This is a genomic window from Pseudomonas fluorescens (assembly GCF_902497625.1).
GTDB lineage: Bacteria > Pseudomonadota > Gammaproteobacteria > Pseudomonadales > Pseudomonadaceae > Aquipseudomonas > Aquipseudomonas fluorescens_BQ.
This window is the reverse complement of record NZ_CABVGX010000008.1, coordinates 111,446-159,638: the sequence shown is the minus strand read 5'-3', so window position 1 is coordinate 159,638 and position 48,193 is coordinate 111,446. Positions and strand designations below refer to the sequence as shown.

General features: G+C 58.6%; 45 protein-coding genes. 25 read left to right on the top strand and 20 right to left on the bottom strand.

Annotated features, from left to right (window positions below; translation table 11 throughout):
• Positions 1–239: 239 nt before the first annotated feature.
• Positions 240–1,076, bottom strand: a complete 837-nt coding sequence (locus F8N12_RS07685) for a S1 RNA-binding domain-containing protein (RefSeq protein ID WP_150579922.1) — start codon at positions 1,074–1,076, stop codon at positions 240–242.
• Positions 1,077–1,426: 350 nt separating this feature from the next.
• Here F8N12_RS07685 and F8N12_RS07680 point away from each other — a divergent pair, with 350 nt between their 5' ends.
• The 3 genes from F8N12_RS07680 to F8N12_RS07670 all read left to right on the top strand — a co-directional run bounded on the left by F8N12_RS07680 (position 1,427) and on the right by F8N12_RS07670 (position 3,480).
• Positions 1,427–1,615, top strand: coding sequence for a hypothetical protein (locus F8N12_RS07680; RefSeq protein ID WP_028621608.1), 189 nt, complete (start codon positions 1,427–1,429; stop codon positions 1,613–1,615).
• A 216-nt stretch (positions 1,616–1,831) separates the two neighbouring features.
• Positions 1,832–2,548, top strand: a complete 717-nt coding sequence (locus tag F8N12_RS07675) for a TorF family putative porin (RefSeq protein WP_150579921.1) — start codon at positions 1,832–1,834, stop codon at positions 2,546–2,548.
• Positions 2,549–2,613: 65 nt separating this feature from the next.
• Positions 2,614–3,480, top strand: coding sequence for a DUF6279 family lipoprotein (locus F8N12_RS07670; RefSeq protein ID WP_150579920.1), 867 nt, complete (start codon positions 2,614–2,616; stop codon positions 3,478–3,480).
• A 100-nt stretch (positions 3,481–3,580) separates the two neighbouring features.
• Here the strand turns inward: F8N12_RS07670 and F8N12_RS07665 are convergent, their stop codons facing one another.
• Positions 3,581–3,970, bottom strand: a complete 390-nt coding sequence (locus F8N12_RS07665) for a transcriptional regulator (protein WP_150579919.1) — start codon at positions 3,968–3,970, stop codon at positions 3,581–3,583.
• Positions 3,971–4,147: 177 nt separating this feature from the next.
• On the opposite strand from F8N12_RS07665, the gene F8N12_RS07660 reads away from it, so the two are divergent.
• Positions 4,148–4,882, top strand: a complete 735-nt coding sequence (locus F8N12_RS07660; protein WP_150579918.1) for a DUF899 domain-containing protein — start codon at positions 4,148–4,150, stop codon at positions 4,880–4,882.
• 137 nt (positions 4,883–5,019) lie between these two features.
• Positions 5,020–5,295 (top strand): hypothetical protein, encoded by a 276-nt coding sequence (locus F8N12_RS07655; RefSeq protein ID WP_150579917.1) that lies wholly within the window; start codon positions 5,020–5,022, stop codon positions 5,293–5,295.
• A gap of 150 nt (positions 5,296–5,445) precedes the next feature.
• Here F8N12_RS07655 and F8N12_RS07650 read toward each other — a convergent pair whose 3' ends face one another.
• Positions 5,446–6,792, bottom strand: coding sequence for a DEAD/DEAH box helicase (locus tag F8N12_RS07650; RefSeq protein WP_150579916.1), 1,347 nt, complete (start codon positions 6,790–6,792; stop codon positions 5,446–5,448).
• Between the two features lie 192 nt (positions 6,793–6,984).
• On the opposite strand from F8N12_RS07650, the gene F8N12_RS07645 reads away from it, so the two are divergent.
• Positions 6,985–8,283 (top strand): mechanosensitive ion channel family protein, encoded by a 1,299-nt coding sequence (locus tag F8N12_RS07645; RefSeq protein ID WP_150579915.1) that lies wholly within the window; start codon positions 6,985–6,987, stop codon positions 8,281–8,283.
• A gap of 106 nt (positions 8,284–8,389) precedes the next feature.
• On the opposite strand, the gene F8N12_RS07640 is transcribed toward F8N12_RS07645, so the two are convergent.
• The 3 genes from F8N12_RS07640 to F8N12_RS07630 form a co-directional block, all read right to left on the bottom strand.
• Positions 8,390–9,256 (bottom strand): carboxylate/amino acid/amine transporter, encoded by an 867-nt coding sequence (locus tag F8N12_RS07640; RefSeq protein WP_150579914.1) that lies wholly within the window; start codon positions 9,254–9,256, stop codon positions 8,390–8,392.
• A gap of 344 nt (positions 9,257–9,600) precedes the next feature.
• Positions 9,601–10,200 carry an FMN-dependent NADH-azoreductase gene (locus tag F8N12_RS07635; protein ID WP_150579913.1) on the bottom strand — a complete coding sequence of 200 codons (600 nt, stop codon included), beginning with the start codon at positions 10,198–10,200 and terminating at the stop codon, positions 9,601–9,603.
• 228 nt (positions 10,201–10,428) lie between these two features.
• Complete coding sequence (locus F8N12_RS07630; protein ID WP_150579912.1) at positions 10,429–10,743, bottom strand: 3-phosphoglycerate kinase; 315 nt, start codon at positions 10,741–10,743, stop codon at positions 10,429–10,431.
• 48 nt (positions 10,744–10,791) lie between these two features.
• Here F8N12_RS07630 and F8N12_RS07625 point away from each other — a divergent pair, with 48 nt between their 5' ends.
• From F8N12_RS07625 to F8N12_RS07610, 4 genes are all read left to right on the top strand, one after another.
• Positions 10,792–11,715, top strand: coding sequence for a LysR family transcriptional regulator (locus tag F8N12_RS07625; protein ID WP_150579911.1), 924 nt, complete (start codon positions 10,792–10,794; stop codon positions 11,713–11,715).
• Between the two features lie 14 nt (positions 11,716–11,729).
• A complete protein-coding gene (locus F8N12_RS07620) occupies positions 11,730–12,545 on the top strand; it encodes an alpha/beta fold hydrolase (RefSeq protein ID WP_150579910.1) in 816 nt (271 codons plus the stop codon).
• On the top strand, positions 12,539–13,096 hold the full coding sequence (locus tag F8N12_RS07615; protein WP_150579909.1) for a peptidylprolyl isomerase: 558 nt from the start codon (positions 12,539–12,541) through the stop codon (positions 13,094–13,096). The genes F8N12_RS07620 and F8N12_RS07615 overlap by 7 nt, the downstream gene beginning before the upstream one ends.
• A gap of 84 nt (positions 13,097–13,180) precedes the next feature.
• Positions 13,181–15,013 carry an ABC transporter ATP-binding protein gene (locus F8N12_RS07610; RefSeq protein WP_150579908.1) on the top strand — a complete coding sequence of 611 codons (1,833 nt, stop codon included), beginning with the start codon at positions 13,181–13,183 and terminating at the stop codon, positions 15,011–15,013.
• A 148-nt stretch (positions 15,014–15,161) separates the two neighbouring features.
• Here the strand turns inward: F8N12_RS07610 and F8N12_RS07605 are convergent, their stop codons facing one another.
• Positions 15,162–16,286, bottom strand: a complete 1,125-nt coding sequence (locus F8N12_RS07605) for a GNAT family N-acetyltransferase (protein WP_150579907.1) — start codon at positions 16,284–16,286, stop codon at positions 15,162–15,164.
• Between the two features lie 280 nt (positions 16,287–16,566).
• Here F8N12_RS07605 and F8N12_RS07600 point away from each other — a divergent pair, with 280 nt between their 5' ends.
• Positions 16,567–17,856, top strand: a complete 1,290-nt coding sequence (locus F8N12_RS07600) for a putative porin (RefSeq protein ID WP_150579906.1) — start codon at positions 16,567–16,569, stop codon at positions 17,854–17,856.
• A 547-nt stretch (positions 17,857–18,403) separates the two neighbouring features.
• On the opposite strand, the gene F8N12_RS07590 is transcribed toward F8N12_RS07600, so the two are convergent.
• The 3 genes from F8N12_RS07590 to aceK all read right to left on the bottom strand — a co-directional run bounded on the left by F8N12_RS07590 (position 18,404) and on the right by aceK (position 25,885).
• Positions 18,404–19,525 (bottom strand): beta-ketoacyl-ACP synthase III, encoded by a 1,122-nt coding sequence (locus tag F8N12_RS07590; RefSeq protein ID WP_150579904.1) that lies wholly within the window; start codon positions 19,523–19,525, stop codon positions 18,404–18,406.
• Between the two features lie 341 nt (positions 19,526–19,866).
• A complete protein-coding gene (hrpA, locus tag F8N12_RS07585; protein ID WP_150579903.1) occupies positions 19,867–23,778 on the bottom strand; it encodes an ATP-dependent RNA helicase HrpA in 3,912 nt (1,303 codons plus the stop codon).
• A 385-nt stretch (positions 23,779–24,163) separates the two neighbouring features.
• Positions 24,164–25,885 carry a bifunctional isocitrate dehydrogenase kinase/phosphatase gene (aceK, locus tag F8N12_RS07580; RefSeq protein WP_150579902.1) on the bottom strand — a complete coding sequence of 574 codons (1,722 nt, stop codon included), beginning with the start codon at positions 25,883–25,885 and terminating at the stop codon, positions 24,164–24,166.
• A 177-nt stretch (positions 25,886–26,062) separates the two neighbouring features.
• Between aceK and F8N12_RS07575 the strand changes: the two genes are divergently transcribed.
• A complete protein-coding gene (locus F8N12_RS07575; RefSeq protein ID WP_150579901.1) occupies positions 26,063–26,971 on the top strand; it encodes a DMT family transporter in 909 nt (302 codons plus the stop codon).
• A gap of 160 nt (positions 26,972–27,131) precedes the next feature.
• On the opposite strand, the gene F8N12_RS07570 is transcribed toward F8N12_RS07575, so the two are convergent.
• On the bottom strand, positions 27,132–28,070 hold the full coding sequence (locus F8N12_RS07570; protein ID WP_150579900.1) for an aspartyl/asparaginyl beta-hydroxylase domain-containing protein: 939 nt from the start codon (positions 28,068–28,070) through the stop codon (positions 27,132–27,134).
• Between the two features lie 198 nt (positions 28,071–28,268).
• Positions 28,269–29,246 (bottom strand): cysteine synthase A, encoded by a 978-nt coding sequence (gene cysK, locus F8N12_RS07565; protein WP_150579899.1) that lies wholly within the window; start codon positions 29,244–29,246, stop codon positions 28,269–28,271.
• Between the two features lie 126 nt (positions 29,247–29,372).
• On the opposite strand from cysK, the gene F8N12_RS07560 reads away from it, so the two are divergent.
• The 8 genes from F8N12_RS07560 to F8N12_RS07530 all read left to right on the top strand — a co-directional run bounded on the left by F8N12_RS07560 (position 29,373) and on the right by F8N12_RS07530 (position 36,183).
• Positions 29,373–30,449: a DUF748 domain-containing protein gene (locus F8N12_RS07560; RefSeq protein WP_150579898.1), complete on the top strand. Its 1,077-nt coding sequence runs from the start codon at positions 29,373–29,375 to the stop codon at positions 30,447–30,449.
• A 231-nt stretch (positions 30,450–30,680) separates the two neighbouring features.
• Positions 30,681–31,526 carry an AAA family ATPase gene (locus F8N12_RS07555; protein ID WP_028620815.1) on the top strand — a complete coding sequence of 282 codons (846 nt, stop codon included), beginning with the start codon at positions 30,681–30,683 and terminating at the stop codon, positions 31,524–31,526.
• Between the two features lie 18 nt (positions 31,527–31,544).
• Positions 31,545–32,723 carry a vWA domain-containing protein gene (locus F8N12_RS07550; protein ID WP_150579897.1) on the top strand — a complete coding sequence of 393 codons (1,179 nt, stop codon included), beginning with the start codon at positions 31,545–31,547 and terminating at the stop codon, positions 32,721–32,723.
• Between the two features lie 76 nt (positions 32,724–32,799).
• Positions 32,800–33,321 (top strand): hypothetical protein, encoded by a 522-nt coding sequence (locus F8N12_RS07545; protein ID WP_191623125.1) that lies wholly within the window; start codon positions 32,800–32,802, stop codon positions 33,319–33,321.
• Complete coding sequence (locus F8N12_RS07540; RefSeq protein ID WP_224787680.1) at positions 33,294–33,698, top strand: chorismate-binding protein; 405 nt, start codon at positions 33,294–33,296, stop codon at positions 33,696–33,698. Before F8N12_RS07545 ends, F8N12_RS07540 begins: the two co-directional genes overlap by 28 nt.
• 2 nt (positions 33,699–33,700) lie before the next feature.
• Positions 33,701–34,015, top strand: a complete 315-nt coding sequence (locus tag F8N12_RS27780) for an NAD-dependent epimerase/dehydratase family protein (RefSeq protein ID WP_224787679.1) — start codon at positions 33,701–33,703, stop codon at positions 34,013–34,015.
• Positions 34,016–34,056: 41 nt separating this feature from the next.
• Positions 34,057–34,569, top strand: coding sequence for a prephenate dehydrogenase dimerization domain-containing protein (locus tag F8N12_RS27775; protein ID WP_318189649.1), 513 nt, complete (start codon positions 34,057–34,059; stop codon positions 34,567–34,569).
• 156 nt (positions 34,570–34,725) lie between these two features.
• Positions 34,726–36,183, top strand: a complete 1,458-nt coding sequence (locus tag F8N12_RS07530) for an MFS transporter (RefSeq protein ID WP_224787677.1) — start codon at positions 34,726–34,728, stop codon at positions 36,181–36,183.
• 107 nt (positions 36,184–36,290) lie between these two features.
• On the opposite strand, the gene F8N12_RS07525 is transcribed toward F8N12_RS07530, so the two are convergent.
• The 4 genes from F8N12_RS07525 to F8N12_RS07510 all read right to left on the bottom strand — a co-directional run bounded on the left by F8N12_RS07525 (position 36,291) and on the right by F8N12_RS07510 (position 40,029).
• On the bottom strand, positions 36,291–37,217 hold the full coding sequence (locus F8N12_RS07525) for a biotin-dependent carboxyltransferase family protein (RefSeq protein ID WP_150579895.1): 927 nt from the start codon (positions 37,215–37,217) through the stop codon (positions 36,291–36,293).
• A complete protein-coding gene (gene pxpB / locus F8N12_RS07520; protein WP_150579894.1) occupies positions 37,214–37,918 on the bottom strand; it encodes a 5-oxoprolinase subunit PxpB in 705 nt (234 codons plus the stop codon). The genes F8N12_RS07525 and pxpB overlap by 4 nt, the downstream gene beginning before the upstream one ends.
• Complete coding sequence (locus tag F8N12_RS07515) at positions 37,915–38,667, bottom strand: 5-oxoprolinase subunit PxpA (protein WP_150579893.1); 753 nt, start codon at positions 38,665–38,667, stop codon at positions 37,915–37,917. The genes pxpB and F8N12_RS07515 overlap by 4 nt, the downstream gene beginning before the upstream one ends.
• Before the next feature lie 75 nt (positions 38,668–38,742).
• Positions 38,743–40,029 (bottom strand): MFS transporter, encoded by a 1,287-nt coding sequence (locus tag F8N12_RS07510; RefSeq protein WP_150579892.1) that lies wholly within the window; start codon positions 40,027–40,029, stop codon positions 38,743–38,745.
• Positions 40,030–40,176: 147 nt separating this feature from the next.
• Between F8N12_RS07510 and F8N12_RS07505 the strand changes: the two genes are divergently transcribed.
• Positions 40,177–41,091 carry a LysR family transcriptional regulator gene (locus F8N12_RS07505; RefSeq protein ID WP_150579891.1) on the top strand — a complete coding sequence of 305 codons (915 nt, stop codon included), beginning with the start codon at positions 40,177–40,179 and terminating at the stop codon, positions 41,089–41,091.
• Positions 41,092–41,196: 105 nt separating this feature from the next.
• On the opposite strand, the gene F8N12_RS07500 is transcribed toward F8N12_RS07505, so the two are convergent.
• From F8N12_RS07500 to F8N12_RS07490, 3 genes are read right to left on the bottom strand one after another with little or no spacing between them, the layout of a single operon-like run.
• Positions 41,197–41,739, bottom strand: a complete 543-nt coding sequence (locus F8N12_RS07500; protein WP_150579890.1) for a DUF2937 family protein — start codon at positions 41,737–41,739, stop codon at positions 41,197–41,199.
• Between the two features lie 12 nt (positions 41,740–41,751).
• Positions 41,752–42,528, bottom strand: a complete 777-nt coding sequence (locus tag F8N12_RS07495) for a class II glutamine amidotransferase (protein WP_150579889.1) — start codon at positions 42,526–42,528, stop codon at positions 41,752–41,754.
• Positions 42,529–42,554: 26 nt separating this feature from the next.
• Positions 42,555–43,052 (bottom strand): MFS transporter, encoded by a 498-nt coding sequence (locus F8N12_RS07490; RefSeq protein ID WP_150579888.1) that lies wholly within the window; start codon positions 43,050–43,052, stop codon positions 42,555–42,557.
• A gap of 260 nt (positions 43,053–43,312) precedes the next feature.
• On the opposite strand from F8N12_RS07490, the gene F8N12_RS07485 reads away from it, so the two are divergent.
• A complete protein-coding gene (locus tag F8N12_RS07485; protein WP_150579887.1) occupies positions 43,313–45,367 on the top strand; it encodes a S9 family peptidase in 2,055 nt (684 codons plus the stop codon).
• 230 nt (positions 45,368–45,597) lie between these two features.
• Complete coding sequence (locus F8N12_RS07480; protein ID WP_150579886.1) at positions 45,598–46,071, top strand: cyclic nucleotide-binding domain-containing protein; 474 nt, start codon at positions 45,598–45,600, stop codon at positions 46,069–46,071.
• Here F8N12_RS07480 and F8N12_RS07475 read toward each other — a convergent pair.
• Entirely contained in the window at positions 46,068–46,358 is a 291-nt protein-coding gene (locus F8N12_RS07475) for a hypothetical protein (RefSeq protein ID WP_150579885.1), read from the bottom strand. The two genes, F8N12_RS07480 and F8N12_RS07475, sit on opposite strands and share 4 nt — an antisense overlap.
• 93 nt (positions 46,359–46,451) lie before the next feature.
• Between F8N12_RS07475 and F8N12_RS07470 the strand changes: the two genes are divergently transcribed.
• Together F8N12_RS07470 and F8N12_RS07465 are read left to right on the top strand one after the other, a co-directional pair.
• Positions 46,452–47,138: a spermidine synthase gene (locus F8N12_RS07470; protein ID WP_150579884.1), complete on the top strand. Its 687-nt coding sequence runs from the start codon at positions 46,452–46,454 to the stop codon at positions 47,136–47,138.
• A 132-nt stretch (positions 47,139–47,270) separates the two neighbouring features.
• The gene (locus tag F8N12_RS07465) at positions 47,271–47,642 is read left to right on the top strand and encodes a YajD family HNH nuclease (RefSeq protein ID WP_150579883.1); all 372 of its coding nucleotides are present in this window, start codon (positions 47,271–47,273) and stop codon (positions 47,640–47,642) included.
• Positions 47,643–48,193 lie beyond the last annotated feature (551 nt).

Here is a 48,193-nt window from a genome sequence, read left to right as displayed (position 1 = left end):
GTAGCAGCTGGCGAAGCCTGCGCCCGTAGCAGCTGGCGAAGCCTGCGCCCGTAGCAGCTGGCGAAGCCTGCGCCCGTAGCAGCTGGCGAAGCCTGCGCCCGTAGCAGCTGGCGAAGCCTGCGCCCGTAGCAGCTGGCGAAGCCTGCGTCTGTAGCAGCGCTCGCAATACGGTTTACGAGCGCTGCGCACTCGGACGCAGGCTTCGCCAGCTGCTACAAGAGCTGGTTGCGCTGCGGGGGTTAGCTCAGTTCAATGCGATCAGCATGGATAACGATCTGGCCATTTTTGTACAGCGCACCAATGGCCTTTTTGAAGTTGCCCTTGCTGACGCCAAACATGCTGCTGATGACAGTCGGATCACTCTTGTCGCTCACCGGCAACGATCCATTGTTCTCACGCAACCTGGCAAGAATCTTTGAATTGAGACTGGTTGCCGCTTCTTCACCTACCGGTTGCAGGCTCAGGCTGATCTTGCCATCGGCACGGACTTCCTTGATGAAGCCCTTCTCTTCTTTACCGGCGCGCATGAACTTGAAGATTTCGTTCTTGTGAATCAAGCCCCAGTGCTTGTTGTTGATGATCGCCTTGAAACCCATGTCGGTGGCTTCGGCCACCAGCAGGTCAACTTCCTGGCCCGGTGTGTAACTGGCCGGGGTCTTGTCCAGATAACGGTCCAGACGCGCGGTCGCCGTGATGCGGCGGGTGTGCTTGTCCAGATAAACATGCACCACGACATACTCGCCTGCGCTCATCTGACGCTTTTCTTCGGAGTACGGCAGCAACAGATCCTTGGACAGGCCCCAGTCGAGGAAAATACCGATGCTGTTGACTTCAACGACTTTCAAACTGGCGAACTCACCGACTTGCACTTTCGGCTTTTCGGTTGTTGCGATGAGTTTGTCATCGCTATCCAGATAAATAAAAACGTTGAGCCAATCTTCATCTTCGCTGGGAATATCTTTGGGAATATAACGATTGGGCAGAAGGATTTCGCCGTCCGCGCCGCCGTCCAGATATAAACCGAAGTTGGTGTGTTTAACCACCTGCAAACTGTTGTAGCGCCCGACTAAAGCCATTTCCAATACCCTCATTGCGTGGGCGGCATTCTACCCGGTTTTGCGAGCGGCGTTGACGGGTCAAGCCGGCGGCAGGTGAAAATCATCGGCGAACCGCGATTCAGCCGATCCTCGGGTATCCAGACGCCCGCTCGTCAGACCAAACGGTCAATATTTCAGCTGTTAAAGGAGGCCTGCCTGGCAATGTCTGCCGCCATTCTTGTGATTTAAAACAGCAGCTTAGGCATATATCACTGATTATATCCTGCACATAATCAGGCCCCTGCCATATGTATTTCAGGGAGATATTTGCCAAGCAATTGTCAAGTATTTCCTGTATTATACCTGGCCAAGTTAATTTCTACAGGTTAATGGCCGCCATGCGTGTAAAAGCATCCACCAGCAAAGCAAAGCCAGCTCCAGCCGTTGAAACCAGCGAGTCGATCAACAACCAGATCGCTGCGTTTCTCAAGTCTGGTGGCGAGATCCAGCAAATTGCCAAAGGCGTCAGCGGCCAGACTTTCGGCCCGTCCAAGCAGATCACTCTGGGCAAGAAGTAAACCGCTACAAGATCCCCGCGATCACTGGTCCCTGAGCGCTTTGAGCATCGAAGCGCCTGGACTGGACCCCTTCCGAACACCCGCAAAGTTAATCCAATTTTCCTGAAATCGACGAACGGCCATCAATGCCGTGCATTCGTCGGTATCCTTGCACACGTCTAGATCAAGCGTTTCAGCAGGTTTTGTGGCCTGCGCTCGCCGTTCATGGAGTGACGCATGCTCAAACCCTCCTGCTTATTGCTCGGCACTCTGCTGTCGTGTTCGGTCGCCAACGCGCAGGTATTTCAGCGCGAGCTGGGCGACTTCGACCTCAAACTTGGCACGACGCCCTCGCGCAGCATGGCCCAAGGGTTGGTCAAACCGGCCAGCACCGGGTCGTTCCACGGCGGCCTCGACCTCAGCCACGGCAGCGGCTTCTACGTGGGCCAATGGTCACCGAGTATGGGCCTCAGCCCCGGCAGCAACCTTGAAGTGGATTCTTACTTCGGCTTCAAGCAGCCTTTCGATCATACGCTCGGTTACGAAGTCGGCATGATTCATTACAGCTACCCGAACGTCGACACCCTCGACAGCCAGGAACTGTTCGGCGGCCTGACTTTGCTTGGCAGCCGATTCGGCGCGGCGTTCAGCAACGACCCGGACAAACAGAACAGCACCGTGTTCGCCGACCTTGGAGGTAATCAGCCGTTCGGCATAGGGATCAGCATGAAATACACCACGCACCAGCTCAACGCACCGGTGTCGGTTGATGGCGGCTATATCGGCAGCTTTACCGACTGGTCGGTGCAACTTTCCCGGCCATTCATGGGCGTGGACCTCAACCTGATCTACAGTGACTCGAGCCTTAGCGGCAGTGATTGTTCCGCTTATTCCGGGCATAACAGCCAATGCGATGGCCTGGTCACACTCAAGGCAGAACGCGCTTTTTATTGATTGGCTGAACTGCCGGCCTCCTCCTGCGATCACATGACAACCTACGCTTTCGCAAGGACTCGCCCATGTCGCGCTGGTTTAAATGTCTTGCCGTCTTACTCACCTTCAGCCTTGTCCTTGGCGGATGCAGCCGGGTCGGCCTGGCGTATCGCAATCTAGACGTAATCATCCCGTGGACGCTCAGTGATTACCTGAGCATAAGCGGCGACCAGAAAGACTGGTTCGACGAGCGCCTCAAGGAGCACCTGAGCTGGCATTGCTCCACGCAATTACCGGGTTATCTGGACTGGCTGGACCGCTTGCAAACGATGGTCGAGACCAATCAGGTCACCGACGCCGCGTTGCAAGAACGCACCCTGGAAGCCAAACAGGCGATCGCGCAGACCGCCCGCGAGATTACTCCATCGGCGATCCAGCTCCTGAAAGGGCTGGATGACAAGCAAGTGGCAGAGATGAACGAAGCGTTTGCCAAGGACCAGCGCAAGCGTCAGCAGCAATACGTCAAACCGTCACTGGCTGAGCAGATCAAGGATCGCAGCGAGCGCATGGAAAAACGCATGAATGACTGGCTCGGTCCGTTGAGCCCAACCCAGCAACAACGCGTCGCTGCCTGGTCAGCGGCTTTAGGCGATCAGAACAAGCAGTGGATCGCCAACCGCGCGCATTGGCAGAATCAGTTCAGTGCAGCCGTTGCGCAGCGTCAAAGTGCAGAATTCCCGCAGCGAATCGAGACGCTGCTGGTGAATCGCGAGAGCCTGTGGACCCCGGCTTACCGGCAGGCTTTCGCCAATACCGAAGCACAGGCACGGGCCTTGTTCGTGGACTTGATGGCAGACAGCACGCCGCAACAACGGCAGCGGTTGCTGAAGAAAATTGAAGGGGTGCGTAAGGACTTCAATGATTTGAAGTGTTTGAAGGCTTCGCAGGGCTAGAGATCAGAAGCTCAAAAGATCGCAGCCTTTGGCAGCTCCTACGACGGCGTATTGGCTGTAGGAGCTGCCGAAGGCTGCGATCTTTCCTATCACCACGACATCAGGCGATCTGTGCTTTCGAAGCCACTTCGTCAAACGTCACTTCATCCAGCGCATCTTCCTGCTCATCCAGCACCTGGCGGGGATGGTCATTGCCCGGAATGCTGCTGTCGATCAGGCTCAGCAAACTCGAGCCTCTTGGCGTCAGTATGTAATTGGAACCCGTACCGCCCTGCTCCTCCGGGCGCGCTTCGATATATCCGCGTTCAACCAGCAAACTTTCATACTCGCCAGCCACTGCCTTCAGATGGTCAACGTTTTCAGTCTGCACACCTTCGGATGCCTTTTCTGCCACATACTGTTCAGCATACGGCCGAGGCGTGAAGCTGGGCTCACCGTTCTGCACTTCGTGCAACAAGCGTTCTATTAAATCCCAGTTGTAAGTCGTCATCCTGATTCAACCTCCAAAGCCTGTGAGTGAGATGGCCTTCATAGGTTGTGACCGGTGCACTCCTGAGCCGTTCAGCCCGGCTTTTCGCAGCCGCTGACCGGCGGTGTGTCGAATGACTCGACGGTCGCGCGACTAGTGGGTGTAAGTCACCTCCCAGCCTCATGCAGGAGAAACCCGATGAACATGCAGAACCACCCCGTCGTTTCCCGAGAAGAATGGCTAGCCGCCCGCAAGCAACACCTGGCTCAGGAAAAAGCATTTACCAGGGAGCGCGATAAACTCAGCGCCGAGCGTCGCGCCCTGCCCTGGGTGAAGATCGACAAGGACTATCACTTCCAGGGCCCCAAAGGCCTTCTGAAACTGGCCGACCTGTTCGGCGGTCGCAGCCAACTGATCATCTACCATTTCATGTATGGCAAAGGTTGGGACGAAGGCTGTTCCGGTTGTTCGTTTCTCGCCGATCACATTGATGGCGCCAATCTGCATCTGGCCCACCACGATGTAGCGGTGGTGGTGGTTTCCCACGCGCCTTATGCGCAGTTTCAAGCATTCAAGCGGCGCATGGGCTGGAAGTTTGATTGGTTCTCTTCAGAAGGCTGCGATTTCAACTATGACTTTGGGGTTTCATTACGTGCAGAGGACGTTGCTGCAGGTAAAGCTACGTACAACTACGAAAAGTCCAACGCCACCGAGGGAGAACTTCCGGGTTTGAGTGTGTTTTACCGCGCAGAGGATGGGGAAACTTTCCATACCTATTCCGCTTACGCGCGGGGGCTGGATATGTTGGTGGGTGCTTATAACTACCTGGATCTGACGCCGAAGGGGCGTAATGAGCGGGAAATCATGGATTGGATGGAGCATCACGATCGATATGAAAGTGTGGGAACGTCCAGTAGCTGTCATGGCGGATAAAGCGTGGCAGCATTCGCCACGGGGCTGTGGTGTGGTTTCTCACGGCCCCTATGCTGTGGACGCAACACCGGCGGAACTTTCACCCCGAAAAATGCCTCAACCGTTTAACCGCCCCGAAACGGATCTGAGGCCATTCCATGAAAACTCTTGTCAAGCTCACCCTCGCCGCCACACTCGCCTGCGCCCTCCCCGCATGGGCGTGTACTCCGGAAGAAGCCACGATCAAGCGCGAGCAACTGGCCAAACGAGTGACCGAACTCACGCAGCAGAATCCGGCCAAGGCCAAAGAGATGAACGATGAACTGCAGAAGATGGACCTGGATACCGCCAGCGCGGACGTGCCGGACAAGTGCCAGCTGATTGATCAGCGGTTGAAAGAGTTGGATACGGCGCAGAAGAAGGCTGATAGCTAAGCGGACGGATCGAAAGATCGCAGGCTTCGCCAGCTCCCGCGAGGGTGGGATACCAGCAAGATCGCCAGCTTCCAGGGGGTGGCGGTTTAATTGAGTCATAAAAAAACCCGGACAATCGCTGTCCGGGTTTTTTATTGAGCGCAGAGAACGTTACTCGGCAGCCGGAGTTTCCGGCTTGCGGCGCTTGAGCGGGGCCATGCCGTCCTTGCTGACCAGCGACAGGGCGTCGGTCTTCGGGCGGTTGGCGATTTTGCGCTTGGTCGGAGCCTTGGCGCCGGTTTTCTTCTTCTCGCCTTTGGCGTCGACTTTTTTCTTCTTCACGCCGACGGCTTTGCCCGAGGCCTTGACCTTTTTCGGTCCGCCGTAGGTGCCTTTGACTTCCTTGATGGTGCGGCGCTCGAAGCTCTGCTTGAGGTAGCGCTCGACGCTGGACATCAGGTTCCAGTCGCCGTGGCAGATCAGCGAGATGGCCAGGCCATCGTTGCCGGCGCGACCGGTACGGCCGATACGGTGAACGTATTCATCGCCGCTGCGTGGCATGTCGAAGTTGATCACCAGATCGAGGCCGTCAACGTCCAGACCGCGAGCGGCAACGTCGGTGGCGACGAGAATCTTCACCCCGCCCTGCTTCAAGCGATCAATGGCCAGCTTGCGGTCTTTCTGGTCCTTGTCACCGTGCAGCACGAACGCTTTGTACTCCTGCGCCACCAGACGACCGTAGATGCGGTCAGCCATGGCCCGGGTGTTGGTGAAGACGATGGCTTTCTGGTACGTCTCATTGGCCAGCAGCCAATTGACGATCTGCTCTTTGTGCTGATTGTGGTCAGCGGTGATGATCTGTTGGCGAGTGGTCGCGTTCAGGTCGCTGACGTTGTTCAGCTGCAGGTGCTCAGGGTTGTTGAGCACCTTGGCAACCATTTCACGCAGGCCCGAACCACCGGTGGTGGCCGAGAACAACATCGTCTGCTGGCGATTGGTGCACTCTTGCACCAGGCGCTGGACGTCTTCGGCGAAACCCATGTCGAGCATGCGGTCGGCTTCGTCGAGCACCAGCACTTCGACTTCCTTCAAATCGAGGTTGCCGGCGTTCAGTTGTTCGATCATCCGCCCCGGCGTCCCGATCAGGATGTCCGGCACCTTGCGCAGCATGGCAGCCTGAACCTTGAAATCTTCACCGCCGGTGATCAGGCCGGATTTGATGAAGGTGAACTGGGCAAAGCGCTCGACTTCCTTGATGGTCTGCTGGGCGAGCTCGCGGGTCGGCAGCAGAATCAGGGTCTTGATGCTGACGCGGACTTTCGCCGGGCCGATCAAGCGGTTGAGGATCGGCAAAACGAACGCCGCGGTTTTACCGCTGCCGGTTTGCGCTGTCACCCGTAGGTCACGCCCTTGCAGCGCCAGCGGGATAGCCGCTGCTTGCACAGGCGTTGGCTCGACAAATTTAAGCTCGGCCACGGCTTTGAGCAGGCGTTCGTGCAGGGCGAATTGGGAAAACACGGGTGCTACCTCGAAGAAATACAAAAAAACAGCTGCATAGGGTACCGGTTTCGAGCGCGAAGGCCGAGTTTCTTTGTGCAAACGGCAGCAAACAGTAGTGATTTTGTTGCCTGATTTGTCCTCAACCGTCACGCAAAGCCTCTTAAATGCTCTAATCGACCGTCGCGTCCAATAGAAGAACCGCTTTTACCCATGGATATCAAACAGCTCTGGCTCAACGCCCAAGACCTCTGGGGTGCGCTCGATCAGCACCCGCTCCTGCATTCCAGTCTGGGACTGCTGCTGTTGCTGACGGTGGCGCTGGTGCTCGGACGAGTGGCGCGCTACGTGATTCTGCATGCGACCAAACTGCTCGGCCGCCAGCCGGCACTGCACTGGATCAACGACTTTCGTCATAACAAGGTGTTTCATCGCCTGGCGCAGATGACGCCGTCGCTGGTGATCCAGTTCGGCCTGCAGCTGGTGCCGGCGTTGGGCAAGACCAGTCTGATTTTCCTTGGCAACGTCGCCATGGCGTTCACCATTCTGTTCCTGGTGCTCGCCCTGAGCGCACTGCTCAGTGCCCTGCTCGACATCTATGCCCGCACTGAACACGCCCGCACGCGCTCGATCAAGGGTTATGTGCAACTGACGAAAATGGTCTTGTACGTGTTCGCTGCGATCATCATCGTTGCCACGTTGATTGATCGCTCACCGCTGTTGCTGCTGTCCGGTCTCGGCGCGATGTCAGCGGTGATTCTGTTGGTCTACAAGGACACGCTGCTGTCGTTCGTGGCCAGCGTGCAGCTCACCAGCAACGACATGTTGCGGGTCGGCGACTGGATCGAGATGCCGCAGGTCGGCGCTGATGGCGATGTGGTCGACATCACGTTACACACGGTGAAAGTGCAGAACTTCGACAAGACCATCGTCTCGATTCCGACTTGGCGGCTGATGTCCGAATCGTTCAAGAACTGGCGCGGCATGCAGCAGTCCGGCGGACGGCGAATCAAACGCAGCCTGTTCATCGACGCCAGCGGCGTGCGGTTCATCCGCGACGACGAAGAGCAGAAGCTGTCACAAGTCCATCTGCTGACCGACTACATCGGCCGCAAGCAGGCCGAGCTCAGGGCGTGGAATGAAGCGCAAGGCAACGTTGCGGCGATGTCGGCAAACAGGCGGCGGATGACCAACATCGGTACTTTCCGCGCCTATGCGCTGGCGTATCTGAAGAGCCACCCGGAGATCCAGCCGAACATGACCTGCATGGTCCGGCAGATGCAAACCACTGCGCAAGGCATTCCGCTGGAGATTTATTGCTTCACCCGCACCACGGCGTGGGCGGACTATGAGCGGATTCAAGGGGATATTTTCGATTATCTGCTGGCGGTGCTGCCGGAGTTTGGCTTGAGCCTGTATCAACAGCCGAGCGGCGGGGATTTGCGGGCCGGCCTGCTGCCGGCCATGTTAGGCGCGAGCCACATTCCCGAGCCGGAAAAACACATCATGTGACCATAATTCCCTGTAGGAGCGAGCCTGCTTCGCGAAGGCGGTGGGTCAGACGATATCAATGTCGACTGACCCACCGCTTTCGCGAGCAGGCTCGCTCCCACTGGGTTCAGTGTGCGACGGCGGATTGCCGTACACCCAACCGGCTGATCCACACCGCCAACAAAATCACCGACCCGCCCAGCAGCAAGCGCCCCAGCTCTTCATGCTGATTCCAGATGAGCAAATTGATCAGCAACCCCACGGGCACATGCAGGTTGTTCATCACCGCCAGCGTCCCGCCGTGCACCATGCACGCGCCTTTATTCCACCAATAAAGCCCCAACGCGGTCGAGACCAGGCCGAGGAACAGCAGCACGCCCCATTGCAGCGGTGCTTCGGGCAGGAAGTCCGATTTGCCGAACAGCACAAACGCCGGCAACGCCACCGCCAGAGCACCGAGGTAGAAGTAACCGAAGCGGCGGTAATGCGGCAGATCGCTCGGGTGGCGGGCCACCAGGTGTTTATAAAGCACTTGCCCGGCGGCGTAGGTGAAGTTGGCCAACTGCAGCAGCAGGAACCCCATGAAAAAATCCGGGTTGATGCGGTCATAGCGAATCACCGCCGCGCCCATCACGGCCACCAGCGCTGCAATCAGAGCCCATGGGTTGAACCGCCGGTTTAGCGCGTCTTCGATCAGCGTCACGTGCAGCGGCGTGAGAATGGTGAACAGCAATACTTCCGGGACCGTCAGCACCCGAAAGCTCAGGTACAGGCAGACGTAGGTCACGCCGAACTGCAACGCGCCGATCAGCAGCATGCCGCGCATGAACGCCGGTTCGATCGAGCGCCAGCGGGTCAACGGAATGAACACCAGCCCCGCCAGCACTACCCGGATCAGCACGGCGAAATAGCTGTCGACGTGACCGGCCAGGTATTCACCGATCAGGCTGAAGGAAAACGCCTGGATCAGCGTGACAAAAAGTAGATAGCCCATGCTCGCCTCGTTCTGAATGGGCGGCGACGATAGCGGGTTTTTCCGGATATCGCGACAGCGAGCCCTACATAAAACCCTGTGGGGAGCGAGCCTGTTCGCGATGGCGGTTTATCCACCGACATAAAGGGTGAGTGCAGCGCCGCCATCGCGAGCAGGCTCGCTCCCACAGACTTATGCGAACTCCTACCAAACCGCGGGCAAAAAAAAGCCCGATCTCGCTAATGCGTTCAATCGGGCTACAGCACTCAGAAGCAACAAGTGCAAAGGGAGGTCGATGCGCGAACAGACTTGAAGGGTTGCGCCAGGTCACTAAAACAATCAGCGATTATCTGGCGATTAACGGCTCAGGCGACTTGCGAAAGTCGGGCATTGGCCTGGTTCAGGCCTTTCTCCTGAAAGTCTCCGCCCAGGTTCAGGCCCTCTGCGTGAATAAAGGTCACGTCGTGAATACCGATGAAGCCCATGACCTGACGCAAGTAAGGTTCCTGATGATCCGATAAACCGCCGGCATGAATGCCACCGCGAGCGGTCAGTACGAAGGCGCGCTTGCCGGTCAGCAAACCCTGTGGCCCCGTTTCGGTATATTTGAAGGTCACACCGGCACGCAGCACGTGGTCGAGCCAGGCTTTAAGCGTGCTCGGGATCGCAAAGTTGTACATCGGCGCGGCCATCACCAGCACGTCGGCGGCCAGCAATTCGTCGGTCAACTGATTGGAGCGTTCCAGCGAAATCTGCTCGCTGGCGTTGCGCTGCCCTTCAGGCTTCATCCAGCCGCCCAACAAATTGATGTCCAGATGCGGCACCGGATCGACAGCCAGGTCACGCACGCTGAACAGGTCATTGGGGTGCGCCGCTTTCCACTGATTGATGAAGGTCTGGGTCAGTTGACGGGAAACCGAGTCTTGCTGACGGGCACTGCTTTCGATGATCAGAACGCGGGACATGGGATGTAGCCTCCATCTGAGAATGCTGTAGGGCGATGGAGTGAAGGTTAAACAGTATTATATCGATCAAAAAGCGCAAATAACTGCTACAACCCATCAATATTTTCGTTTATAAGTGATGCATACCCTCTGTGGGAGCGAGCCTGCTCGCGATAACGATGGCACAGTGAATGGATATCGACTGGCAAACGGCTATCGCGAGCAGGCTCACTCCCACAAGTTTTGCAGTCATTTCGGGTTGCAGGTCAGTTTCATGCGCATCTTGATGATGGTGCGGTTGAACTTGGCGGTGGCGATGGAGTGCTTGCCGGCGGGCACGTCGACGGTGCGGGTACGCGGCGCCTCCGGTCCATTACTGAAGACCACCTTACAGATCGCGTCGGTTTTACCGAAATTGTTCACCTGAATCGACGCGATGTCCTCATCGGTATCGAAGGCTTCGTAGTCGATGCTCAGGCCATTCAGCTGTTTTTGCACATCGATCGGATAGGCAAACGCAGTGAGTGGCAGCATCGCCAAAACCACACAACACAATTTTTTCATTCGGCAGTCTCCAATAAGGACTGCCAGCTTAGACAAGAGGAGCTATTCATGAAAGCGCCCCGCGTGACCCTTGATCAATGGCGAACGTTGCAAGCTGTGGTCGACCATGGCGGTTTCGCCCAGGCGGCCGAAGTGCTGCACCGCTCGCAGTCATCCGTCAGTTACACCGTTGCGCGCATGCAGGATCAACTCGGCGTGCCATTGCTGCGCATCGACGGGCGCAAAGCCGTGCTCACCGAAGCGGGCGGCGTGCTGCTGCGCCGCTCCCGGCAACTGGTGAAACAGGCCAGTCAGCTGGAAGACCTGGCCCACCATATGGAGCAAGGCTGGGAGGCCGAAGTGCGGCTGGTGGTCGACGCCGCCTACCCAAGCGCGCGGCTGGTACGGGCGTTGACGGCCTTCATGCCGCAAAGTCGCGGCTGCCGCGTACGTTTGCGTGAGGAAGTGTTGTCGGGCGTCGAAGAAGTGTTGCTCGAAGGCGTGACGGACCTGGCGATCACCGGCTTCAGCATTCCCGGTTATCTGGGCGCGGAATTGAGCGACGTCGAATTCGTCGCGGTCGCCCACCCTGAACATGCCCTGCATCGCTTGAGCCGCGAACTGAATTTCCAGGACCTGGAAAGTCAGATGCAGGTGGTGATCCGTGACTCCGGCCGTCAGCAGCCGCGCGACGTCGGCTGGCTCGGCGCCGAACAACGCTGGACCGTCGGCAGCCTGGCCACCGCTGCGACATTTGTCAGTAGCGGCCTGGGGTTTGCCTGGTTGCCGCGGCACATGATCGAACGGGAACTGCGGGAAGGCACGCTCAAGCTGCTACCGTTGGACCAGGGCGGCAGCCGCAATCCGAGCTTCTATTTGTACTCGAACAAGGACAAACCGCTGGGCCCGGCCACGCAGATCCTGATCGAACTGTTGCGCACCTTCGACACTGCGCCGCTGGACGCGCCTTTTGCCGCCCCCGTACAAGCCTGACATGGAGTGAACGCATGGCCTATTTCGAACACGACGGCTGCAACCTGCATTACGAGGAATACGGCCACGGCTCGCCACTGCTGCTGGTCCACGGCCTGGGCTCGAGCACTCTGGACTGGGAAATGCAGATCCCGGCGCTGGCCGCCCGCTACCGGGTGATCGTCCCGGACGTGCGCGGCCACGGTCGCTCGGACAAACCCCGCGAACGCTACAGCATCGCCGGCTTCAGCGCCGACCTGATGGCCCTGATCGAACATTTGAATCTGGGACCTGTGCACTACGTCGGACTCTCGATGGGCGGGATGATCGGCTTTCAACTGGCCGTGGATCAGCCGCAACTGCTCAAGAGCCTGTGCATCGTCAACAGCGGCCCCGAAGTCAAACTGCGCAGCCGCGATGATTACTGGCAGTGGTTCAAGCGCTGGAGCCTGATGCGCGTGCTCAGCCTGCACACGGTCGGCAAAGCGCTGGGAGGCAAGCTATTCCCTAAACCCGAGCAGGCGCATTTGCGGCAAAAGATGACCGAGCGCTGGGCAAAAAATGACAAACATGCTTATCTCTCCAGCTTCGATGCGATCGTCGGCTGGGGTGTTCAGGAACGACTTTCCAAGGTGTCCTGTCCAACGCTTATCATCAGCGCCGACCATGACTACACACCGGTGTCACTTAAAGAAACCTATGTAAAACTGCTGCCCGATGCGCGGCTGGTGGTCATCGCCGATTCACGCCATGCCACCCCACTGGATCAACCCGAACGCTTCAACCAGACACTGCTCGAGTTCCTTACCGCAGTCGACAAAACCTCAATCAGGATTACTGACCCATGCTGAAAAAAATCGCCCTCGTCGCCGGCTCCGTTCTGTTCGCCGCCAACCTGATGGCCGCCACGCCTGCCAAGGCGCCGCACGTACTGCTGGAAACCACCAACGGCCAGATCGAAATCGAACTGGACGCAGTCAAGGCACCGATCAGTACCAAGAACTTCCTCGAGTACGTCGATAGCGGCTTTTACAACAACACGATTTTTCACCGTGTGATCCCGGGCTTCATGGTTCAGGGCGGTGGTTTCACCAAGGACATGCAGCAGAAAGACACCAAGTCTGCGATCAAGAACGAATCGAAAAACGGCCTGCATAACGTCCGTGGCACACTCTCCATGGCTCGCACCTCCGCGCCGGATTCAGCCACCAGCCAGTTCTTCATCAACGTCAAGGATAACGATTTCCTAGACCAGGGTGATGGCTACGCGGTATTTGGCAAAGTGGTCAAAGGCATGGACGTGGTCGACATCATCGTCAATTCGCAAACCACCACCCGTGGCGGCATGAAAGACGTTCCAGCTGATCCTGTGTTCATCAAGTCGGCCAAGCGTATCGACTAAGTTACGCCGGATGTCCTGAGCGGCAGGCGTGTGGCGCCGCCGCTCAATTGTTCAATGGAGAGCCCGTACGCGGGCGGAGAACTGATGCTTTATCGCCGTTTCGAAAAACTGATCGACATCTTCCGCGACGCCCCTACCGCCGCGCCGCCCGATCGGGTTTTCCCCTTCTACGCCTACTACCTGAAGCAGGTCTGGCCAAGTTTCGCCGCCCTGCTCACCGTCGGCCTGTTCGGTGCACTGATCGAAGTCGCGCTCTTCAGCTACCTGAGCCGCATCATCGACCTGACCCAAGGCACGCCGAACGCTGACTTCTTCAAGGTCCATGGCCTCGAACTGGCATGGATGGCGGTGGTGGCGCTGATCCTGCGCCCGGTGTTTGTCGGCCTGCATGACTTGCTGGTGCACCAGACCCTTAGCCCTAGCATGACCAGCATGATCCGCTGGCAAAACCACAGTTACGTGCTCAAACAGAGCCTCAATTTCTTCCAGAACGACTTCGCCGGGCGCATCGCCCAACGCATCATGCAGACCGGCAATTCGTTGCGCGATTCCGCCGTGCAAGCCGTGGATGCGCTGTGGCACGTGCTGATCTACGCGATCAGTGCGCTGGTGTTGTTCGCTGAAGCCGACTGGCGCCTGATGATCCCGCTGCTGACCTGGATCGCCGCTTACATCGGCGCCCTCTGCTACTTCGTGCCACGGGTCAAGGAGCGTTCGGTGGTGTCCTCCGATGCACGCTCCAAACTGATGGGCCGGATCGTCGACGGCTACACCAACATCACCACGCTGAAGCTGTTCGCGCACACCAATTTCGAGCAGCAGTACGCCAAGGAAGCCATCGAAGAGCAAACGGTCAAGGCGCAACTGGCCGGCCGCGTCGTCACCAGCATGGACATTGTGGTCACCAGCATGAACGGCTTGCTGATCGTCGGCACCACGGGCCTGGCGTTATGGCTGTGGACGCAGTCGCTCATCACTGTGGGCGCTATTGCCCTGGCGACCGGCCTGGTGATTCGCATCGTTAACATGTCCGGCTGGATCATGTGGGTGGTGACCGGCATTTTTGAGAACATCGGCATGGTCCAGGACGGTTTGCAGACCATTTCGCAACCGGTCAGCGTCACCGATCGGGAACAGGCCAAACCACTGGCCGTTGCCCGCGGCGAAGTGCGTTTCGAGCAGGTGGATTTCCACTACGGCAAGAAGAGCGGGATCATCGGCGACCTCAACCTGACCATCAAACCCGGTGAAAAGATCGGGTTGATCGGCCCGTCCGGCGCCGGCAAATCAACCTTGGTCAATTTGCTGTTACGTCTGTATGACGTGCAAGGCGGGCAGATTGTCATCGATGGCCAGAACATCGCCGAGGTGAGCCAGGAAAGCCTGCGCGAACGCATCGGTATGATTACGCAAGACACATCGCTGCTGCACCGCTCGATCCGCGACAATCTTTTGTATGGCAAACCGGACGCCACCGACGCTGAACTCTGGGAGGCGGTACACAAGGCCCGCGTTGACGAGTTCATCCCGTTGCTGTCGGACGCCGAAGGCCGCACGGGCTTCGACGCTCATGTGGGCGAACGCGGGGTGAAGCTCTCCGGCGGTCAGCGTCAGCGTATCGCCATCGCACGAGTGCTGCTCAAGGACGCGCCGATTCTGATCATGGACGAAGCCACCTCGGCACTGGATTCGGAGGTGGAAGCCGCCATCCAGGAGAGCCTGGAAACCCTGATGCAGGGCAAAACCGTGATCGCCATCGCCCACCGCCTGTCGACCATCGCCCGTATGGACCGGCTGGTGGTCCTGGAAAAAGGCCGCATTGCCGAATCTGGCACCCACGCCGAACTGCTGGCGCATGGCGGGTTGTATGCGCGGTTGTGGCAGCACCAGACGGGCGGGTTTGTGGGTATTGATTAATCCTGGCCGATCCCCACTGCCCCTGTGGGAGCGGGCTTGCTTGCGAAAGCGGTGGGTCAGGCACCATTGATACCGACTGATAATGCTCTTCGCGAGCAAGCCCGCTCCCACAAGGGATCAGCGCCACCCCGAATATTACGGGCGAAGATCAATCCTGCCGAAAAGGCAAAGCCGTCCGCGCCTCTTCGGCATAGGCCAACACCCCGACTCGCTCCTGCTGCAGGAAATCCTTCACCGCCGCTTTTAATCCGGGATGGCGCAGGTAATGCCAGGAGTGAGTGATCACCGGCTCGAATCCGCGAATCAGTTTGTGCTCGCCCTGCGCCCCGGCATCGAAGCGCTGAAAACCGTTGGCGATGGCGTAATCCATACCCTGATAGAAACAGGTTTCAAAGTGCAAGCGGTCGAATTCCGCCAGGCACCCCCAATAACGCCCATAAAAACTGTCGCCGCCCACCAGGCTGAACGCCATGGCCACCGGGCGTGAGCCTTGTTTGGCCAGTACCACGCGAATCGCTTCGGGCATGCGTTCGGCCAGCAAGCTGAAAAATTCGCGCGTCAGGTACGGCCGCTGCCGACGTACGGCGTAAGTATTGGCGTAACAGGCATAGACGAAATCCCACTGTGTCTGATCCAGCTGCCTGCCTTCAAGCCATTCGAATTCAATCCCCTGCCCCGCCACTTGCTCACGCTCTTTGCGCATTTGCTTGCGCTTGCGCGAACTGAGCACGTCGAGGAAATCCTGAAAGTCCCGGTAGCCGCGATTATGCCAGTGGTATTGGCAGCCAATTCGCTGCAGCCAGCCCGTTTGTTCAGCCAGCGCGGCGTCAGTGAACGGGTCGGTAAAGTTGATGTGGGCGCTGGAAAGTTCTTCGATGTCGAGGTAGCCCGGAATGCTCTTGAGCAATTCGAAACCATCCTCGACCGAAGCCGCCAGCAGGCGCGGCCCGCTGACCGGGCTGAACGGCACCGCGGTCAACAACTTCGGGTAATAGTCGATGCCGGCACGCTCACAAGCATCGGCCCAGGCGTGATCGAACACGTATTCGCCGTAGGAATGCCATTTGCGGTAGCTGGGCAGGGCCGCGATCAGGCGCCCGCCTTCCATGTGCAGCAGGTGCTCAGGCTGCCAGCCAGAATGTGGCCCCACGCTGCCACTGTCTTCCAGGGAACTCAGGAACGCGTGCCGCAAGAACGGTTGAGACTCCGGCACCAAAGCATCCCAAGTGTGCGGGCCGATGTCGGACATGTTTTCCAGACGTTGCAATGGCATCGATACCCTTCCCGTTTCAACACTTGGCAGCCGACGAGTATCGCCTATCAACGCCGGTTAGACACCTCCCTTCGGCCGACAGGGTGCCTTGGCGAAAGTTCAATGAAGGGCAACACCGTCATCGAGACGCCATCAGTTTGCCACCGGCTTGTCATAAACGATCGCGATACTGGCGCCAGTTTTTAGAGCGTCGGGTTCTAAACCCGATCACTGTTTCCGTCCGACAACGGTCGGTTGTGCCCTGGATGATTCGTCATCCTCTTCATCTTCGGAGATTGATATGCGTCTTGCTTCCACGAAAACTGCGGCGGCCCTGTGTGGTGGTCTGCTGCTGGCCCTTAGCATTCCGGCCAGTGCCGCAGTCGACGCCAAACTACTCGACATGCTCAGGGCGAACGGCTCGATCAGCGCCGCCCAGCACAGCGAGCTGCAAGCCGAGCTCGCCCGCGACCAGAAAGAGCAGCAAATCGCCCGTCAGGCTCAGCAGGAGACCAACGAGCAAATCGCCGCCACCGCGAAGAAGACCAACGAACTGAGCAGCTTTGACCAGAAACTGGCGTGGGCCGCCAAGACCCAGTTCAAAGGTGACGTACGTCTGCGCCAGGAGACGGTCAAGAACGACGGCGTACCCAATACCGGTGATCAGGATCGTCAACGGATTCGCGTGCGCCTTGGCGCTTACAGTGAAATCAATCCGCAAGTGGACGTCGGTATCCGCGTTGCCACCGGCAGCGACAACGATTCGCGCTCGACCAATCAGAGCCTGGACAACTACTTCACCAAGAAAGACATCTGGCTGGATCAGGGATACCTGGATTATCACCCAACCGCCATCAAGGACCTGCACCTGATCGGCGGCAAGATGCCACAGCCATGGGTCAGCACCGGCGACATCATCTGGGATACCGACATCAGCCCTGAAGGTCTGGCAGCCACGTACAAGCATTCGTTGGGCGGCGTCGAGCTGTTCGGCAGCGCTGGTCACTACACACTCAAGGATAACGTCGACGGCGAAGGGCGGCAGTTCCGTCATGACCTGCGCCTGTACGCCGGTCAGCTGGGTGCTCGCTTCGCGCTCACCGACAACCTGAAAATGACCTTGGGCGGCAGCGTCTATGGTTACGACAACGACAACGACACCACCCTCCTGGCCATCAACGGCAACAGCGCGGGCGAAGAATTCAAACTGTACGAGGGCTTCGGCTCGCTGGACATCAGCGGTCTGCCATTGCCGTTGTCGCTCTACGGTCAGGTCGTCAGCAACGACGACGCCAGCAACGATCAGGACATGGGCTGGCTGGCTGGCGTCAAGACCAAGTTCTACGGCTTCGGCCTGGACTACAACTACCGCGATGTACAGCGCAACGCCGTGGTCGGCGCCTTCACCGATTCCGACTTCGCCAACGGTTTCACCGGTTCGCGTGGCAGCAAGTTCAAAGTCAGCTACGAGCTGGACAAGAACTTCTCGCTGGGCGCGACTTACCTGATGGCAAAATCCGACTACACCAACGCCACGCTGCGGGACTCGAAAATCAACACTCTGCAACTGGATGCTGAAGCCAAGTTCTGATTTAGCAGCTAATCAGCCTGGGAAAGGATGCCTGGGCGGCTTTCACAAACTCGCGCTGACGTAACGGCCCCTCATCCGGCCGATACAGCAGCGCGAGTTTTTTTGTGCATGTAGCGCCCCTGTGATGGGATTCCGTGGCAGGGGATTTATTTGTGGCATGGGTTCATCTGTGGCAGGGATTCGACTGTGGCTGGGATTTGTCTGCGGTAGGGGATTTGTCTGTGGCAGGGGATTTATCTGTGTAAGGGATTTATCTGTGTAAGGGATTTATCTGTGTAAGGGATTTATCTGTGTAAGGGATTTATCTGTGGCGAGGGGGCTTGCCCCCGTTGGACCGCGAAGCGGTCCCAATACTGGTAAACAGAAATTTGCAGATGCTTTGAATGGCATATTTTCAGGACTGCTTCGCAGTCCGACGGGGGCAAGCCCCCTCACCACAGACAAGCCCCCTCACCACAGGCAAGCCCCCTCACCACAGACAAGCCCCCTCACCGCAGGCAAGTCCCGCTACCGCAAAGGTATCTGTTTGCTCTGAAGTGCCAGCAAATTAACGCTTGCGCAGAATCACGCTACCAATCGAATAACCGGCGCCGAACGAGCTGAGCACTGCCAGCGAACCGGCGGCCAGGTCATCCTGGTTTTTGTGAAACGCGATCACCGAGCCCGCAGAACTGGTGTTGGCGTAGGTGTCGAGAATCACAGGCGCTTCTTCTTCGGTCGCTTCGCGGCCCAACAGCTTCTTCACAATCAGATGGTTCATGCTCAGGTTGGCCTGGTGCAGCCAGAAGCGCTTCACGTCGCCGACGTTGAGCTGGTTTTCTTCCAGGTGTTTGGCAATCAGCTCGGCGACCATCGGGCAGACGTCCTTGAACACCTTGCGGCCTTCCTGCACGAACAATTTGTCTTTGGCACCGATGCCCTCCTCCGCTGCGCGGTTGAGGAAGCCGAAGTTGTTACGGATGTTATTGGAGAACTTGGTCAACAGTTTGGTGCTGACCACATCGAACTGGTAAGGGGATGTCGCCAGATCAGCGCGTTCGATGATCACTGCGGTGGCGGCGTCGCCGAAGATGAAGTGGCTGTCGCGGTCACGGAAGTTCAGGTGGCCGGTGCAGACTTCCGGGTTGACCATCAGGATCGCCCGGGCCTGGCCCAACTGCACGCTGTTGGCCGCAGCCTGAATACCAAAGGTTGCCGAGGAGCATGCAACGTTCATGTCGAAACCGAAACCCGCAATACCCAATGCTTCCTGGACCTCAATGGCGATGGCCGGGTAGGCGCGTTGCAGGTTGGAGCAGGCGACGATCACGCCGTCGATGTCCGCAGCGGTCTTGCCGGCACGCTGCAACGCTTGCTCGGCAGCAACGATGGCCATCTGGCAGAGCACCGACCACTCGTCGTTCGACCGTTCCGGTAAACGCGGCGCCATGCGCCGTGGGTCCAGAATGCCGTCCTTGTCCATGACGTAGCGGCTTTTGATGCCTGAAGCTTTTTCAATGAACGCAGCGCTGGACTCGGTCAACGCGGCCACTTCGCCGCGTTCGATGGCCTGCGCGTTGTCGGCGTTGAACAGCGCGACATAGGCGTTGAAAGACTGCACCAGCTCTTCATTGGAGATGCTATTGGCCGGGGTGTACAGGCCGGTGCCACTGATGACGACGTTATGCATGGTCGTTTCTCTAATCTGTTCAGGCAGAAAGCGCTGGCACCGACGTACCAACACACAATGGGGCTGCTCCCGTCGCGGAAGCACGCAAGGCATCGCTTTATTCCGATCCGCCCGAACCGTCGAAGGCTCAAAACCGCGGGACCGGCGTTTATAGGCGCGAAGTTTGCCATAAACCTGCGGTTTTCGCCCTGTTTGCTGGATAAGCCCCCTCTACAGGCAAACAAAAACCTGTGGGAGCGAGCCTGCTCGCGATGGCGGCCTGACATGCAACACGGATGTGGAATGTGATGGCCCCGATAGCGAGCAGGTTCGCTCCCACGGGTTTTGCCCAAGCCTCGGGCCTAAGGCTCGACCTGACTCCACTGCTTGCCCAACCGCTTATCGGAGATCGGCACTTTGGTCCCCAACTGCTGGGCAAACAGTGAAACCCGGTACTCTTCCAGCCACCAGCGGTACAACTCAAGCTGCGGATCGCGTTTGCCCTCTTGCGCATGTTTACCTGCGCGAGCCTGGTATTGCGCCCACAGGCCAGACAACTCACCGCTCCAGACCCGGTCCTTCTGCACCTGCGCGGCAAGTTTTTCGAAACGCTGCTCGACAGCTTTCAAATAACGCGGCAACTCCTTGAGCCACTGCATCGGCGTTTCCCGGACAAAACCCGGGTACACCAGATGGCTGATCTGCTGCTTGATGTCGTTCAGGGCTACGGCTTGCGCCAGGTCGATCTTGCCCTTGAAGCGCTTTTGCAGTCCGTGCCAAAGCTTGAGAATCTCCAGCGTCAGCTTGGCCAACCGCTCGGCATGTTCGGTCCAGCCGCCGCGTTTGCGTTCGGCCAGTGCCGCCAATCCGGCGCCGTCGCGCGGCAGCGGGTCTTCGCCTTCAAGGATGCAGCTGTCGAGGCTGGCCAGCAAAATGTCTTCCACCAAGCCGTCGATGCGCCCCAACTCGCGGTACATCAGGCCCAGCTCGGTCAGCCCCGGCAGCTTGCCACGAAGGAATTTTGCCGGTTCCGCCAACTGCTGCATGAGCAAACGCTGCAAGGCGCGACGGTGCTGGAACTCGGCTTCGGCCGGGGTGGAAAAACGCCCTTCCTTGACCGTGCCGGCTTCTTCCACCAGCGCCGGATACACCGTCATCGACAGACCGGCGATCTTCTGCTGGGTTTTTTCCGCCACCGCCGCGAAGACTTTCGCCTCCACCGGCTGCTGACTTTTCGCGGTTTGCGGCACTGCCAGCGCAGCTTGACTGGCCTCGGCGAACCGTGCGGTCAACTCGGCCAGATCGCGGCCTTCGCCGAGGAATTTACCTTGACCGTCGACGATCTCCAGGTTCATCCGCAAATGGCTGTCCACCTGTTGCGCCGCTTCAGCCCAGGCTTCATCGCTGACGCGTGCACCGGTCATGCGCAACAGTTCACGGCCCAACGCTTGCGGCAGCGAACCCTCGGCGAACGTCATGCGCTGCAATGCGGCTTTGACGAAATCCGGCACTGGCACGAAATTTTTGCGCAGCGCCTTGGGCAGGTTTCGTACCAGTGCGACGCACTTGGCTTCGATCACCCCCGGCACCAGCCACTCCAGACGTTCCGGCGGCAGCATCGGCAACAATGGCGCCGGCACTCGCAGGGTGACACCGTCGCGCGGGTGGTTCGGTTCAAAGTGGTAACTGAGCGCCAGCTCCAGATCGCCGATGTGCAGCGTGTCCGGGTAATGCTGCGCGGTGACTTCACTGGCTTCGCGGGCCAGCACGTCTTCTTCACGCATGATCAGCAGTTGCGGGTCTTTCTGGCTGTTGACCCGGTACCAGCTGTCGAAAGTTGCGGTTTGATGGATCTCGGCCGGCAGCCGGGCATCGTAGAACGCGAACAGGGTTTCTTCGTCGGCCAGAATATCGCGGCGACGGGCCTTGGCTTCCAGTTCGTCCAGTTGTTCCAGCAGCTGCTTATTGGCGGTCAGGCATTTGGCCCTGGACTGGATTTCGCCACGCACCAGGCCTTCGCGAATGAACAACTCGCGCGAAACCACCGGGTCAATCGGCCCATAATGCACCGGCCGCCGACCGACCACGATCAGCCCGAACAAAGTGATTTGCTCGAACGCCACGACCTGGCCGCGCTTCTTCTCCCAGTGCGGTTCAAAGTGGTTTTTCTTGATCAGGTGCCCCGCCAGTGGCTCGATCCAGTCGGCATCGATCTTGGCGACCATGCGCGCATAGAGCTTAGTGGTTTCCACCAGCTCGGCGGTCATCAGCCATTGCGGACGCTTCTTGCCCAGGCCCGATGACGGATGAATCCAGAAGCGGCGCTGACGCGCGCCGAGGTAGTCGCCGTCTTCGGTTTTCTGGCCGATCTGGCTGAGCAAGCCGGACAATACCGCTTTATGCAGTTTCGGATAATCCGCCGGTTCTTTGTTCAGGCTCAACTGCATGTCGCGGCAGATCAGGCTCAGCTGACGGTGCGAGTCGCGCCACTCGCGCAGCCGCAGGTAATTGAGGAAATTCTTGCGGCACCAGTTGCGCAGCGGACTCGCCGTCAACGCCTGGCGCTGCTCTTCGAAACCACGCCACAGGTTGACCAGCCCGGCGAAATCCGAGTCGACGTCTTTCCACTGCGCGTGCGCCTGATCCGCCGCTTGCTGACGCTCCGGCGGCCGCTCGCGCGGGTCCTGAATAGACATGGCGCTGGCGACGATCAGCACTTCCTGCAAACTGCCAAGCTTCGCCGCTTCAAGCAGCATGCGGCCCATGCGCGGATCAACCGGCAGCCGCGCCAGCTGACGACCGAGCGGAGTCAGCTGACTGTTACGGTCCACCGCTGACAGCTCTTGCAACAGGTTGAAACCGTCGCTGATGGCTTTGCCATCCGGAGGCTCGATGAACGGAAAATCGGTGATCTCGCCAAGACGCAGATGAAGCATCTGCAGAATCACCGCGGCAAGGTTGGTGCGCAGGATTTCCGGATCGGTAAATTCCGGGCGCCCGAGGAAATCTTCTTCACTGAACAGGCGCACGCAGATGCCCGGTTCGACGCGTCCGCAGCGACCCTTTCGCTGATTGGCGCTGGCCTGTGAAATAGCTTCGATCGGCAGGCGCTGGACCTTGGCGCGGTAGCTGTAACGGCTGATGCGCGCGGTGCCGCTGTCGATTACGTAGCGGATGCCTGGCACGGTCAGCGAGGTTTCCGCGACGTTGGTCGCCAACACCACACGGCGGCCCGGGTGTGACTGGAAGATTCGCTGCTGTTCGGCCGGTGACAAACGCGCGTACAGCGGCAGGATTTCGGTGTGTTTGAGCTGGGCCTTGCGCAGCATGTCCGCCGCATCGCGAATCTCGCGCTCACCGGGCAGGAACACCAGCACGTCGCCGGGGCTCTTGCGCTCGCTACGTTCGAACGCGGCAATTTCGTCGAGGGTGGCGAGGATTGCCTGGTCGACGGTCAAGTCATCCTCGACGCGGTTGCCCTCTTCGTCCTGTTCCAGGGTCAGCGGGCGATACCAGGTCTCGACCGGGAAGGTGCGACCAGAGACTTCGACGATCGGCGCATCATCAAAATGCTTGGAGAACCGTTCAAGGTCGATGGTTGCCGAGGTGATGATGACTTTCAGGTCCGGGCGACGCGGCAGCAGGGTTTTCAGGTAACCGAGCAGGAAGTCGATGTTGAGGCTGCGCTCGTGGGCTTCGTCGACAATGATCGTGTCGTAGCGTTCGAGGTAGCGGTCGTTCTGGGTTTCCGCGAGCAGGATGCCGTCGGTCATCAGTTTGATCAGGGTGTTCGAATCGCTCTGGTCCTCGAAGCGTACTTGATAGCCGACCAGCGCGCCCAACGGTGTGCCGAGCTCTTCGGCGACCCGGCTGGCGACACTGCGTGCGGCGATCCGACGGGGCTGGGTGTGGCCGATCAGGCCGTGCTGACCGCGGCCGATTTCCAGGCAGATCTTCGGCAGCTGAGTGGTTTTGCCCGAGCCGGTTTCGCCGGCGATGATCAGCACCTGATGCTTGAGCAGCGCCGCTTTGATCTCGTCGCGCTTGGCGGCAATCGGTAGGCTGTCGTCATAACGCACCACCGGCAGACTGGCACGCCGCGCCAGCACCTGATCACAGGACGCCTGCAGGCGCGTCGCCCACTGGGCCAGCTTGGCCTCGTCAGGTTTCTTGCGCAACTCGAGCAACTGCCGCCGCAGCCGGTGACGGTCGGCGAGCATGGCGTGATCGAGGTTTTTCAACAATTTGTCGATGGAGGGCGATTCGTCGGTCATCGGGTACGCAATTCAGTCGTCTAGTGGCGCAGGGGGGCGATTGTCGCAGATTTAGAGGACGAACGAGATCCCTTGTAGCAGCTGGCGCAGCCTGCGTTCGAGTGCGAAGCGCCCGCGAAAACTGCGTTCAGAGTTGTTCAAATGCACTGCGAGCACCGTATTGCGAGGACTTCGTCCTCGGACGCAGGCTTTGCCAGCTGCTACACAGGCTCTGGATTGCGAGGACTTCGTCCTCGGACGCAGGCTTCGCCAGCTGCTACACAGGCTCTGGATTGCGAGGACTTCGTCCTCGGACGCAGGCTTTGCCAGCTGCTACACAGGCTCTGGATTGCGAGGACTTCGTCCTCGGACGCAGGCTTCGCCAGCTGCTACATGAAAATAGGGATTATTCGGTATCCCGGCCCTTGCGTCGATACGGGAACACGTCGATCACCTTGCCTTCCCGGATCGCCTCCTGCAGGCTTTTCCAGTAATCGGCGTTGTACAACTCGCCGTGCAACTGATCGAACAACTTGCGCTGCCCCGAATCGGCGAACAAAAACGGTGGAAACTCCTCGGGGAACACATCCAGCGGCCCGATTGAATACCACGGCTCCGACGCCATCTCATCCTCGGGAGTGCGCGGCTGCGGGATGTGGCGGAAGTTGGCCTCGGTGAGGAAACAGATTTCGTCATAGTCGTAAAACACCACGCGCCCGTGGCGGGTTACGCCGAAATTTTTCAGCAGCATGTCGCCGGGAAAAATGTTTGCCGCCGCCAGTTGCTTGATCGCCAGCCCATAATCCTCCAGCGCTTCGCGCACCTGCGCCTCGTTGGCGTTTTCCAGGTACAGGTTCAACGGCGTCATCCGCCGCTCGGTCCAGCAGTGGCGGATTAACACCGTGTCGCCTTCTACCGAGACCGTGGACGCGGCGACTTCCAGCAGTTCCTCGAGACACCCCGGCTCGAATTTGCTCAGCGGAAAACGGAAGTCGGCAAACTCCTGGGTATCGGCCATGCGCCCTACCCGATCAACGCTCTTCACCAGCCGGTATTTTTCGATCACGGTGGCGCGGTCAACGTTTTTCGATGGAGAGAAGCGGTCCTTGATGATTTTGAAAACGGTGTTGAAACCCGGCAGGGTGAACACGCTCATGACCATGCCGCGCACGCCGGGGGCCATGATGAACTGATCGTCGGTATTGGCCAGGTGATTGATCAGTGCGCGGTAGAACTCCGATTTGCCGTGTTTGTAGAAACCGATCGAGGTGTACAGCTCGGCGATGTGCTTACCCGGCAGAATGCGCCGCAGGAAACCGATGAACTCTGCCGGCACCGGTACATCGACCATGAAATAGGAGCGCGTAAACGAGAAGATGATCGACACATCCGCTTCATCGGTGATCAGCGCATCGATCTGAATCCCGCGCCCTTCGCGGTGCAACAATGGAATCACCAGCGGCCACTGTTCGTCGCGGGTGTTAATCCTCCCGACCAGGTACGCGCCTTTGTTGCGATAGAGCACCGAGGAAAACAGTTCAACGCTCAGCTCCGGGTCCTTGCAGACCCAGTCGGGCAAATTCTCGCGCAGTTGAGTTTCCAGGCGGCTGAGGTCGCCGGGCAAGTCGGCGTAGTCCTCGCTGAAGCGGTAGTCGGCAAAAATGCTCGCCAGCATCACCGACAATTGCCCTTGAGGCTTGTAGGTTCGGGTTTGCGCAGCACGGGCCCGACGCAGGCTCGGCCGCGTGGTGTGGATGAACATGCAGCCGTCGCTGATCAGGTCGTGGCTGAACAGTCCGCAGAAAATCGAGTTGTACCAGGTCTCGGACAATTCATCATCGAAACGCAAATCGATCAGGCTGATGTAGGCGCTCTTGACCAGCGGCCAGCAACTGACGTCCATCAACGTGTCGTTTTCGAAGGCTTCGCGCAACCGCCCGACGGTCTCGCCGACTTTTTCTTCATACAGGCTTATGCGCGCTGCCGAGGCGGTTTGCGCCTCCTGCCATTGCGCTTGCTCGAACCGTGCCCGGGCGCCGTCGGTAATCTGCCGGAAATGCTCGCGGTAATCGTCAAAGCCATCAAGGATCCTGCGGGCGATGTCGATGGCTGGCCATTGCTGCGGCATGGTGAGACCTCTGCGGGAATTGACGAGCCCTGAGCTTAGCCAGTGAACCGGGTACAGGAGAAGTGGAATTTTTGCCGAGAGTTACGTGCTCTCCTCGGGGGTTGGCTGCTCGTTTTTCGGTTGCGGTAGAGGACACACTCAGCAACACTCTCGCCCCCAGCAAGGAAGGAGTGCACCGTGAGCCCTGTCGATATTGTCCGATTACTGTCGCTGGCAGCGATCTGGGGCGCGAGCTTTCTGTTCATGCGCATCATCGCGCCGGTCATCGGCACCGTGCCAACCGCGTTTTTTCGCGTGTCGATTGCAGCGCTCGGTCTGCTGGTAATCCTCGGGCTGATGCGCATCAGCTGGGATTTCAAAGGCAAGCTCAAGACCGTGATGCTGCTGGGGGTGATCAACTCCGGCATCCCGGCGACCCTGTACTCCGTGGCCGCGCAAGTGCTGCCCGCCGGTTACTCGGCGATCTTCAATGCGACGACGCCGCTGATGGGCGTGTTGATTGGCGGCCTGTTCTTCCATGAAAAACTCACGGCAGCCAAGCTTGGCGGGGTGAGTCTGGGGTTGTTCGGCGTGGGCATCCTGACTCGCGCCGGGCCGGTGGCGTTCGACATGGAATTGCTGATGGGCGCCCTGGCCTGCCTGCTCGCGACCACTTGCTACGGCTTTGCCGGGTTTCTTGCGCGGCGCTGGCTGGATCAGGCCGGTGGCCTGGACAGTCGACTGTCGGCGGTGGGCAGCATGCTTGGGGCAACGCTGTTCCTGCTGCCGCTGTTCGGCTACAGCGTGATCACCCAGCCCCCGGCGAGCTGGGGCGGCTGGAGTGTCTGGCTATCGTTACTGGGGTTGGGGCTGGTATGTACCGCATTGGCGTACATCATTTACTTCCGCCTGCTCAGCTCGGTCGGGCCGGTGAAGTCGATGACCACGACCTTCCTGATTCCGCCGTTCGGGGTGCTATGGGGTGCGCTGCTGCTGGATGAGCCGCTGTCGATGGCGCATATCTATGGCGGCGTGTTGATCGGGGCGGCGTTGTGGCTGGTGTTGAAGCCTGCGGTGGTGCAGCCTGCCGCGCCGGTGTCCAGATAATGTTCGCTGTTGCTGATGGCGCCGTCGCCGGCAAGCCAGCTCCTGCAGGCCATCGGAATTGATCACGGAATTCTCACCCGATTACCTCGCGTGATCGGCTAGCAATTGAACACAGCTGATATGACCGGCTCCGGTTGCAACGGGGGCACTTGCGAGCGCATCACTTGAACAACCAATACCCCAGCAACGTCAGTATCACCACCGCGAGCACCGGGCGCATCACGCGGTACGCCTTGGGATGGCGACGCTTCCATTGTTTGACCGCGCCACTGAAGGTATCACTGAAACGCTTGCTCCAGGCGTAGGCCTGATTGATTCCACCCACTCGTTCTTCTTCGACATTTTGCGGCGCGGTAGCGCGGCCCAGGAAGGCACTGATCGCACGGTTGATGCGGGCCATCAGGCGATTGCGCAGCGGCCGTTCCACATCGCAAAACAGTATCACCCGGGTTATCCCGGTTTCGTTCTTGACCCAGTGCACGTAAGTCTCATCGAACATGACATCTTCCCCATCGTGCCAGGCGTACTCCTGGCCATCGACGAAAATACGGCAGTTTTCCGAGTTCGGCGTCGACAACCCCAAGTGGTAACGCAGTGAGCCGGCGAACGGATCACGATGCGGATTGAGGTGGCTGCCGCCTGGAAGCAAGGCGAACATGGCGCCCTTGACGTTGGGAATGCTACTGACCAGTGCCACGGTTTTTGGGCACAGGGCCTCGGCTGACGGCAGCGGTTTGTCGTACCACTTGAGGTAAAAACGCTTCCAGCCTTTTTTGAAGAAAGAGCCGAAACCAGCGTCGTTGTTTTTCTCGGCGGCGCGAATGTAACCCTCGTCGAACAGGTGCATCGCTTCGTCGCGGATTGTTTCCCAGTTGTCTTTGAGTACATCCAGTTCGGGGAACTTGCTGCGGTCCAGGTAGGGTTTGGAGGGCACACTGGAAAATAGATACATCAAGGCGTTGTAGGGAGCAAACAGCGCGGAATGGTTAACAAACTGGCGCAGCACCGGTAAACGCGCCTTGCCACGCAAATGCACATACAGCGTGCTGCCCAGGAACAGCAGCAACAACGAAGCCTTCGCGGCAAAGGAAACGCTCATCAATAACTCCTTGATTATAAACAACTTCACTCAGCGCCATTTACCCGACGCGGCAGCCGGGCATGATAAACACTCAAGCCCAGCGGAAAAACCTGCACTTTTCATATTCAGTGTTGATGAAAGTGCAATAAAGCTTTAGTTAACACAGGTTGGCTGAACGGGGGCTGACGTGAATCAATCCCCCATGGAGTGGCTCACTTACTGCTGGTTCTCCTGATCAGTGAACAAATCGCTGAAGAGTATGCTCGACAGGTAACGTTCACCAGAGTCGGGCAGGATTACGACAATTGTCTTGCCTTGCATTTCCGGGGTTTCAGCCAGTCGAACTGCCACTGCCATCGCCGCACCGCAGGAAATGCCGCACAAAATCCCCTCTTCCTGCATCAAGCGCAGAGCCATCGCTTTCGATTCCTCGTCGGTGACCAGCTCGACCCGGTCAACCATTGACAAGTCGAGGTTCCTGGGCACAAACCCGGCGCCGATACCCTGAACCTTGTGCGGTGCGATCGGTTTGATTTCCTCACCCGCCCGCGCCTGGGTAATCACGGGGGACGACACCGGTTCAACCGCAACCGACAGAATCGGCTTGCCTTGCGTATTCTTGATATACCGCGACACACCGGTAATGGTTCCGCCGGTTCCAACGCCAGCCACCAAAACATCGACGGCGCCGTCGGTATCGTTCCAGATTTCCGGGCCCGTGGTTTTCTCATGGATCGCCGGGTTTGCCGGGTTATCGAACTGGCCTGGCATGAAGTAAGTGGATGGATCGCTCGCTACGATTTCGGCAGCTTTTTCAATGGCGCCTTTCATGCCCTGGGCCGGTTCGGTCAGCACCAGTTCGGCACCCAAGGCTTTTAACACCTTGCGCCGTTCGATGCTCATGGACGCGGGCATGGTCAGCATCAATTTGTAACCGCGCGCGGCTGCAACGAACGCCAGGCCGATCCCGGTGTTGCCCGAGGTCGGCTCAACGATGGTCATGCCAGGTTTGAGTTTTCCGGTGCTTTCAGCGTCCCAGATCATGTTCGCGCCGATCCGGCACTTGACGGAATAACCAGGGTTACGCCCCTCGATCTTGGCCAGAATGGTCACACCGCGCGGGGCGATACGGTTGATCTGAACCAGCGGCGTGTTGCCGATGGAGTGGGCGTTATCAGCAAAAATACGGCTCATGGCTGGGTCCTTGTACAGCATTGAAGAAGCCCATAACGGTATGCCTGTTGCCCGTGGGCGTCCAGTCAGTCGAACGTCCGGCCGACAGCGCAGTCAATGCCTTTACACCGCTGGAGAATTGCCATTATGAAACGCAGATACAGTTGGCCCCTGTGGGTCCTTGTCGGCCTCGTTGTGCTGCTGATCGCACTGCATATCGCTTTACCCTACATGGTCCGCGATTACTTGAACGACAAGCTGGCTGACATGGGCGACTATCGCGGCCAGGTGACGGACGTCGATCTGGCACTGTGGCGCGGCGCCTACAAGATCAATGGCCTGAAGATCGTCAAAGTCGACGGCAAGGTTCCGGTGCCGTTCGTTAATGCACCCGTGATTGACCTGTCCGTTAGCTGGCACTCGCTCTGGTATGACCATGCCGTAGTGGCCGAAGTACAGTTCTTTAACCCTGAGGTGAACTTCGTCGACGGCGGCGCCAACAAACAGAATTCCCAGACCGGTCAAGGCACCGACTGGCGTGAACAGTTGGGCAAACTGGCGCCGATCACCCTGAACGAAGTGCGCATCTCCGATGGCAAGGTCAGCTTCCGCAACTTCAATTCCAAGCCCCCGGTGAACATGAATGCGACGCAGATCAACGCAAGCATTTTCAACCTGACCAACGTTGTCGATACCGAGGGCAAGCGCGACGCCCGCTTCGAAGGCAAGGCGTTGCTGTTGGGACATGCGCCACTGGAAGCCACGGCCACGTTCGACCCGCTGAGCGACTTCGAAGACTTCGATTTCCGTCTGCGTGCCAGAGGCATCGAGCTCAAGCGCATGAACGACTTCGCGTCGGCCTATGGCAAGTTCGATTTCAACGCCGGCCACGGAGACGTCGTCATCGAAGCCGAGGCCAACAACGCGCAATTAAAGGGCTACATCAAGCCACTGCTGCGCGATGTCGACGTGTTCAATTGGCAGCAGGATGTCGCCAATGAGAAAAAGGGATTGTTCCGCTCCGTTTGGGAAGCGCTGGTCGGCGGTACCGAGACCGTGCTCAAGAACCAGCAGAAAAACCAGTTCGCCACCCGCGTTGAACTCAGCGGCAATGTGCACCAGCAGGATGTCAATGCGTTTGAAGCCTTCCTGCAGATTCTGCGTAACGGTTTTGTGCAGGCATTCAACGCCCGTTATGAGCGGCCGAAACCGGATGCCGGTTAACGTCTCGAGGAACGATATAGCGGCCGGGGTCCTCGGCCGCTTTTGCATCGCCCGAATGGAGATAGCTCCATACTGGCCATGCCCCATACCAAGTCAAGATGTGACGCGCCATTCAGAGACTGAATACGCCGTCTGCGTTCACAGTCGACGGGGCGGCGCGTTATAGTCGGGGACTCTATTTATTCGCCCTGCCCTCCCGTCAGGCCGGCATCACCGTTCGAGGATTAGCAGATGAAGTTCGAAGGCACCCAGGCCTACGTCGCCACCGATGACCTGAAGCTGGCGGTCAATGCCGCTATCACCCTGGAGCGTCCGTTGCTGGTCAAGGGTGAGCCAGGCACGGGCAAGACCATGCTCGCCGAGCAGCTGGCCGAATCCTTTGGCGCCAAGCTGATCACCTGGCATATCAAATCCACCACCAAGGCGCATCAGGGCCTGTACGAGTACGACGCCGTCAGCCGCCTGCGCGATTCGCAACTGGGCACGGAAAAGGTCCACGACGTTCGCAACTACCTGAAAAAGGGCAAGCTCTGGGAGGCCTTCGAATCGGAAGAACGAGTGATTCTGCTGATCGATGAAATCGACAAGGCCGACATCGAGTTCCCCAACGACCTGCTGCAAGAACTCGACAAGATGGAGTTCTACGTTTACGAGATCGACGAGACGATCAAGGCGAAAAAACGTCCGATCATCATCATTACTTCGAACAACGAAAAGGAATTGCCGGACGCTTTCCTGCGCCGCTGCTTCTTTCACTACATCGCATTCCCGGATCGCACTACGTTGCAGAAGATCGTCGACGTGCATTACCCGGACATCAAGAAGGACCTGGTCAGCGAAGCGCTCGATGTGTTCTTTGACGTGCGCAAAGTACCCGGCCTGAAGAAGAAGCCATCGACTTCAGAACTGGTGGACTGGCTGAAGTTGCTGATGGCCGACAACATCGGCGAAGCGGTGCTGCGCGAACGTGATCCGACCAAGGCGATTCCGCCGTTGGCCGGCGCGCTGGTGAAGAACGAACAGGACGTGCAATTGCTTGAGCGTCTGGCGTTCATGAGCCGTCGCGGCACTCGCTGATCATTTGAGAAGATAGCCATGCTGCTCAACCTGTTCAATGAAATGCGTGCAGCCAAGGTGCCGGTATCGGTGCGCGAATTGCTGGACCTCATCAACGCGCTGAAACAGCGCGTGACCTTCGCCGACATGGACGAATTCTATTACTTGTCGCGGGCGATCCTGGTGAAGGACGAAAAGCATTTCGACAAGTTTGACCGCGCGTTCGGGGCCTATTTCAACGGCCTTGAAAAACTCGACGATCACCTTCAAGCGCTGATTCCTGAAGACTGGCTGCGCAAGGAATTCGAACGCTCACTGACCGACGAAGAGCGCGCGGCGATCCAGTCCCTCGGCGGCCTCGACAAACTGATCGAGGAATTCAAGAAGCGTCTTGAAGAACAGAAAGAACGCCACGCTGGCGGCAACAAATGGATCGGCACCGGCGGCACCAGCCCGTTCGGTTCCGGTGGGTTCAACCCGGAAGGCATCCGGGTCGGCGATGCCGGCAAGCGCCAGGGCAAAGCGGTCAAAGTCTGGGATCAGCGCGAGTACAAAAACCTCGACGACTCGGTGGAACTGGGCACTCGCAACATCAAGGTGGCGTTGCGTCGCCTGCGTAAATTCGCTCGCCAAGGCGCGGCGGAAGAACTGGACATCGACGGCACCATCGACCACACCGCTCGCGATGCCGGACTGCTGAACATCCAGATGCGGCCGGAGCGGCGCAACACCGTCAAGCTGTTGCTGCTGTTCGACATCGGCGGCTCGATGGACGCCCACGTGAAGATCTGCGAAGAACTGTTCTCGGCCTGCAAGACCGAGTTCAAGCATTTGGAGTACTTCTACTTCCACAACTTCGTTTACGAAGCGGTGTGGAAGAACAACATGCGCCGCACCTCCGAGCGTTTTTCGACCCAGGACCTGCTGCACAAGTACGGCGCCGACTACAAAGTGATCTTCATCGGCGACGCCGCCATGGCGCCCTACGAAATCACCCAGGCCGGCGGCAGCGTCGAGCACTGGAACGAAGAGCCGGGCTACCTGTGGATGCAGCGCTTCATGGAGAAATACAAGAAACTGATCTGGATTAACCCGTATCCGAAAGATACGTGGGGCTATACCTCGTCGACCAACATTGTTCGGGATCTGATTGAAGACCGGATGTACCCGCTGACGTTGCGGGGGTTGGAAGAAGGGATGCGGTTTCTTTCCAAGTAGAGATATTTGTTGTCTGGGATGACGCCTTCGCGGGCAAGCCTCGCTCAGGGTTAACACGAAACCTGTAGGAGCGGGCTTGCTCGCGAACAACTCAGCATCCAAAGCTGCTGGTGCGATGAATGGATGTTTCGGTGAAATTACAAGTGGCCTACTCGCAAGTGAATTCGGACGACTGAAGTTAAACATGGACCTACAAGCGCAACGCTTATGGTCAAACTGGGCGGAGCGACTGGCAACATCTTCAGGCGACTATACATCGCTATTTACCGCAATCGGAACCCATGTACTGCTCAATACCGCCGGCATGCATGAAGTGGACACCGTTAATTTCGACATCATCCAAAGCATACTTCGGGACTGTGGTGAACCGTTCGAAGTTGTTGATCCGGCTAAATTGGAGTGGCTTAAGCCGAGTAATTTGGTTCGCCCACTACGGGGATTGCACATACCAAACGAGCATTCGGTGAACTCCCATCTTTTGCTGGAAAAACTGGATGCCGCATTTGTTGCTGAAGGCGGTATCTTAAAAAATGAGAATGCCAGGCGAGTCTTGGCAGAAAACAGCGAAGTGTGCATGTTCCCGAGATATTTTCAGTAGAAAGCTTTTCTTCAGTACATCAACTTGTTTCAACGGTTCGTGGCCACCTGCGCTCAGATGTTCCAACGATCGAAGCAATACGAGCCTGTTTTCCGGGTGGATCTATGACGGGAGCCCCGAAGAAACGCACGATGGAAATTATTGACGTACTGGAATCCTCAGCACGTGGAGTCTACTCAGGCGCATTAGGCTGGTTGTCTTTTAGTGGTGGCGCGGAACTGAGCATTGTCATTCGAACGGCGGTGCTACGGGGTAACCAGGCGGAATTCGGAATTGGCGGCGCGATTGTCGCGCATTCTGATCCAGAGCAAGAGCTTGAAGAAACCTTGGTGAAGGCTAGTGTGCCTTATTACAGTTTTGTCGCAGGGAGCGAATGATGATGAGTGACGCAGTTGTCGTGCTAGGCGGTGCAGGCTTGGTCGGCTCTTTGATCAGCCGGATCCTTATGCAATACGGATACGATGTCCGGGTCGTAGATCGACGATCAACCGAGCATGAGAGAGGCTTCAATCAAATTGATGTCATGTGCCCGTTCAGTAACACCGAGCAGATATTCAAGGGGGCAGTTGCAGTGGTGTTTGCGCTACCAGAAAGCGTAGCTATCCATGCGATACCTTGGGTTGTTAGCTCCGTTTCAAAGAACGTTGTGTTCATCCCGCCTGCTCTGTTCAGGAGCCGTTTTACAAAACATTGAAGGATGCCTCGCCTCTTCAACCCTTCGTTGGTATCAATCCGATGTTTTCGCCCAAACTCTCCGTTCAGGGGCGCACCGTTGCAATTTGTCTGGAAGAAAGCGACTCACCTTCGACCTTCATCGAGCAACACCTGATGGAAGCAGGTATGAAAGTAAAGCGAATGACGCCTGTCGCCCATGACGAACTGATGGCGCTTTGTCAGGCATTGCCTCATGCAGCAATTCTCGGGTTTGGCCTGGCATTAGCAAGGTCTTCACTTGATTTGGAAAGTGCACTTGAGGTGATGCCTCCACCGATGCGCACGATGATGGCGTTACTGTCCCGGGTTCTAGTTAATCCACCCGAAGTCTACTGGGACATACAGCTTGAAAATGACCAAGCCAACCACCAGCGCTCTGCGCTCGCTGAGGGAATGGAGCGGTTGATGAAAAATGTTCGCGACCAGGATTACGATGAATTCAGAAACGACCTACAGGGCATTTCAAATACATTGGGTACTCGTTTGAGCTCTGGCGCTGTCGATTGTCAGCACGTTTTTTCATTACTGAACTGACGACATCGTCGTTCGGGAAGTGCACAGGGACTCTTTCACGGGAGTCTCGCAAATCTCCCGTGAATGTTTTGTGGGTGATAAGGGGTTTGGCGAATGGCGTTAATAAGTAAGGCGGCACAACGCGGATTAAAATCAAAACGGTGGTCAAGCCTCTGCATGCTGATGCTGCCTGTATTGCTGGTGACAGTTGACAATACGGTGCTTGGGTTTGCGTTGCCAAAGATTGCGGAAGCCCTGCGTCCAAGTGCTAGCCAACAATTGTGGATGATAGATGCCTATTCGCTGGTATTGGCGGGATTGCTGGTGTCTATGGGTAGCCTGGGAGATCGAATCGGCCATCGCAAGTTGTTACTCACCGGGTCTTTGGGCTTTGTCATCGTATCGGTGCTGACCGCCTACTCTCATACAGCGGCGCAACTGATTACCGGGCGCGCTTGCATGGGGATTTTCGGTGCGATGCTTATGCCCTCAACACTGGCATTGATACGTTCGGTGTTCGAGGATCGAGAAGAACGAAGAATTGCAGTCGCGATCTGGGCAACGACTTTGACTGTTGGATCAGCGCTCGGTCCTTTAGTGGGCGGGGTGTTGTTGGAGTTTTTCGATTGGGGGTCGATTTTCTTACTCGCGGTCCCCGTTTTGGTGCCACTACTGATTCTGGGACCACTGCTATTGCCTGAATCGGAGCGAGACTCTACAGGCCCTTTGGACCCAACAAGCATCCTGCAATCGATGGTAGCTCTCAGCGCCATCGTTTATGGCATCAAACATAGCGCCAGTGATGGTGTTGACTGGATGGCGCTGACAGCATTTGTTGTTGGCGCTGTGGCTGGGTGGATGTTTGTCCAGCGACAGTTACGTCTGCCGGTGCCGCTGATGGACTTGAATCTGTTCCGCAGTAGTACCTTCAGCGGCTCCGTCGTGATCAATCTGATGAGCCTTGCGTTCCTCGTCGGCTTCGTATTTTTCACCACCCAGTTCTTACAAATCGTCCTTCAGATGTCACCCTTGAACGCTAGCCTCGCGTTAGTACCGGGTCAGATCATGGCGATCGTAGTGGGGATGGCGATCGTACCTGTAGCACAGCGAGTACAGACGCATGTTCTTGTACCCATTCTTATGGCGTTTGCTGCAGCGGCGTTTTTGCTGGTCGCCGGCATGGGTAGTAACTTGATAGTTCTGGTGGTGGCTTTTGCCTTGTTGAATATCGGTGTGGGCGCGATTGCGACGGTATCCAACGATGTAATTTTGTCGGCTGCGCCGCCGGCAAAAGCGGGTGCGGCTTCGGCCATTAGCGAAACGGCCTATGAGGTTGGCGTAGTGTTGGGGACGACAGTGCTCGGTGGTCTCGTCACCGCCTACTATCGTGGAATATTGCAGCTTCCGGGCTTTCTCAGTGAAGCGCAGGCGATGCTGGCGAGTGAGACGCTGTCAGGTGCCCATAATGTGACGGTAGATTTGTCTGGTGATCAGGCGAGCGAGTTAATGAGGCAGGCGGGAAGCGCATTTGAGGGTGGTATCGGGCTGGTTTCGTGGGTGACATTCGGCTTGGCACTTATAGCGATATTGATCGCATGGCGCACTCTGCGGATACCGAATGGTAGGGTCGTGTAAAGCGGCGTTTGTGATAACGCCTTCGCGGGCAAGCCTTGCTCATACAGGTTTCGTGCATGTCTCACGGACACCGAAACCTGTAGGAGCGAGGCTTGCCCGCGAAGCTTTCAGCGGTTAACGAACCGCTGCAAATACCCAACCTGCTCCCGATGCGCCACGTCCTGCACCACCGGCCGCAACCTGACCTTCGCCCCCGGCAGACACTGCGCCAGCCGCGCCAGTGCCAACGGCGTCAACGCCCCTAATCGCGGATAACCGCCAATGGTCTGCCGATCATTGAGTAACACAATCGGCTGCCCATCCGGTGGGACCTGCACCGCGCCCAGCGGGATGCCTTCGGAGATCATCGGTTTGCCCTGATACTCCAGCGGCGTACCCAGCAGGCGAATGCCCATGCGGTCGGCGCGGCTGTCCAATTCCCAAACACTGTTGAACGCGTCGAACAGGCTTTGCCCGCCGAACGCACCAATCTGCGCGCCGAGCACCAGGTCCAGCGGTGCATTGAGCTTCAGATCCGGGACATGCTCCAGGGGTAGTTCTCGCAGCAGAATCAACCGGCTGCCCGAATAGCTCAACTGCGCATCCTTGGTCAACGGCCGCCCCATGCCATCCAGCCCGCCGAGTTCCTCGCGGACCACCGTCGCACTGCTGCCCAGCACCTTCGGCGCATCAAACCCACCCGGCGCCGCCAGATAGGCCCGAGCGCCAAGCAGCGGCTGGGTGAATTGCAATCGCTGACCTTTTTGCAGCCGGAAACTGCGCCACGGCGCCAACGCCTCGCCATCAATTTGCGCGCCCAGATCCGCACCGGCCAACGCCAGCACGCAATCCTCTTCGGCCACGACGGTAAAGCCGCCGAGGGTGATTTCGATCACCGGCGCATCCAGCCCATTACCGAGCAGCCAATTGGCCCACGACATCGAACGCCAATCCAGCCCGCCGCCTTGGGTTACGCCCAAATGCCGCACGCCAAAACGCCCCGCGTCCTGCAACAGGCACAGCGGTGTACTCGCCTCAATGCTTAGACGGCTCATGCCTGGGCCTCCAGTGGCGTGTCGTCACCGCCCAGGTTGATGAACTCGGCATGGCTGACGGCTTCGAAGCGCACCGTGTCGCCCGGTTGCATCAGGCTGTAGCCGTCCCGCTCACGGTCGAACAGTTTGGCCGGGGTGCGGCCGATCAGGTTCCAGCCGCCGGGGGACACCACGGGGTAAGCCGCGGTTTGCCGCTCGGCAATGCCGACGCTGCCCGCCGCCACTTTCTTACGCGGAGTGTTCAGGCGTGGCGCGGCGAGGATCTCCTCCACCAAGCCCATAAAGGCAAAACCCGGCGCGAAGCCCAACGCGAACACTTGGTACTCACGCTCGCTGTGGCGGCGGATCACCTCGTCCATCGACAAGCCGCTGCGCTGGGACAACAGACTCAGTTCCGGGCCGACGCTCAAGTCGTACCACACCGGCAGCACATGGCATTTGCCGCTGGTACTGGCATTGGGCGAAAGATCGATCAACGCTTCAGCGATCAATTCACGCGCCTGGGCCGGACTAAGCACGGTCAGGTCGTAATGCACCATCAGCGTCGTATAAGACGGCACCAGATCGATCAAATGCCCGCCGAACGCAGCGCGCAGACTTTCGCTGGCGGCGAGCATCCACGGCATGTTCGCTTCGGCGATTTCATCGAACAGGCGCACCATCAGGCAGTCCAGCGCGACCACTTCCACCCGAGGTTTCATGACGCGCTCTGCTGGTTCAAGGCCTCGCGGATCCGCCGCACGGCGGCCACCGAACTGGCGTTGTCGCCGTGGACGCACAGGGTGTCGGCCTGCAAATGCAAAGCGCTGCCGTCATTGGCCGTGAGGTAGTCGCCATGGGCGATGATCAGCGCTTGTTCGATGATCTTCTCGGGATCGTGATGCACCGCTCCCGGCTGTTGCCGCGAAACCAGCATGCCGGCGCTGTCGTAGGCGCGGTCGGCGAAGGCTTCGAACCACAAGGTCACGCCGTATTCATCGCCCAATTGCTGCGCGGCGCTGTTGTCGCGGGTGGCCATCAGCATCAGCGGCAACGTGCGATCGTATGCCGCCACGGCCTGGATCACCGCGCGCAATTGCGCCGGGTTGGCCATCATGTCGTTGTACATCGCGCCGTGGGGTTTGACGTAACTGACCTTGCCGCCCTGAGCGCGGCAGATGCCGTCGAGGGCGCCAATCTGGTAATGCAGGATGTCTTGCAGTTCCTGGGCGGTATACGCCATGGAACGCCGGCCGAAACCGACCAGATCCTGATAGGCCGGGTGCGCGCCGATCTGTACGCCGTGGCTCAGGGCCAGGCTGACGGTCTTGCGCATGATGCTCGGGTCGCCGGCATGGAAGCCGCAGGCGATGTTGGCACAATCAATGAAGGTCATGACCTCGACGTCCAGACCCATGGTCCAGTTGCCGAAACTCTCGCCGATGTCGCAGTTCAATAGCAGGCGGCTCACGGTGAACACTCCTGTAGGCATATTCTTTTTTTACTGCCGGGACATTCTTGTAAAACATGCCCGGCAGATTATCAGTTACTCGGTATCAAGTTGCTTGCCACGGGTCTCCGGCAGGCTCAACGCCGCCAGGATCACCACGCCGTAGGACACCGCCGCAAACGCCCCGATGCCGACGCTCAGCGGCACTTTCTGGCTGAGCAAACCGATAAACAGTGGGAACAACGCTGCCAGCGCCCGACCGATGTTGTAGCAAAAGCCTTGGCCCGAGCCGCGAATCCGCGTTGGAAACAGCTCAGTCAAAAACGCGCCCATGCCGCTGAAAATCCCCGAAGCAAAGAAGCCCAGCGGGAAGCCCAGCCACAGCATCACGCCGTTACTGACCGGCAATTGGGTGTAGAGCAAGACGATGGTGAACGAGCCGACGGCGAACAGAATGAAGTTCTTCTTGCGCCCGAGGATGTCGGTCAAATACGCGCTGATGACATAGCCGACGTAGGAACCGACGATCACCATCGCCAGATAACCGCCGGTGCCGAGTACGCTCAAGCCCCGCTCGTTCTTCAGAAAGGTCGGCAACCACGAGGTAATCGCGTAGTAACCGCCGAGTGCGCCCGTGGTCAGCACCGAAGCGCGAATCGTGGTGAAGAGGATGCCGGGGGCAAAGATCTCGTAGAACTTCGCTGGGTTGCTCGGTTCTTCCTTTGCCTTGGCTTCGCGATAGATTTCCGGGTCCTTGACCAGACGGCGGACGAAGATCACGAAAATCGCCGGGACGATGCCGAGGATGAACAGCGCACGCCAGGCGTCTTCCGGCGGCAACACCGAGAACAGCAGCGCATACAGAATCGCCGTCAGCCCCCAGCCCAGCGCCCAACCGGATTGCACCATGCCCACCGCTTTGCCGCGGTCCTTGGCGCGAATCACTTCACCCATCAGCACCGCGCCGGCCGTCCATTCACCGCCGAAACCGAAGCCCATCAAGGTGCGGCTGATCAGCAGTTGTTCGTAGTTTTGCGCGAAGCCGCAGAGGAAGGTAAAGAAGGCGAACCACAGCACGGTCAGTTGCAGGGTGCGCACGCGGCCGATGCGGTCGGAGAGAATCCCCGCCACCCAGCCGCCGATGGCCGAGGCGATCAGGGTGCTGGTGTGAATCAGCCCCGCTTCACCGGTGGTAATGCCCCACATAGCAATCAGGGTCGGCACCACGAAGCTGAGCATCTGGGTGTCCATGCCGTCCAGGCCATAGCCGATCTTGCAGCTCCAGAACGTTCGGCGTTCCTGTTTGTTGATGTTGCGATACCAGTCGAAAGGTCCGGGGCGAGCCGTGGCCTTGGGGATGGCTGTGGTGTCGGGCGCACTCATGGCGAATCTCCGTGCAAATTTTATTGGTATTGTTCTGAGCCCCGACGACGCCTATCGTGGGAACCGGATGGCCTGATTTTTGGGCGCCCGGCCCTGTTGCGTCCAACTAATAAAAACCCGGTCCAGGCATAAGAAAAAGTTGATCCCATGAATCTCAAGTTCCTAGAGACCTTTGTCTGGGTCGCCCGACTCAAGAGTTTTCGCCTGACCGCGGACAAGCTCTTCACCACCCAGGCGTCAATTTCCAGCCGCATCGCGGTGCTCGAAAGCGAGCTCGGGGTGAAGCTGTTTCTGCGTGACTCGCGCGGCGTAAGCCTGACGCCGGAAGGCTTGAAAGTGCTCGACTACGCCGAGCAGATGATGGACACCATGCAGGCGCTCAAGCAGTCGATCGAGACCCGTTCAAGCAAGGTCGGGCGGGTGCGGATCGGCGTGATGGACACGGTTATTCATACCTGGCTGAGCCCCCTGGTGGCGCAGATGATGGATCATTATCCGCTGGTCGAAATCGAGCTGGTCGCCGATACCTCACTCAACCTCTGCGATCAGCTGCAAAAAGGCTTTCTCGATCTGATCCTGCAAACCGATCTGCTGCGACAGGAAAGCGTGCGCAGCCTGGAACTGGCCAGCCATCCAATGGGCTGGATCGTCGCCAGTCAGTCCCTCTACAACCGCACGTATACTGGCATTGCCGATCTGGCGCGGGAGCGGATCATCACCTATTCGAAAAACTCCCATCCGCATCAGGACATCCTCAGTCTGATGCAAGCCAACGGCGTGATGACGCCGCGGTTGAACTGCGTGAATTCGGTGTCGGCGATTACCCGGTTGTTGCGCGACGGCTTTGGCATTGGTGCGTTGCCACCGGTGCTGGTGGCTGAGGAACTGGCGCGTGGCGAGTTGACCTTGCTCGATATCGCCCAGCGGCCACCGGATCTGCAGGTGGTGGTGTCGTGGCGGACCGGGGTGGAGTGGGTCGAGGAGATTGTCGCGTTGTGTCAGCAGGTGTTGGTGGGGTATGCGGCCAAGGTGGGTGACAGTTACATCGTCCTCGCTGACTGATCGCATCCTGTGGCGAGGGGGCTTGCCCCCGTTGGAGCCCCCAAAAAATGGGACTGCTGCGCAGTCCAACGGGGGCAAGCCCCCTCGCCACAGGACCGTGTCAACTCACAACCCGCGCACATCCCGATCTTCAATCGGCCGGCTCTGGCGCAGGCGCTTGCCGCCCAGCACGACCCAGTCGATGAGCCGGAACAGGCATTCGATGCCGAACGACAGCAACAATGCGCCGCTCATGCCCCAGATCATCGCTTCCGGTGTCAGCAGGATCTGGTAGCTATAGCCGTTCCAGGTTTCCTTGCGAATGTCCGGATCTGCGGCCAATACCACCTGCAGAAAGCGGATGTACCACGGGCCCTGCATGGCCTGGAACTGTTTATCCAGCGCCAGCTGACGGTTGAGTATGTTGCTCAGGCTCTCGGCATCGCTGCGAAATATCGGGTCTTCGCTGGCGCGGTAATGCGCGACCAGGGCCTGCATGTCACCTTTGAAAAACTGATTGGCAGTGCCCTGAAAACCACTGAGGCTGGTCTGCGCTTCGAGCAGATGCGCTTCCACCCGCTTGGCGTAATCGCTGATAAATCCAGGCACCTGGACACCGATCAACAGGCCCGCCGCGAACAACACCAGCCGTAGATAACTGAGCAACATGAAGGCGAATCCTTATTCGGTCTTGCCCTGGCTGACGCATTCACCGCGTCGCCACAGGCTCCATTGGCCCGGTTCGTAACGGGTCCAGGTTTCATTTTCGGTCAACGGTTCGGTAGCGATCACTGTCACCACATCGTTGGGCGTGGTTTCGGCCTGGAAGTCGACGATCACATCGACATCCTTCAAGCGGGCCGGGCCGAACGGTGCGCGACGGGTGATCTGAGCCAGTTTGGTCGAGCAATAACAGAACAGCCAGTCGCCGTCGCTGAGCAGGCAATTGAAGACGCCCTTGCCACGGTATTCGGCGCAGGCGCTGACCAGGTCCGGCAGCAACTCTTCGATGTCCACCGGTTCCGGGAACGCACCGCGCACTCGATTGAGCAGATCGCAGAAGGCCGCTTCGCTGTCGGTATCGCCGACCGGACGGTAAAAACTCTTGATCGGCTCAAAACCGGCGAGCTGACCGTTGTGCGCGAAACACCAGTTGCGCCCCCACAACTCGCGTACGAAGGGATGGGTATTGGAGAGGCAGACTTTACCGACATTGGCCTGACGGATGTGCCCGATCACCACTTCACTTTTGATCGGATAACGCTGCACCAGGTTGGCCACTTCGGATTCGCAACTTGCCGCCGGGTCCTGGAATAAACGCAGGCCACGGCCTTCGTAGAAAGCAATGCCCCAACCGTCACGGTGTGGCCCGGTGCGGCCGCCGCGCTGCATCAGCCCGGTGAAGCTGAACACGATATCGGTCGGCACGTTGGCGCTCATGCCCAATAACTCACACATGTTCGGACTCTCGCTTCAGGGCCGGCTTACAAACGGGGTTCGACCCGCATGCGCTGGGGGTTGCTCGGCACCGGTGGGCGCCCGTAGCGATCATCGCCGGCACCGCCGAAGGGTTGATCGTCTTCGGGCTCGTCGACGCGCGCGGCCGCCTGGTTAGCGGCGGCCTGTTCCTTGCGGGCGTTGGAGGCGCGCTCGATCGGGAAACGGATCGCGACGAAAACCAGGTAGATGCCGAAGGCGATCATGCCGTACATGAACAGATCGGAGATCGCCCGCCAGGCGTTGTTGCCGACCTTGAACATCAGGTCGAGCGCGGTGATGGCGATGGCCGGCGCGATCTTTTCTTTCACCGGGTCGATGATGGTCGGGGTGAACAGCAACACCGCAACCAGCAGCCGCAGCGGCTCACGCAGCCAGCGCCACATCCAGCGGGTGATGCGCATCCATACCAGCAGGCAGCCTAAAGCGGCAAAGGCGTAGAGGCCCCAAGCGATCAGATAGTCGTTCTCGGTCATGGTGTCCATGGCAAGGCAGGCAAAGAGGCGCTTATAGTAACGACTTTTCGCTTGCCCGGCTTGTCCCAATGCCAGTCGGGCAATGTGGCGAGGGGGCTTGCCCCCGCTGGGTCGCGAAGCGGCCCTGAAACAGTCACCTCAACCTATCGTCCAATGGCGGTGACCGGTTAACGACTGCTTCGCAGCCGAGCGGGGGCAAGCCCCCTCGCCACAAGCCCGCATTAGCACGGTGCGAAACCCATATTCCGTTCATTGTTCGAGAGCCATTCATGCCCGTACCCGCCAACGTCACCAGCGCGCCCATTGCCCACAAGGCTGACGGATCTGATCCGTACGCCTGGCTGCAGGAGCGCGACACCCCTGCGGTGCTCGACTACCTGAAAGCGGAAAACAGCTATCAACAAGCGCAGACCGCCGATCAGGCAGAGTTGCGTGAAACCCTTTTCGAAGAAATCAAGGGGCGCATTCTCGAGACCGATCTGTCGCTGCCGTCCCCGTGGGGCCCGTACCTGTATTACACGCGGACCACGGCCGGCGATGAATACGCCCGTCACTACCGTTGCCCGCGACCGGCCGACGACAGCCTGCAGCTCGACGAAAGTCGCGAACAACTGCTGCTCGACCCGAATGAACTGGCCAACGGCGGGTTTTTCTCCCTTGGCGCGTTCAGCATCAGCCCGGATCATCAGCGCCTGGCCTACAGCATCGACGCTGCGGGCGACGAGATCTACACACTGTTCGTGAAGGAATTATCCAGCGGGCGCGTCAGCGAACTGGAATTCGAAGACTGCGACGGCAGCATGACCTGGGCCAACGACAGTCTGACCCTGTTCTTCGGTGTTCTTGACGAGACGCATCGTCCGCACAAGCTGTTCCGCTATCGGCTGGACGGCACGGCAGCCGAAGAAGTGTTCCACGAGCCGGACGGTCGCTTCTTCCTGCATTGCTACCGCTCAAGCTCCGAGCAGCAATTACTGCTGGCTCTGGGCAGCAAGACCACCAGCGAAGTCTGGGTGCTCGACGCTTTCCAGCCGCAGCAGATGTTCACCTGCATCGCGCCACGGGTTGAAGACCACGAGTACGACGTCGATCACGGCGTACGCGATGGCGAATGGACCTGGTTCATCCGCACCAACCGCGACGGCATCAACTTTGCGCTGTACTCGGCGGTCGATACCGGCACCGCGCCGACCGAGGCAGAATGGCAAAACCTGATTCCCCATCGCGATTCGACAATGATCGACGGCATGAGCCTCAATGCCGGTGCAATGACCCTCAGCCTGCGTGAAGGCGGCCTGCCGATCATTGAAGTCCACCCGCAGGATCTGTCGAGCTACCGGGTTCAGTTGCCGGACGCCGCCTACAGCCTGCACGTGCAGAACAGCCTGGAGTTCGTCAGCGACAGGATTCGCCTGCGCTACGAAGCGCTGAACCGTCCGGCGCAGATCCGTCAGTTGGCACTGGCCAGTGGCGAGCAGACAGTGCTCAAGCAAACCCCGGTGCTCGGCCCGTTCGACGCCGATGCCTACGTCAGCCAGCGCTTGTGGGCTACCGCGCCGGACGGGACGCAAGTGCCGATCAGCCTGGTGGTCAAACGCGGAGCACTCGGTCAGCCCACACCGCTTTATCTGTACGGTTACGGCGCCTATGGCGAAAGCCTCGACCCGTGGTTTTCCCACGCGCGCCTGAGCCTGCTGGATCGCGGTGTGGCCTTCGCGATCGCGCACGTGCGCGGCGGCGGTGAACTGGGCGAAGCCTGGTATCGCGCCGGCAAGCAGGAACACAAGCACAATACGTTCAGCGACTTTATCGCGTGCGCCGAGCATTTGATCGACAACGGCTACACCACCCCGAAACAACTGGCAATCAGCGGCGGCAGCGCCGGCGGTTTGCTGATCGGCGCAGTGCTCAACATGCGTCCAGACCTGTTCGGCGCAGCGATCGCTGAAGTGCCGTTCGTCGATGTGCTCAATACCATGCTCGACCCGGACCTGCCGTTGACGGTCACGGAATACGACGAATGGGGCAATCCTGAAGAGCCGGACGTTTATGATCGGATCAAGGCCTACGCGCCGTACGAAAACGTCGCCGCGCAGGAATATCCGGCCACGTTAGTGATCGCCGGCTACAACGACAGTCGCGTGCAGTATTGGGAAGCGGCGAAGTGGGTGGCTAAATTGCGCGCGACTAAAACCGACGCGAATCCTTTGTTGCTCAAGACCGAACTGGGCGCTGGACATGGCGGGATGAGCGGGCGATATCAGGGATTGCGTGACGTAGCACTCGAATACGCATTTGTTTTCAAGGTTTTGGGTATTGCCTGAGGAACTTGGCCCTGCGCATCGGTCTTACCTGCTGCACCTGGGCTTCACTCGCGTAGCAGCTGGCGAAGCCTGCGTCCGGCTCGGGCCGCGATCGGACGCAACAGTCGTCCTGTCGCATTCAGGGTGACCCGCCGGACGCAGGCTACGCCAGCTGCTACAAGGGAAATGTGTTTGGCCGGCAACAGCAACCACGGCCCAACTGTAACAGTCAAAAATCAGAACGTGACGACATGTCAGAACCGACCCTGCTCAACAACGAAATTCGCTACTGGCTGATGGACTGCGGCCTGTTCGATCAGCTGCTGCCTGCTGACTTTGCAGCGGCCTCTGGCTATTTCAGCATCAGCACCGTGGCTGAAGGTGAAGAAATTTTCCATGAGGGCGATGCCGGCAGCTTCATGTGCATCATCCACACCGGCCAGGTGGCCGTACAAAAGACCAACAGCGAAGGACAAGCGGTAACCATGGCCACGTTGCGCAGCGGTCGCGCATTCGGCGAAATGGCCGTGCTCGATGGTGAGCGGCGTTCGGCCACGTGCGTGGCAGCAAGCAATTGCCAGTTGCTTAACCTGGGCAAGGATTCGCTGGAAAAAATGCTCAACGATGCGCCAAAAATCGCCGCAAAAATCATCCGCGCGTTAGCGGTCTCGCTGTCCAGACGCTTGCGCATGGCTGACGGGCAATTGCTCTCCCAACAGGTCTAGCCTCCCGGCGACTTGATCTTTGCGCCGTCCTGCTCAAGGCCCGGCAACGGCTGATCCTTGGGTGGGCTTGGCACTATGATCGGCGGCAACAACGGCGGGCCACCGCTTCCCGGCCCGGCTTTGGGCACGCTGTTGGGCGTGATTTGCGGGTATGGCGTCGGCGTCGCCGTGCCAGGCGTGCCGAGCGATGGCGCGGGTGCAGTCGGGATGGTTTGGAGATCCGCAGCCTGTGCTGCAGTTATCGAGAGCGCGGCCAGGGCAATGACCGTTAGAATAGTGCGCTTCATCAATGGCTCCGTTGGCCTTGTTGTCTGTCTGCAGGCTACTCCCAACTGCGTTCGTTTGCCCTACCCAATGCCCATTCTTCTCAAGTGAACCCCATGAAACGTTTCGTTCTGCTCGACACCGCGCCCATTCCTGAAAACGGCGGTGCCCTGTGCCTGTTCGAATACGGTGAGGATTTCGTCATCAAGATCCAGGGTGGCGACGGCGGTCAGTTGATGAACACGCGCATGCACGGTTCGGAAGATGCCTTGGCGCAAATCCCTTGCCGCAAAGTCGCCGGCCGCCCGAACTCGCGGGTGTTGATCGGTGGCCTGGGCATGGGCTTCACCCTCGCCTCGGCCCTTAAGCACCTGGGTAAAACGGCCGAAGTGGTGGTCGCGGAACTGGTGCCTGGCGTCGTGGAATGGAACCGTGGGCCGCTGGGCGAGAAATCCGGTAAGCCGTTGCTCGACCCGCGCACGGTGATCCGCATGGAAGACGTGGCGAAAGTCCTGCAGGCCGAGCCACAAGGTTTCGATGCAATCATGCTCGACGTCGACAACGGCCCTGAAGGCCTGACGCAACGAGCCAACAGCTGGCTCTACTCCGCTGGTGGGCTGAGTGCCTGCGCCAAAGCGCTGCGGCCCAAGGGTGTTCTGGCGGTGTGGTCCGCCAGCGCCGACAAGCAATTTTCCGACAAACTGAAGAAAGCCGGCTTCAAGGCCGAGGAAGTGCAGGTGTTCGCCCACGGCAACAAAGGCACCCGCCACACCATCTGGATTGCCGAGAAGCTCAAGGGCTGAGCTAAACTCATCACCAATACCGTAGAAGCCGGCTTGCTGGCGATGGCGTCAGTACGACCGCTATCGCCAGCAAGCCGGCTTGCACGGGTAATGTGTTCATAACCGTCATCAGTCTTTTACAAAGGTGAACCCATGAGTTCGTCAACGCCGATCAACACGTCGAAACTGGACCGCATCCTCGCCGACAACCAGCGCGACAAGGAAATGGGTTACCGCGACAAGGCCCTGAAGATGTACCCGCACGTGTGCGGCCGCTGCGCCCGGGAATTTTCCGGCAAGCGCCTGAGCGAGCTGACCGTGCATCACCGCGATCACAACCACGACAACAACCCGCAGGACGGCTCGAACTGGGAATTGTTGTGCCTGTATTGCCATGACAACGAGCACTCGCGTTTCACCGACCAGCAATATTTCCACGAAGGCTCGTTGAGCACGCCGAAGATCGCCAAGGCGACGCACAATCCATTTGCGGCGTTGGCTGGGTTGATGAAGAAGGAGGACTGAATATCTTCCACGCCCAACCCGGCCCTATCGCCAGCAGGCTGGCTCCCACAGGGGGTCTCCTGCGCTCATGGCACTGGTGAGCGCCATGGAGCCAATGTGGGAGCCAGCCCTGCTGGCGATAGTTATGCTCCAGGCTTGCTCTTACAGGGGATCTCCTGTGCACATGGCACTTGTGAACGCCCTGAATCCACTGTGGGAGCCAGCCTGCTGGCGATAGTTATGCTCCAGGCTTGCTCTTACAGAGGATCTCCTGTGCATATGGCACTTGTGAGCGCCCTGAACCCACTGTGGGAGCCAGCCTGCTGGCGATAGCTATGCTCCAGGCTTGCTCTTACAGGGAATCTCCTATGCACATGGCACTTGTGAACGCCCTGAATCCACTGTGGGAGCCAGACTGCTGGCGATAGTTATGCGCCAGGCTTGCTCTTACAGGGAATCTCCTGTGCACATGGCACTTGTGAACGCCCTGAATCCACCGTGGGAGCCAGACTGCTGGCGATAGTTATGCGCCAGGCTTGCTCTTACAGGGAATCTCCTGTGCACATGGCACT

Coding starts and splice junctions, on each gene's coding strand:
- F8N12_RS07685 (WP_150579922.1), bottom strand. CDS start 1,076: ATGGCTTTAGTCGGGCGCTACAACAGTTTGCAGGTGGTTAAACACACC.
- F8N12_RS07680 (WP_028621608.1), top strand. CDS start 1,427: ATGGCCGCCATGCGTGTAAAAGCATCCACCAGCAAAGCAAAGCCAGCT.
- F8N12_RS07675 (WP_150579921.1), top strand. CDS start 1,832: ATGCTCAAACCCTCCTGCTTATTGCTCGGCACTCTGCTGTCGTGTTCG.
- F8N12_RS07670 (WP_150579920.1), top strand. CDS start 2,614: ATGTCGCGCTGGTTTAAATGTCTTGCCGTCTTACTCACCTTCAGCCTT.
- F8N12_RS07665 (WP_150579919.1), bottom strand. CDS start 3,970: ATGACGACTTACAACTGGGATTTAATAGAACGCTTGTTGCACGAAGTG.
- F8N12_RS07660 (WP_150579918.1), top strand. CDS start 4,148: ATGAACATGCAGAACCACCCCGTCGTTTCCCGAGAAGAATGGCTAGCC.
- F8N12_RS07655 (WP_150579917.1), top strand. CDS start 5,020: ATGAAAACTCTTGTCAAGCTCACCCTCGCCGCCACACTCGCCTGCGCC.
- F8N12_RS07645 (WP_150579915.1), top strand. CDS start 6,985: ATGGATATCAAACAGCTCTGGCTCAACGCCCAAGACCTCTGGGGTGCG.
- F8N12_RS07640 (WP_150579914.1), bottom strand. CDS start 9,256: ATGGGCTATCTACTTTTTGTCACGCTGATCCAGGCGTTTTCCTTCAGC.
- F8N12_RS07635 (WP_150579913.1), bottom strand. CDS start 10,200: ATGTCCCGCGTTCTGATCATCGAAAGCAGTGCCCGTCAGCAAGACTCG.
- F8N12_RS07630 (WP_150579912.1), bottom strand. CDS start 10,743: ATGAAAAAATTGTGTTGTGTGGTTTTGGCGATGCTGCCACTCACTGCG.
- F8N12_RS07625 (WP_150579911.1), top strand. CDS start 10,792: ATGAAAGCGCCCCGCGTGACCCTTGATCAATGGCGAACGTTGCAAGCT.
- F8N12_RS07620 (WP_150579910.1), top strand. CDS start 11,730: ATGGCCTATTTCGAACACGACGGCTGCAACCTGCATTACGAGGAATAC.
- F8N12_RS07615 (WP_150579909.1), top strand. CDS start 12,539: ATGCTGAAAAAAATCGCCCTCGTCGCCGGCTCCGTTCTGTTCGCCGCC.
- F8N12_RS07610 (WP_150579908.1), top strand. CDS start 13,181: ATGCTTTATCGCCGTTTCGAAAAACTGATCGACATCTTCCGCGACGCC.
- F8N12_RS07605 (WP_150579907.1), bottom strand. CDS start 16,286: ATGCCATTGCAACGTCTGGAAAACATGTCCGACATCGGCCCGCACACT.
- F8N12_RS07600 (WP_150579906.1), top strand. CDS start 16,567: ATGCGTCTTGCTTCCACGAAAACTGCGGCGGCCCTGTGTGGTGGTCTG.
- F8N12_RS07590 (WP_150579904.1), bottom strand. CDS start 19,525: ATGCATAACGTCGTCATCAGTGGCACCGGCCTGTACACCCCGGCCAAT.
- hrpA (WP_150579903.1), bottom strand. CDS start 23,778: ATGACCGACGAATCGCCCTCCATCGACAAATTGTTGAAAAACCTCGAT.
- aceK (WP_150579902.1), bottom strand. CDS start 25,885: ATGCCGCAGCAATGGCCAGCCATCGACATCGCCCGCAGGATCCTTGAT.
- F8N12_RS07570 (WP_150579900.1), bottom strand. CDS start 28,070: ATGAGCGTTTCCTTTGCCGCGAAGGCTTCGTTGTTGCTGCTGTTCCTG.
- cysK (WP_150579899.1), bottom strand. CDS start 29,246: ATGAGCCGTATTTTTGCTGATAACGCCCACTCCATCGGCAACACGCCG.
- F8N12_RS07560 (WP_150579898.1), top strand. CDS start 29,373: ATGAAACGCAGATACAGTTGGCCCCTGTGGGTCCTTGTCGGCCTCGTT.
- F8N12_RS07555 (WP_028620815.1), top strand. CDS start 30,681: ATGAAGTTCGAAGGCACCCAGGCCTACGTCGCCACCGATGACCTGAAG.
- F8N12_RS07550 (WP_150579897.1), top strand. CDS start 31,545: ATGCTGCTCAACCTGTTCAATGAAATGCGTGCAGCCAAGGTGCCGGTA.
- F8N12_RS27780 (WP_224787679.1), top strand. CDS start 33,701: ATGAGTGACGCAGTTGTCGTGCTAGGCGGTGCAGGCTTGGTCGGCTCT.
- F8N12_RS27775 (WP_318189649.1), top strand. CDS start 34,057: ATGTTTTCGCCCAAACTCTCCGTTCAGGGGCGCACCGTTGCAATTTGT.
- F8N12_RS07530 (WP_224787677.1), top strand. CDS start 34,726: ATGCTGATGCTGCCTGTATTGCTGGTGACAGTTGACAATACGGTGCTT.
- F8N12_RS07525 (WP_150579895.1), bottom strand. CDS start 37,217: ATGAGCCGTCTAAGCATTGAGGCGAGTACACCGCTGTGCCTGTTGCAG.
- pxpB (WP_150579894.1), bottom strand. CDS start 37,918: ATGAAACCTCGGGTGGAAGTGGTCGCGCTGGACTGCCTGATGGTGCGC.
- F8N12_RS07510 (WP_150579892.1), bottom strand. CDS start 40,029: ATGAGTGCGCCCGACACCACAGCCATCCCCAAGGCCACGGCTCGCCCC.
- F8N12_RS07505 (WP_150579891.1), top strand. CDS start 40,177: ATGAATCTCAAGTTCCTAGAGACCTTTGTCTGGGTCGCCCGACTCAAG.
- F8N12_RS07500 (WP_150579890.1), bottom strand. CDS start 41,739: ATGTTGCTCAGTTATCTACGGCTGGTGTTGTTCGCGGCGGGCCTGTTG.
- F8N12_RS07495 (WP_150579889.1), bottom strand. CDS start 42,528: ATGTGTGAGTTATTGGGCATGAGCGCCAACGTGCCGACCGATATCGTG.
- F8N12_RS07490 (WP_150579888.1), bottom strand. CDS start 43,052: ATGGACACCATGACCGAGAACGACTATCTGATCGCTTGGGGCCTCTAC.
- F8N12_RS07485 (WP_150579887.1), top strand. CDS start 43,313: ATGCCCGTACCCGCCAACGTCACCAGCGCGCCCATTGCCCACAAGGCT.
- F8N12_RS07480 (WP_150579886.1), top strand. CDS start 45,598: ATGTCAGAACCGACCCTGCTCAACAACGAAATTCGCTACTGGCTGATG.
- F8N12_RS07475 (WP_150579885.1), bottom strand. CDS start 46,358: ATGAAGCGCACTATTCTAACGGTCATTGCCCTGGCCGCGCTCTCGATA.
- F8N12_RS07470 (WP_150579884.1), top strand. CDS start 46,452: ATGAAACGTTTCGTTCTGCTCGACACCGCGCCCATTCCTGAAAACGGC.
- F8N12_RS07465 (WP_150579883.1), top strand. CDS start 47,271: ATGAGTTCGTCAACGCCGATCAACACGTCGAAACTGGACCGCATCCTC.